General features: G+C 48.8%; 52 protein-coding genes, 1 pseudogene and 1 riboswitch (1 of these 54 running past the window's edge). Of the genes and pseudogenes, 51 read left to right on the forward strand and 2 right to left on the reverse strand.

Annotated features, from left to right (window positions below; all coding sequences use genetic code 11):
* The 42 genes from FJQ58_RS21630 to FJQ58_RS21835 all read left to right on the forward strand — a co-directional run.
* Positions 1 to 441: the 3' portion of a low molecular weight protein arginine phosphatase gene (locus FJQ58_RS21630; protein WP_338016159.1), read on the forward strand. The gene continues 147 nt to the left of window position 1, outside the view; only the last 441 of its 588 coding nucleotides appear in the window; its start codon lies off the left edge, out of view; its stop codon occupies positions 439 to 441.
* A gap of 71 nt (positions 442 to 512) precedes the next feature.
* Positions 513 to 594, forward strand: a riboswitch (ZMP/ZTP riboswitch).
* Positions 595 to 692: 98 nt separating this feature from the next.
* On the forward strand, positions 693 to 1,151 hold the full coding sequence (rpiB, locus tag FJQ58_RS21635) for a ribose 5-phosphate isomerase B (RefSeq protein ID WP_139996890.1): 459 nt from the start codon (positions 693 to 695) through the stop codon (positions 1,149 to 1,151).
* A gap of 16 nt (positions 1,152 to 1,167) precedes the next feature.
* Positions 1,168 to 1,773, forward strand: coding sequence for a TIGR01440 family protein (locus tag FJQ58_RS21640; protein WP_139996891.1), 606 nt, complete (start codon positions 1,168 to 1,170; stop codon positions 1,771 to 1,773).
* Between the two features lie 76 nt (positions 1,774 to 1,849).
* Positions 1,850 to 3,097 (forward strand): serine hydroxymethyltransferase, encoded by a 1,248-nt coding sequence (locus FJQ58_RS21645; RefSeq protein WP_139996892.1) that lies wholly within the window; start codon positions 1,850 to 1,852, stop codon positions 3,095 to 3,097.
* Positions 3,098 to 3,778: 681 nt separating this feature from the next.
* Complete coding sequence (locus FJQ58_RS21650; protein WP_139996893.1) at positions 3,779 to 5,464, forward strand: peptide ABC transporter substrate-binding protein; 1,686 nt, start codon at positions 3,779 to 3,781, stop codon at positions 5,462 to 5,464.
* Positions 5,465 to 5,597: 133 nt separating this feature from the next.
* The gene (locus FJQ58_RS21655) at positions 5,598 to 6,533 is read left to right on the forward strand and encodes an ABC transporter permease (protein WP_139996894.1); all 936 of its coding nucleotides are present in this window, start codon (positions 5,598 to 5,600) and stop codon (positions 6,531 to 6,533) included.
* Positions 6,530 to 7,453 carry an ABC transporter permease gene (locus FJQ58_RS21660; RefSeq protein WP_139996895.1) on the forward strand — a complete coding sequence of 308 codons (924 nt, stop codon included), beginning with the start codon at positions 6,530 to 6,532 and terminating at the stop codon, positions 7,451 to 7,453. Before FJQ58_RS21655 ends, FJQ58_RS21660 begins: the two co-directional genes overlap by 4 nt.
* Before the next feature lie 13 nt (positions 7,454 to 7,466).
* Complete coding sequence (locus FJQ58_RS21665; RefSeq protein WP_139997020.1) at positions 7,467 to 8,465, forward strand: ABC transporter ATP-binding protein; 999 nt, start codon at positions 7,467 to 7,469, stop codon at positions 8,463 to 8,465.
* Positions 8,462 to 9,424 (forward strand): ABC transporter ATP-binding protein, encoded by a 963-nt coding sequence (locus FJQ58_RS21670; RefSeq protein ID WP_139996896.1) that lies wholly within the window; start codon positions 8,462 to 8,464, stop codon positions 9,422 to 9,424. Before FJQ58_RS21665 ends, FJQ58_RS21670 begins: the two co-directional genes overlap by 4 nt.
* A 1,305-nt stretch (positions 9,425 to 10,729) precedes the next feature.
* Entirely contained in the window at positions 10,730 to 11,833 is a 1,104-nt protein-coding gene (locus FJQ58_RS21675; RefSeq protein ID WP_162341669.1) for a glycine-rich domain-containing protein, read from the forward strand.
* Between the two features lie 261 nt (positions 11,834 to 12,094).
* Positions 12,095 to 12,724, forward strand: coding sequence for a uracil phosphoribosyltransferase (gene upp / locus FJQ58_RS21680; protein ID WP_139996898.1), 630 nt, complete (start codon positions 12,095 to 12,097; stop codon positions 12,722 to 12,724).
* 37 nt (positions 12,725 to 12,761) lie between these two features.
* On the forward strand, positions 12,762 to 13,910 hold the full coding sequence (wecB, locus tag FJQ58_RS21685; RefSeq protein ID WP_139996899.1) for a non-hydrolyzing UDP-N-acetylglucosamine 2-epimerase: 1,149 nt from the start codon (positions 12,762 to 12,764) through the stop codon (positions 13,908 to 13,910).
* Positions 13,911 to 14,100: 190 nt separating this feature from the next.
* Positions 14,101 to 14,334, forward strand: a complete 234-nt coding sequence (locus FJQ58_RS21690; RefSeq protein ID WP_139996900.1) for an AtpZ/AtpI family protein — start codon at positions 14,101 to 14,103, stop codon at positions 14,332 to 14,334.
* On the forward strand, positions 14,327 to 14,695 hold the full coding sequence (locus FJQ58_RS21695) for an ATP synthase subunit I (RefSeq protein ID WP_162341671.1): 369 nt from the start codon (positions 14,327 to 14,329) through the stop codon (positions 14,693 to 14,695). Before FJQ58_RS21690 ends, FJQ58_RS21695 begins: the two co-directional genes overlap by 8 nt.
* 22 nt (positions 14,696 to 14,717) lie before the next feature.
* Entirely contained in the window at positions 14,718 to 15,476 is a 759-nt protein-coding gene (gene atpB, locus FJQ58_RS21700; RefSeq protein WP_139996902.1) for a F0F1 ATP synthase subunit A, read from the forward strand.
* Positions 15,477 to 15,559: 83 nt separating this feature from the next.
* Positions 15,560 to 15,775 carry a F0F1 ATP synthase subunit C gene (gene atpE / locus FJQ58_RS21705; RefSeq protein WP_053373757.1) on the forward strand — a complete coding sequence of 72 codons (216 nt, stop codon included), beginning with the start codon at positions 15,560 to 15,562 and terminating at the stop codon, positions 15,773 to 15,775.
* Positions 15,776 to 15,859: 84 nt separating this feature from the next.
* On the forward strand, positions 15,860 to 16,342 hold the full coding sequence (gene atpF / locus FJQ58_RS21710; RefSeq protein ID WP_139996903.1) for a F0F1 ATP synthase subunit B: 483 nt from the start codon (positions 15,860 to 15,862) through the stop codon (positions 16,340 to 16,342).
* Positions 16,339 to 16,878, forward strand: a complete 540-nt coding sequence (locus FJQ58_RS21715; RefSeq protein WP_139996904.1) for a F0F1 ATP synthase subunit delta — start codon at positions 16,339 to 16,341, stop codon at positions 16,876 to 16,878. Before atpF ends, FJQ58_RS21715 begins: the two co-directional genes overlap by 4 nt.
* Before the next feature lie 25 nt (positions 16,879 to 16,903).
* A complete protein-coding gene (gene atpA / locus FJQ58_RS21720; RefSeq protein ID WP_139996905.1) occupies positions 16,904 to 18,418 on the forward strand; it encodes a F0F1 ATP synthase subunit alpha in 1,515 nt (504 codons plus the stop codon).
* A 159-nt stretch (positions 18,419 to 18,577) separates the two neighbouring features.
* Positions 18,578 to 19,438: an ATP synthase F1 subunit gamma gene (gene atpG, locus FJQ58_RS21725; RefSeq protein ID WP_139996906.1), complete on the forward strand. Its 861-nt coding sequence runs from the start codon at positions 18,578 to 18,580 to the stop codon at positions 19,436 to 19,438.
* 78 nt (positions 19,439 to 19,516) lie between these two features.
* A complete protein-coding gene (gene atpD, locus FJQ58_RS21730) occupies positions 19,517 to 20,920 on the forward strand; it encodes a F0F1 ATP synthase subunit beta (RefSeq protein ID WP_139996907.1) in 1,404 nt (467 codons plus the stop codon).
* Between the two features lie 24 nt (positions 20,921 to 20,944).
* A complete protein-coding gene (locus tag FJQ58_RS21735) occupies positions 20,945 to 21,343 on the forward strand; it encodes a F0F1 ATP synthase subunit epsilon (protein WP_139996908.1) in 399 nt (132 codons plus the stop codon).
* Positions 21,344 to 21,689: 346 nt separating this feature from the next.
* Positions 21,690 to 23,912 (forward strand): methyl-accepting chemotaxis protein, encoded by a 2,223-nt coding sequence (locus FJQ58_RS21740; protein ID WP_139996909.1) that lies wholly within the window; start codon positions 21,690 to 21,692, stop codon positions 23,910 to 23,912.
* Between the two features lie 197 nt (positions 23,913 to 24,109).
* Entirely contained in the window at positions 24,110 to 25,723 is a 1,614-nt protein-coding gene (locus tag FJQ58_RS21745; protein ID WP_139996910.1) for a spore germination protein, read from the forward strand.
* Positions 25,720 to 26,976: a Ger(x)C family spore germination protein gene (locus tag FJQ58_RS21750; protein WP_139996911.1), complete on the forward strand. Its 1,257-nt coding sequence runs from the start codon at positions 25,720 to 25,722 to the stop codon at positions 26,974 to 26,976. Before FJQ58_RS21745 ends, FJQ58_RS21750 begins: the two co-directional genes overlap by 4 nt.
* 9 nt (positions 26,977 to 26,985) lie before the next feature.
* Positions 26,986 to 27,228, forward strand: a complete 243-nt coding sequence (locus FJQ58_RS21755; protein WP_139996912.1) for a hypothetical protein — start codon at positions 26,986 to 26,988, stop codon at positions 27,226 to 27,228.
* Positions 27,229 to 27,233: 5 nt separating this feature from the next.
* The gene (locus FJQ58_RS21760; protein WP_139996913.1) at positions 27,234 to 28,469 is read left to right on the forward strand and encodes a GerAB/ArcD/ProY family transporter; all 1,236 of its coding nucleotides are present in this window, start codon (positions 27,234 to 27,236) and stop codon (positions 28,467 to 28,469) included.
* Positions 28,470 to 28,567: 98 nt separating this feature from the next.
* Complete coding sequence (locus tag FJQ58_RS21765; protein WP_139996914.1) at positions 28,568 to 28,939, forward strand: NADH-quinone oxidoreductase subunit A; 372 nt, start codon at positions 28,568 to 28,570, stop codon at positions 28,937 to 28,939.
* Positions 28,924 to 29,442 (forward strand): NuoB/complex I 20 kDa subunit family protein, encoded by a 519-nt coding sequence (locus FJQ58_RS21770; protein ID WP_139996915.1) that lies wholly within the window; start codon positions 28,924 to 28,926, stop codon positions 29,440 to 29,442. Before FJQ58_RS21765 ends, FJQ58_RS21770 begins: the two co-directional genes overlap by 16 nt.
* Positions 29,439 to 30,170, forward strand: a complete 732-nt coding sequence (locus FJQ58_RS21775) for an NADH-quinone oxidoreductase subunit C (protein ID WP_238404236.1) — start codon at positions 29,439 to 29,441, stop codon at positions 30,168 to 30,170. The genes FJQ58_RS21770 and FJQ58_RS21775 overlap by 4 nt, the downstream gene beginning before the upstream one ends.
* Before the next feature lie 8 nt (positions 30,171 to 30,178).
* On the forward strand, positions 30,179 to 31,279 hold the full coding sequence (locus FJQ58_RS21780; protein ID WP_139996916.1) for an NADH-quinone oxidoreductase subunit D: 1,101 nt from the start codon (positions 30,179 to 30,181) through the stop codon (positions 31,277 to 31,279).
* The gene (gene nuoH, locus FJQ58_RS21785; protein ID WP_139996917.1) at positions 31,279 to 32,295 is read left to right on the forward strand and encodes an NADH-quinone oxidoreductase subunit NuoH; all 1,017 of its coding nucleotides are present in this window, start codon (positions 31,279 to 31,281) and stop codon (positions 32,293 to 32,295) included. Before FJQ58_RS21780 ends, nuoH begins: the two co-directional genes overlap by 1 nt.
* A 17-nt stretch (positions 32,296 to 32,312) precedes the next feature.
* On the forward strand, positions 32,313 to 32,762 hold the full coding sequence (gene nuoI, locus FJQ58_RS21790; protein WP_139996918.1) for an NADH-quinone oxidoreductase subunit NuoI: 450 nt from the start codon (positions 32,313 to 32,315) through the stop codon (positions 32,760 to 32,762).
* A complete protein-coding gene (locus FJQ58_RS21795; protein WP_139996919.1) occupies positions 32,763 to 33,281 on the forward strand; it encodes an NADH-quinone oxidoreductase subunit J in 519 nt (172 codons plus the stop codon).
* Positions 33,274 to 33,585, forward strand: coding sequence for an NADH-quinone oxidoreductase subunit NuoK (gene nuoK, locus FJQ58_RS21800; protein WP_139996920.1), 312 nt, complete (start codon positions 33,274 to 33,276; stop codon positions 33,583 to 33,585). The genes FJQ58_RS21795 and nuoK overlap by 8 nt, the downstream gene beginning before the upstream one ends.
* A gap of 8 nt (positions 33,586 to 33,593) precedes the next feature.
* The gene (nuoL, locus tag FJQ58_RS21805) at positions 33,594 to 35,465 is read left to right on the forward strand and encodes an NADH-quinone oxidoreductase subunit L (RefSeq protein ID WP_139996921.1); all 1,872 of its coding nucleotides are present in this window, start codon (positions 33,594 to 33,596) and stop codon (positions 35,463 to 35,465) included.
* On the forward strand, positions 35,462 to 37,093 hold the full coding sequence (locus tag FJQ58_RS21810; protein ID WP_238404238.1) for a complex I subunit 4 family protein: 1,632 nt from the start codon (positions 35,462 to 35,464) through the stop codon (positions 37,091 to 37,093). Before nuoL ends, FJQ58_RS21810 begins: the two co-directional genes overlap by 4 nt.
* A 3-nt stretch (positions 37,094 to 37,096) precedes the next feature.
* Positions 37,097 to 38,647: an NADH-quinone oxidoreductase subunit N gene (locus tag FJQ58_RS21815; RefSeq protein ID WP_139996922.1), complete on the forward strand. Its 1,551-nt coding sequence runs from the start codon at positions 37,097 to 37,099 to the stop codon at positions 38,645 to 38,647.
* 508 nt (positions 38,648 to 39,155) lie between these two features.
* On the forward strand, positions 39,156 to 42,257 hold the full coding sequence (locus FJQ58_RS21820) for a S8 family peptidase (RefSeq protein ID WP_238404241.1): 3,102 nt from the start codon (positions 39,156 to 39,158) through the stop codon (positions 42,255 to 42,257).
* A gap of 90 nt (positions 42,258 to 42,347) precedes the next feature.
* Positions 42,348 to 42,614: a DUF1146 family protein gene (locus tag FJQ58_RS21825; RefSeq protein WP_139996923.1), complete on the forward strand. Its 267-nt coding sequence runs from the start codon at positions 42,348 to 42,350 to the stop codon at positions 42,612 to 42,614.
* A 300-nt stretch (positions 42,615 to 42,914) separates the two neighbouring features.
* Positions 42,915 to 44,339 carry a UDP-N-acetylglucosamine 1-carboxyvinyltransferase gene (gene murA, locus FJQ58_RS21830; protein ID WP_139996924.1) on the forward strand — a complete coding sequence of 475 codons (1,425 nt, stop codon included), beginning with the start codon at positions 42,915 to 42,917 and terminating at the stop codon, positions 44,337 to 44,339.
* Positions 44,340 to 44,513: 174 nt separating this feature from the next.
* On the forward strand, positions 44,514 to 45,491 hold the full coding sequence (locus tag FJQ58_RS21835; protein ID WP_139996925.1) for a LacI family DNA-binding transcriptional regulator: 978 nt from the start codon (positions 44,514 to 44,516) through the stop codon (positions 45,489 to 45,491).
* Positions 45,492 to 45,556: 65 nt separating this feature from the next.
* Here the strand turns inward: FJQ58_RS21835 and FJQ58_RS21840 are convergent.
* Positions 45,557 to 46,405, reverse strand: a pseudogene (locus FJQ58_RS21840) (IS3 family transposase); the annotation flags it as partial.
* Entirely contained in the window at positions 46,393 to 46,737 is a 345-nt protein-coding gene (locus tag FJQ58_RS21845) for a transposase (protein WP_139996927.1), read from the reverse strand. The pseudogene FJQ58_RS21840 and the gene FJQ58_RS21845, both read right to left, overlap by 13 nt.
* Positions 46,738 to 46,974: 237 nt before the next feature.
* Here FJQ58_RS21845 and FJQ58_RS21850 point away from each other — a divergent pair, with 237 nt between their 5' ends.
* From FJQ58_RS21850 to spoIID, 9 genes are all read left to right on the forward strand, one after another.
* On the forward strand, positions 46,975 to 48,276 hold the full coding sequence (locus tag FJQ58_RS21850; protein WP_139996928.1) for an ABC transporter substrate-binding protein: 1,302 nt from the start codon (positions 46,975 to 46,977) through the stop codon (positions 48,274 to 48,276).
* Positions 48,277 to 48,386: 110 nt separating this feature from the next.
* On the forward strand, positions 48,387 to 49,271 hold the full coding sequence (locus tag FJQ58_RS21855; protein WP_139996929.1) for a carbohydrate ABC transporter permease: 885 nt from the start codon (positions 48,387 to 48,389) through the stop codon (positions 49,269 to 49,271).
* Positions 49,271 to 50,098: a carbohydrate ABC transporter permease gene (locus FJQ58_RS21860; RefSeq protein ID WP_139996930.1), complete on the forward strand. Its 828-nt coding sequence runs from the start codon at positions 49,271 to 49,273 to the stop codon at positions 50,096 to 50,098. The genes FJQ58_RS21855 and FJQ58_RS21860 overlap by 1 nt, the downstream gene beginning before the upstream one ends.
* Before the next feature lie 24 nt (positions 50,099 to 50,122).
* On the forward strand, positions 50,123 to 51,577 hold the full coding sequence (locus FJQ58_RS21865) for a glycoside hydrolase family 32 protein (RefSeq protein WP_202915308.1): 1,455 nt from the start codon (positions 50,123 to 50,125) through the stop codon (positions 51,575 to 51,577).
* A 12-nt stretch (positions 51,578 to 51,589) separates the two neighbouring features.
* Positions 51,590 to 52,540 carry a carbohydrate kinase family protein gene (locus tag FJQ58_RS21870; protein ID WP_139996931.1) on the forward strand — a complete coding sequence of 317 codons (951 nt, stop codon included), beginning with the start codon at positions 51,590 to 51,592 and terminating at the stop codon, positions 52,538 to 52,540.
* A gap of 306 nt (positions 52,541 to 52,846) precedes the next feature.
* Positions 52,847 to 54,397: an efflux RND transporter periplasmic adaptor subunit gene (locus tag FJQ58_RS21875; RefSeq protein ID WP_162341673.1), complete on the forward strand. Its 1,551-nt coding sequence runs from the start codon at positions 52,847 to 52,849 to the stop codon at positions 54,395 to 54,397.
* Positions 54,394 to 55,155 (forward strand): ABC transporter ATP-binding protein, encoded by a 762-nt coding sequence (locus FJQ58_RS21880; RefSeq protein WP_139996933.1) that lies wholly within the window; start codon positions 54,394 to 54,396, stop codon positions 55,153 to 55,155. The genes FJQ58_RS21875 and FJQ58_RS21880 overlap by 4 nt, the downstream gene beginning before the upstream one ends.
* On the forward strand, positions 55,097 to 56,287 hold the full coding sequence (locus FJQ58_RS21885; protein WP_139996934.1) for an ABC transporter permease: 1,191 nt from the start codon (positions 55,097 to 55,099) through the stop codon (positions 56,285 to 56,287). Before FJQ58_RS21880 ends, FJQ58_RS21885 begins: the two co-directional genes overlap by 59 nt.
* A gap of 73 nt (positions 56,288 to 56,360) precedes the next feature.
* On the forward strand, positions 56,361 to 57,590 hold the full coding sequence (spoIID, locus tag FJQ58_RS21890) for a stage II sporulation protein D (protein ID WP_238404243.1): 1,230 nt from the start codon (positions 56,361 to 56,363) through the stop codon (positions 57,588 to 57,590).
* Positions 57,591 to 57,671 lie beyond the last annotated feature (81 nt).

A 57,671-nucleotide genomic window follows, 5' to 3' on the forward strand; every position in this document is an offset into this window, starting at 1 on the left:
CCTGTATCGTCTCATGCAGTAGAAACGCTTAAAAAACGGGACATTGATCATAAAAGCACCTCGCTGGCTTTAACAAGCGAGGCAGTGGGTTGGGCTGATCTTATCTTGACGATGACGGCGAACCATAAGCGGGGATTGCTGCAATGGCATCCGGAAGCCGTTGATAAAACGTATACGTTAAAGGAATACGCTAATCAAGATGCAGCTGTGCTTGCAGACATTGAAGAGCTGGAGCGGCTCTATTCGGAGCTTCATATGAAGCAAGCGCTGGGGCAGCAGCTCACATCGGCTGAACGCAGTCGGCTGCTTGAGCTGGAGCGTCGCATTCCAAGCTTCGACATTGTTGATCCTTTCGGAGGCTCGCTTTCGATCTATGACAGCAGCGCGAATGAAATTGAGGATGCCCTTGTGAAGCTTTTGGACAAGCTTGCGAAAAGATAATTCCGCTGCAGTTTCCAGTATTAGAGATTGATTTTTCTAGCGGCTTCGGCTATTATAAAAGGACAATATATGGTTTCCGATGTAACTGGCGACGGAAGTGGGCTAACCACGGTGGAGCATCGGATTATACGGCCGGTCGCCTGGGCAAAGAGCAGCATGCTAATAAGCATGTCATGCTCTTTTTTCGTCTTTTTCTGCAAAAATAGGTATACTAGCACTGTAATGTTACATTTCGAAGGAGGTCTTTTACGTTGAAAATTGCTATTGGTGCCGATCATGCAGGCTACCGCCTGAAGGATGAGGTTGTGCCTTTTCTTCTGTCGCTCGGTCATGAGGTGGAAGATGTAGGCTGCAGCTGCGATCAATCCGTTGATTATCCTGATTATGCGTTGCCCGTATGCGACCTTGTTACGAGCGGCAAAGCAGAGCGCGGTATCTTGATTTGCGGTACAGGAATTGGAATGTCGATTGCTGCGAATAAAGTTCGCGGTATCCGTTGCGCACTTGTGAATGACATGTTTTCTGCGAAAGCTACGCGCGAGCATAACGATACGAATGTATTGGCTCTCGGTGAACGCGTAATTGGACCAGGCGTCGCTTTGGAAATTATTCGCATTTGGCTTGAAACGCCGTTCTCCAATGGAGAGCGCCACGTTGGCAGAGTGAATAAAGTAAAGCAAATTGAAGAGCAGTATATCAGCCAGTCCTAAGCAGGAGGCGATAACGATGAGCAATAATGTCCTTGCAGAGCTTGGAGACATTGCAGAGCAGGTAGAAACCGTAGTTCGAGAGCTTGCAGCAGCGGGAAAAATTGCGGTGAGTCAGCTGCTTGTCATAGGTGTAAGTACTAGTGAGGTGCTGGGGCATCACATCGGAACTGCCGGAACAACGGACACAGCAGCACAGATTTACGCGGGTGTTGATGCGGTTCGAAGAGAAACAGGCTTTATTCCTGTCTTCCAATGCTGCGAGCATTTGAACCGAGCTCTTGTCATCGAGCGTTCGGCAGCAGAGCAGTTGGGGCTTGATATCGTTGGAGCAATTCCGGTTCCCAAGGCAGGCGGTTCTATGGCGGCATATGCTTACCGGCAGTTGGAATCACCATGCTTGGTCGAGACTGTACAAGCGCATGCCGGGATCGATATCGGCGATACGTTCATCGGCATGCATTTGAAGCGGGTAGCGGTTCCTGTCCGCCCGTCGATTCGTACGATCGGCATGGCTCATGTGACGATGGCGATCACGCGGCCGAAGCTCATTGGCGGTTCGCGAGCGGTTTACGAGCTGGAAACCAACATATCCCCGGAGCAATCAGCCGGATTATGCGAGTGATCGATTGCCCTTAAACAATGGATTCTTACTTTATTATTAAAATAAAAGCTTTCTAACTTTGAGGAGGATTATTGAAATGGAAAACTTACGCAAACAAGACCCGGAAGTACTAAAGGCACTGGGCCTTGAACTTGGCCGTCAACGCGACAACATCGAGCTTATCGCATCTGAGAATATCGTTAGCGAAGCTGTATTGGAAGCAATGGGAAGCGTGCTTACGAACAAATATGCGGAAGGCTATCCAAGCAAGCGTTTCTACGGTGGCTGTGAGCATGTAGATATCGTGGAAGATATTGCACGTAACCGTGCGAAAGAGCTTTTTGGAGCAGAACACGCGAACGTTCAGCCTCACTCAGGCGCTCAAGCCAACATGGCGGTATACCTTGCAGCGCTTCAGCCTGGCGATACCGTACTTGGTATGAATCTGGCTCATGGCGGTCACTTGACTCACGGAAGCCCGGTTAACGCATCCGGCTTGCTTTATAATTTTGTTGCATACGGCGTGCAAGAAGATTCCTTCACAATTGATTATGAAGAAGTTAGAAAGCTTGCTTTCAAACACCGTCCTCGTTTGATCGTAGCTGGTGCAAGTGCATACCCGCGCACGATCGATTTCGAAACGCTTGGCAAAATTGCGAATGACGTTGGCGCATTGTTCATGGTGGATATGGCTCATATCGCCGGTCTGGTAGCTGCAGGCCTTCACCCAAGCCCAGTGCCGCATGCGCACTTTGTAACGACAACGACGCACAAAACGCTTCGCGGACCTCGCGGCGGTATGATCCTTTGCCGCAAGCCATGGGCTGCAGCGATCGACAAAGCCGTATTCCCTGGTTCGCAAGGCGGTCCATTGATGCATATTATTGCAGCAAAAGCAGTTGCTTTTGGCGAAGCGCTACAACCGGAATTTAAGCAGTATGCGACTCAAGTAGTCCAAAATGCTAAAGTTCTTTCCGAAGAGTTGGTTGCTAAAGGCTTCAATATCGTATCCGGCGGAACCGACAACCATTTGATGCTGCTTGATACTCGTAGCCTAAACATTACAGGTAAAGTAGCTGAGCATGTTCTTGACGAAGTTGGTATCACGGTTAACAAAAATGCTATCCCATTTGACCCGACTAGCCCGTTTGTAACGTCTGGTATCCGAATCGGTACTCCAGCAGCTACGGCTCGCGGCATGGATGAGAAAGCAATGAAAGTCATTGCAGAAGTCATCGCTTTGGTTCTTAACAGCCCGCAAGATCAAGCCGTTTTGGATAAAGCTCGCGGCATGGTAAGAGATCTTACTGCACAATACCCGCTCTATCCAGGTATGACTTACTAATTATTTTAAGCACTCAGAATATGAAACCCATTTGGCCGATTACGGCCGAATGGGTTTTTTTTGTTTTCATAACCGTGCATAAAACATTTAGCGTTATAAAATAATAGGTTAAAAGAATATGCGAAAAAGGGGAGCGAAATAAAAATGGAGTCTATTTTTTACTAAAAAAGTGGAAAGGATTGCTTTCTTGTTTACTCAATATAAAATCCGACAATTATGTGAATGTGATATTAATGCTTGGTTAATACGAGTTTATCAACAATTAATACCTGAATATCATGAAAAAACGATTATTTATATGGTAAATATTAGATTTTTATTTTTGGTCATGATTTTTATGATTTCGAACAAAATAATCAAATTATTTACTATAAACGCTTCAAAGCGTTAAAGTAACAGAATAAACAACTGAATAAACGCTTCGAAGCGTTAAAGTAACAAATTATTTAATCGAATAAACGCGGCAATGTGCTAAAGTTTAGATGATAAAAGTCATTTAATACATAAATTTACAGCTTACATATTGTTGATAAATAATTAACATGGATGTATAGTAAAAAAATATTAATAAATTCAATCTCTATGTTTGAATGGGAAGAGTGCTTAGGCGTTTGCATATAGATCGAACGAGCGGGTCGACCCATATTGAACCGATTAGAGAGAAAAAACGGGAGGATTATAATGAGAACAAGAAAGTCTGCATTATCCTTTGTTGCTGCGTTGCTCATTCTTGCTATGGTCGCGGTAGGTTGTACGCCGAAGCCGGAATCAGGCAACAGCGGTTCTACGAACAACGGCACAACAAACGGCGAGACATCAGGTGAGTCTACAGCAGGGAAAGTTTTCCGCATGAACATCCATTCGGAGCCTTCGACTCTTGACCCCGCACTTATGGAAGACAACGTATCAGGTACGCTTGCTACAGGTATTTATGAAGGATTGACTCGTAAAAACGATAAAGGTGAATCGATCCCAGCAACTGCAGAATCATGGGTGAAATCAGACGACGGTTTGACATATACGTTTACCATCCGCAAGGATGCAAAATGGAGCAACGGTGACCCCGTTACTGCTAATGACTATGAATTCTCTTGGAAACGCGCGCTTGATCCGGCTACAGGTTCAACTTACGCTTACCAATTCTATTACATCGTTGGAGCACAAGATTATAACGAAGGCAAAACAACAAACGCGGACGCTGTAGGCATCAAAGCACTTGATGCTCAAACGCTTGAAGTGAAGTTGAACTCGCCTACCCCTTATTTCTTGAGCCTGACATCTTTTTATGTGTACAACCCTGTTCATTCTTCCGTGAAGGACAACGAAGCTTGGGCGGCAGATGCGGCTTCAATCATTGGTAACGGTCCTTTCAAAATGAGCGAATGGCAGCACAATACATCCATCAAGCTAGTTAAGAACGACAACTATTATGACAAAGATCAAGTTAAATTCGCGGGCGTTGATTTTACAATGATCAGCGATTCAGCTACTGAGCTTGCTAACTATGAGACAGACAAGCTTGATTACACAGGTAAACCGACAGGCGAAATTCCGTCTGAGCAAATTCCGGTTCTTAAAGAATCGAAAAAAGATGAGTTCGTTACCAAAGGTATCGCAAGCTCATACTACTACCAGTTCAATACAGAAGAAGTTCCTTTCAACAACGTAAAAGTTCGTAAAGCTCTTGCAATGGCGATTGACCGTGAAGCAATCGTTGAAAGTGTAACGATGGCGGGAGAAGTTCCTTCGTTCGGTTTTGTACCACCGGGCATTATCGGTTTGAAAGAGGACTACCGTACCGAAGTGAAGGATGATTTCTTCACAGAGAACGTTGATGAAGCGAAAACATTGCTAGCTGAAGGCTTGGCTGAGCTTAAGCTGTCGAAATTCCCTAAAGTGACTTTGACGTTCAATACAAGTGACGGCCATAAGAAAATTGCCGAAGCCATCGTTGAAATGTGGCGTCAAAACCTTGGTATCGAAGTAGGTATCGAGAACCAAGAGTTCGCGGTTCTATTGAAAAACCGTACAGCCATGAACTACCAAATTTCACGCGCAGGTTGGGGAGCGGACTATAACGATCCAATGACTTACCTGGATATGTTCGTAACGAACGGCGGTCAAAACAATACTGGCTTTGCTTCTCCTGAATATGACGCTTTGATCAAAAAAGCAAACACAAGCGGAGACCAAGCAGAGCGCATTGCGGCTATGACAGAAGCAGAAAAAATTCTGATGGATTACATGCCAATCATGCCGATTTACTACTACAGCAACACGTACATGCTTAAACCAGGATTCAAAAATATCTTCTTGGATTACAAAGGGGACATTGACTACACAAGAGGTTATTACCAAGCGAACTAGTCAACCTTCAAGCATCTGAAGGGAGGGATATATGCGGGATGTGCGCATATATCCCTTTCTTGTTGATTGATTCCGCTAATTGGTTTCTTCTCGCTTCTTCTTGTTTATATTCTGTAAGGAGGTGTCCATTGCGTTGATTAAATACGTATCCAAGAAGTTTCTGTCTATGTTTGTGTCGCTGTTTGTCCTAGCTTCGGCTACTTTTTTTCTTATGAAAATCATCCCGGGCGATCCCTTTATTAGGGAAAAAGCCATTCCAGAGAAAATCAGAGAACACCTCTTTGCCATGTACGGACTTGACCAACCGATGTGGAAGCAATACCTGATGTACCTTAACAATTTGCTGCATGGCGATCTTGGCATGTCCATGAAGCAGCAATATATGTCTGTCACTCGCATCATCAAGGAAAGCTTTATTTACTCTGCGCAAATTGGTTTATTTGCTGTTATTGTGTCGCTTGCGGCCGGTCTGATTTTGGGCATCATCGCAGCTCTTAACCACCGTAAATGGCTCGATAGCGTAACGATTATCATTGCCGTGCTTGGGGTATCTATTCCCAATTTCCTTGCAGCATCGATTTTGCAGTATGTCTTTGGCAGCAAGCTTCGTTGGCTTAGCGTTTCTGGACTTAATGACCCTACCGATTTTATACTGCCTGTGCTTGCGTTGTCCTTTCTTCCGGCGGCCTTTATTGCGCGATTGACGCGTTCAACAATGCTGGAGGTTCTGTCAGCCGACTATATTAAGACTGCTCGTTCCAAAGGCTTGAGTGGACGAATCATTCTCGTTCGCCATGCGCTTCGCAATGCGATACTGCCGGTAGTCACCTACATCGGCCCAATGACCGCGAATATTATTACGGGTTCCGTTGTGGTTGAACAAATCTTCGGCATTGGCGGAATTGGAAAATACTTTGTACAAAGCATAACTAACCGCGACTATACGCTCATCATGGGGCTTACTTTATTTTATGGAATTATACTGATGGCTGCGCGCTTCGTGACTGACGTTGCCTACGGCTTCGTAGATCCGCGCATCAAGATGACAAGAGGGGGCGGAAAAGGATGAAGGAGCAAACCTTTACGCCTGATCAGTTTGACAAGCTGAACAAGGACGAGAAGCATACGGAAGTCGTCGTCCGCGAAAGTATTTCAGCCTGGAAAGATGCATGGCTGCGCTTGAGTTCCAATAAAATCGCGATGCTTAGCTTGATTATTCTGATCATCGTATCCTTGGCTGCGGCTTTTGGACCGATGATATCTGAGCAGGATTTTCAAACGAATCACTTGAAAGAGAAAAATTTAGGCCCGAATGCAACGTATTGGTTCGGTACGGATGACCTAGGCCGGGATTTGTTTACAAGAACTTGGATGGGGGCGGGCATATCCCTGCAGGTTGGTTTATATGCGGCGCTTGCCGATTTGGTGCTAGGCGTCATTATCGGCGGAATTATGGGTTATTTCGGAGGGCGCGTCGATGAAATATTGAACCGCTTTTGCGAAATTTTGTACTCGATTCCAAGCATGCTCATCATCATCTTATTGATTGTCATAATGGAGCCAAGTATGTTTACCATCGTACTTGCCCTAAGTATAACCGGTTGGATCAGCATGGCCTGGATCGTCCGAGGACAGATCATGCAACTCAAAAATCAGGAATATGTGATGGCTGCACAGGCGCTAGGCGCCAGCACTGCACGGATTTTGTTCCGGCATCTTATTCCTAATGCCATGGGACCGATTATCGTAACGCTAACGCTTACGGTGCCAAGTGCCATTTTCGCTGAAGCGTTCCTGAGCTTCCTCGGCCTAGGCGTACAATCGCCGGCTGCATCGCTCGGTACGATGATTAATGACGCGATCAAGGCATGGACGCTTTATCCATGGAGAATGATTTTCCCAGCAGCAGTGATCAGCATTACGATGCTTTGCTTTAATATTTTTGGCGATGGTCTAAGAGATGCGCTAGATCCGAAAATGAAAAAGTAGGAGGTGGTTCATGATGGAAAAGTTACTTGAAGTAAAGGACCTTCGTGTTAATTTCAAAGTTCGCGGCGGCGTGGTTAAAGCGGTTCGCGGCGTGAATTTTCACGTTAATAAAGGGGAGGCAGTTGCTATTGTAGGGGAATCGGGCTGCGGCAAGAGCGTAACGGCCCAGTCGCTTATGCGCTTGATTCCATCTCCTCCAGCAGAAACCAGCGGATCGATTATGTTCAAGGACAAAGAAATTTTAAAGCTGTCCGGCAAACAGATGGAGGATATCCGCGGCAAAGAGATGGGCATGATCTTCCAAGATCCAATGACCTCGCTTAATCCTACCCTGACCATAGGACGGCAAATTACGGAGGGTTTGATCAAGCATCAAGGAATTAATGGAGCCAAAGCGACAGAGCGCGCCATTGAGATGCTTAATCTGGTTGGTATCCCGAATGCCTCTTCAAGGGTGAACCAGTATCCGCATCAGTTCTCTGGCGGGATGCGTCAACGGGCGATGATCGCTATCGCGCTTGCCTGCAATCCGTCTTTGCTCATCGCAGATGAGCCGACGACTGCGCTCGATGTTACAATTCAAGCGCAAATTATGCGGGTGATGAAGGATTTGCAGCAAAAGCTTGGCACTTCTATCATTCTTATTACTCATGATTTAGGCGTTGTAGCGGATATGTGTGACCGTGTCATTGTTATGTATGCAGGCAAAGTCGTGGAAACAGGAACCAAGTGGGAAATTTTCAAAAATCCGAAGCATCCTTATACGAGAGGGCTGCTGCGCTCGCTGCCCCGTCTGGACCAGAGAAAAGACGAGCCGCTTGTGCCGATCTATGGCATGCCGCCGGATTTGATTAAGCCTCCTGCAGGCTGCAGCTTCTGTGCCCGTTGTGATGATGCGATGAGGGTTTGTGTGGACAATGATCCTGAGCTTCTCCCCGTAGACGGCAATGAATCGCATGCCTCGGCATGCTGGCTCGCACATCCTTATGCAAATCGGGAGGTGTCGGTATGAGTGCGCCGTTAATTGAAATTAACAATCTGCGCAAGTTTTTTAACTTGGGCGGCGGACAAACTCTCCGCGCGGTCAACGACATTACCTTCTCCATACAAAAAGGGGAAACAGTCGGTGTTGTTGGCGAATCCGGCTGCGGTAAATCGACGGCTGGTCGAACCATTATGCGTCTGTATGAGCCAACTAGTGGCGGCGTCACTTTCGATGGGCAGGATATTTATAAGCTTGAGGGCTCCAAGCTCAAGGCCATGCGCCGTGACATGCAAATGATTTTTCAGGACCCGTATGCGTCCTTAAATCCGCGTATGACGGTTATGGACATCATCGGCGAGGCGCTTGATATTCACAAGCTCGTTGCGAGCAAAAAAGAGCGGAAGCACCGGGTGGAAGGATTGCTGGATGTGGTAGGCCTTAATCCGGATCATGCCACGCGTTATCCGCATGAGTTCTCGGGCGGACAGCGTCAGCGTATTGGGATCGCGCGCGCGCTTGCGGTAGACCCGCGCTTTATCATCGCGGATGAGCCGATCTCGGCGCTTGATGTATCCATTCAAGCTCAAGTCGTGAACTTGATGCAGGATTTGCAGCGTAAGCTGGGATTAACTTACTTGTTTATCGCGCATGACCTTTCCATGGTTAAACATATTAGCGATCGCGTGGCAGTTATGTATCTTGGCAAAATCGTAGAGCTTGCCGAAAGCAGCGAGCTTTACGACATGCCAGCTCATCCTTACACGAGAGCGCTGCTGTCGGCTATTCCGATTCCGGACCCTGAGGTAGAGGAAAATCGTGAGCGCATCGTATTGACTGGCGATCTGCCTAGTCCGATCAATCCGCCGAGCGGCTGCCAGTTCCACACGCGTTGTCCGATCGCGACCAACAAATGCAAGGTCGACGAGCCGGCTCTGCTTGAAGTAAGAAAAGGCCATTTCGCGGCTTGTCACTATGCATCTGTATAAGCAGGATGCTTAGTTAGAGCGCGTTAGGAGCGTTTATAAACAGCAATAGAGTGGAGCAGGACATGTCCTTGCTTTGCTTTATTGCTGTTTTTTGTGCGAATGCAGCTGCCGAGCAGGCAGCTTTCGTTGGAGGCTTTGGTGGAGGGTTAAGCACATATAGGTTCTTACAGCGCGCAAATTCAGGTTAGTTAGTGTATGTAAGAACGTATGCGTGCTTACAGCTACCAGCCCAGCACCAATCCACACCAGCCGTGCACTATAAGCACATATAGGTTCTTACAGCACACAAATTCTGGTTAATTATTGTCTGTAAGAGCACATACATGCTTACAGCTACCAGTCCAGCACCAATCTACGTAAACCACTGCCTGTAAGCACATATAGGTTCTTACAGCGCTCAAATTCTTGTTAGTTAGTGTCTGTAAGAACGCATACGTGCTTACAGCAACCAGCCCAGCACAAATCCACGCAAACCACTGCCTGTAAGCACATATAGGTTCTTACAGCGCGCAAATTCAGGTTAGTTAGTGTATGCAAGAACGTATGCGTGCTTACAGCTACCAGCCCAGCACCAATCCACACCAGCCGCGCACTATAAGCACATATAGGTTCTTACAGCACACAAATTCTGGTTAATTATTGTCTGTAAGAGCACATATAGGTTCTTACAGCGCGCAAATTCTTGTTAGTTAGTGTCTGTAAAAACGCATATGTGCTTACAGCTACCAGTCCAGCACCAATCTACGCCAACCACTGCCTGTAAGCACATATAGGTTCTTACAGCGCACAAATTCAGGTTAGTCAGTGGCTGTAAGCACGCATGTGCTTTTTTCTCCATTACAATACTCAAGTGGTTTCAACAAACGAATTTAGGTTATTACATTAGGTAGGAAAGTTATTAGAATTGGAATGGTGATGCAGATAACTGTAAAGTCTTCAGGGGGTCGATGACCTCCTAGTTACTTGTTGTTCACTTGAATCTTATCCTTATATAAACTGTTTTAATCAATTGAAATACGAATGTGGGTGCTCAGAATAATCAGAATAGATAAAAAGTTATTAACAATTCATCCTCGTAGTAATAAGGAATTTCTATTTTATACCCATTTTGAAGTCGCGAATTTATTAACAAAGCGTTAATTGTGGATAAGTCTGTTGATAAATTGTGGGAAATGTGGATAACTTCAATCGCATTTGTGGGTAACAAAAATTTGCATTTGTTTAATGCCAACATGTATTCGAAGCCTTAACCTAATCAAAGGAGCTGTGCTAAAATATGGGTAAGACGAAAATGCATAGGAGGGCATGATGACTCAACTTGCAATAGTTATATTTGTTTTAGTCATTATTTTTATTTTTGTTATTTTGATTGCGCTCATAAGATCGAGAGAAGTTAGCGGGAACCGGTATTCAGGCGGGAGGGGCAGGGTTTCTTATGGCCGGACGAACCGGTTTGCGCCTTGGCCGGATGCAGAGCTGCCATCTGCGCTTGGCGTGCCATACGGCCATCCTGCGAGAACAGCGGCAGAGCGCCTGGAAGCGTCGCTTAGCTTGTCCTTTGAGAGCCGTGTCAAGGACCGGGTTCTAAAGGAATCTCCTCGCATGTCAAATAAAGAGTGGGACTGGACTTGGTTTGAGCTGAAGCGGTATTTTCTGATGTGCAGCCTCATGCGTAGCGTACCGATGTATAGCAGGCAGGTGGATGCCGTATGGCATGAAATGCTTATGTTTACAAGGGAATATGAGCAATTTTGCACAGCCTTTTGTGGTGAAATGATCCACCATGCGCCTCATGCGCCAGATGCGAAGCCTGTAGAGGGTGAGCGGGCTTTATTTGATTGGCTGTATGGTGAGCTGTTCCAGCAAGCGCCGGTAAGCGGCCGAATTTGGGGAGCTTTTTACCGTACAAGCATGTCTCCGCAAAAGCTTTCCGAGCTGGCGGAATTCAGTGACGAAACGCTGCGGATTCAATGGTTTAACAGTAAGGCTCTCACTCGTTACGCGGATTTGAGCGCTACGGTTGACCATTTGATTTATCGCTTAAAGTCTCAGCTCGATGAAGCTAAAGGCAGAGATCAAGAGGGCTATGTTCAGCGAAGGAACGGCTATGATCCTGCTTTTGGTGCAGTGGGCTTATTGTCTGGAATGCTTATTTTCCATTCTGTGTCCAGTCCAAACGATTTTGCCCAGCAGATGGACCAAGCGCAAAACGAGGAGCAGCGCAAAGCCAATGGCAGCGGTGATTCAACCTATGCCTGCAGCGGCTCGTCTGACGACGGCAGAGACAATGACGGAGGTCATGGGGACCATGGCGGTGGGGGTGGCGACTCCTCTTGTGGCAGCGGAGGCGGCGATAGCGGAGGATCATCCTGCGGCTCTTCCTGTGGAGGAGGCGGCTGCAGCAGTTAATCGGAAATTTCAATTTAAATAGGCTGATGCTTTCCTTAAAGAGGAGCGTCAGCCTATTTTTACATGTAGGGAGAGGATTCGTCTTTTCTTAGAGTTATCTTTAAATTTCTTGGAATAAGAACTTTTTCCGCCAAATGTAGGTGGCAGCTGTTTGTATTTGGAGCAGTTTGCAAAACTCAAGATGCAACGGCTAGTTTACAATGCTATAATATACGGGATTGTGTCAAAGCCTACAACAACAAACGGGAGGAATACCGCTCCATGAGCAAATTAATCATTTGCGACCATCCGTTAATTCAGCATAAGCTGACTTTTATTCGGAATAAAGAAACGAATACAAAAGATTTTCGGGAATTGGTTGATGAAGTCGCTACTTTAATGTCTTACGAACTAACGAGAGAAATACCGCTTGATACGATCAAGGTGCAAACGCCTGTCGCTGAGACGGATGCGAAAGTCGTCTCCGGAAGAATGCTCGGGCTTGTGCCTATTTTGCGTGCCGGCCTAGGCATGGTTGACGGCATTTTGAAGCTGATTCCATCGGCAAAGGTTGGTCATATCGGCCTGGCCCGCGATCATGAAACGCTTCAACCGAAGGAGTATTATATCAATCTGCCGACGGATGCTCCAAACCGTCTTCTCATTGTTATTGATCCTATGCTCGCTACGGGAGGTTCCGCGATAGCAGCAATCAACTCTTTGAAGAACCATCATTGCGATCAAATTAAGCTAATGTGTCTGATTGCTGCTCCAGAAGGCGTGAAGGCGGTACAGGAAGCGCATCCTGATGTTGATATTTATATTGCTGCTCTGGATGAGCGTCTGAACGAGAAGGGCTACATTGTGCCGGGTCTAGGCGATGCCGGAGACCGTATGTTCGGAACAAATTAACGCTAAGCCCATGATATTATATTAGGAGTGGTAGCTTTTGTCTAAACTGAAGGTAATGACCATATTCGGAACGCGTCCGGAGGCAGTCAAGATGGCGCCGCTTGTGCTCGAGCTGCAGAAGCGCGAGGACGAGATTGAATCAATCGTGTGCGTAACCGCGCAGCATCGCCAGATGCTGGACCAGGTTCTCGATTTTTTCGAAATTCATCCGAACTACGATTTGAATGTCATGAAGGACCGTCAGACCCTTACTGAAACGACCGTGCGCGTGCTGGAAGGCCTTGATCCCGTGCTGGCGCAAGCCAAACCGGATATCGTGCTTGTTCATGGCGATACGCAGACGACGTTCCTGGCAAGCTACGCTGCGTTTCTGAAGCAAATTCAGGTAGGTCACGTTGAAGCTGGACTTCGCACATGGAACAAGCTTTCTCCTTACCCGGAAGAAATGAATCGGCAGCTTGCCGGCGTGCTCTCTGATGTGCACTTTGCACCGACGGAATGGTCGGCTAACAATTTGCGCAAGGAGAACAAGTCGGATGCTGCCATTTATGTGACTGGCAATACCGCTACCGACGTATTTCAGTACACGGTAGATGAGTCGTTCTCGCACCCGGTGATCGATTGGGCAAAGGGCAAACGGATGATTCTGATGACGGCGCACCGCAGGGAAGCGCTCGGCGAGCCGCATCGCAACATCTTCCGGGCTGTGAAGCGCATCGCGGATGAGCATGAGGATGTAGTTATCGTTTATGCCGTGCATCCTAATCCAGCCGTTCGAGAGCCTGCGAATGAAATTTTGGGCGATCATCCTCGTATCCGTTTGATTGATCCGCTCGATGTATTTGAATTCCATAACTTCTATCCGCACGCTTATATGATTATGACGGACTCCGGCGGCTTGCAGGAGGAAGCGCCTTCTTTCGGCGTGCCGACATTGGTGCTGCGCGATACGACGGAGCGCCCGGAGGGAATCGAAGCGGGCACGCTTGAGCTGGTAGGTACGGATGAGGAGCTTGTGTACAGTCGTGCGCGCGCACTTTTGACGGATTCCCAGCTGTACAGCCGGATGAGCCAAGCGGCTAATCCGTACGGCGATGGCAACGCATCGGAACGGATTGTAGACGCGATTTTGCATCATTTTGGCAGGCTGAAGCAGCGTCCGGATTCGTTCACACAACGTTCATAGATTGACCTGAAGCGATAGCCTGATAGGCGAATGTACAGCATACAGTAGTACTGTACGGTTTTTGGAAGTCGCAACACCTTATGTATCAAGGGTTTTGGGTAATCTTTTCATCAAAAGTTTGCACTTAATTCAATTGACAAACGTGTTGCCGCTTGGATAAAATAAATGAGGATTGACAGGGGTATGAACCATGAATAAAAAGGACAGAAGGGACAATCCGCTGTTTGCGGCCGGTCTAGTAGGCGCACTCGGAGTGCAAGTCGCTGTATGTATCTTTTTAGGCTATTGGATCGGCTCTTCTCTCGGCAGCCGCTTCGGCGATGCAAAGGGATGGTCGCTCGGTGGCATACTGGTCGGTCTGGCTGTCGGACTACTCTCAGCCATTCTGCTTGTTAAGAAGGTTATGGAGGAAGCCGATGGATAAAATAATGAAGACAGCGTTACGTACGCTTGTTTATGCAATGGTGGTATGCCTTATTGTATGGGCTTTCCTACCGGAATGGCGTACGGTGTCTCTCGGTCTTCTTGTGGGCTTGGCAGCAAGTTCCATGAATGCGTTTTTACTGAGGCGCAGAGTAGAAATGGTCACCCTAGGAGCAGCAGGGGTTGGACCGCGCAAGAGAGGTCTTGGTCTAGGAAACCGCATCGCGACAGTGCTGCTGGTTGCCATGATCGCCTATCGTTTTCCGGAGGATCTCAGCATGCCGGCTGCTTTAGCTGGCTGTATGGTCATGCCGTTTGTTCTTTTGGTAGCAGCGTATATCCACAATAAACGACAATCTTAGCGGAAAGGGGTGAAAATTTTAGATGCATGAATTTCCGGTGATGCCACTGGGGCCGTTTCAGATTGATATCTCGTCCTTGGTAGCCATTGTGGTTTCTGTTATTGTGACGTTTCTGATCGCTAAGCTGGCTGTTCGCAACCTTTCGGTGGACAACCCTTCGAAGATGCAGAACTTTTTGGAATGGGTTGTTGATTTCGTTCAGAACTTTATTTCAAGCACAATGCCTGCGAACCGAGTCAAACCCTTCGTTTCCTTAGGGATGACACTCATTATGTTCATCTTCATCTCCAACCTGTTAGGCTTGCCTTTCGGTATCGTGACCGAAACTCATCATGCGCATGAGAATCTCGGTATCACACAGGAGCTGTTGGATGAAAAGGGTGGACATGTCGAGCTTGCATGGTGGAAATCACCAACGGCTGACATTTCAGTAACTGCTGGTCTAGCGCTTATCGTATTCGTAATCGTCCATTTCCTTGGTCTGAAGCTGAATCGCAAGCACTACTTGAAGCATTATTTCCATCCGTTTCCGGTTTTCTTCCCGGTTAATATCATTGAAACAATTTCGAAGCCGGTTACACTTGCGCTTCGGTTGTTCGCCAACATCTTTGCGGGTGAGGTGCTTATTGCAACCATCCTGATGCTTGGCTGGTACGGAACGCCGTTCCTTGCCGCATGGCAAGCATTCAGTCTTTTCGTAGGCGGTATCCAGGCTTTCTTGTTCACCATTCTGACGATGGTATATATTTCGCAAGCGGCCATCCACGATGAAGAGCATTAATTTTCGCTTTATGCCTCGGTTTATTTAAGAAATGCCGCGGTGTGCTATACAAAAAACAACAATTTTCGAGGAGGATTTTAAAAATGGAATTATTAGCAGCAGCTTTGGCAGTAGGTTTGGGTGCAGTTGGCGCAGGCGTAGGTAACGGTATGATCGTTAGTAAAACAGTAGAAGGTATCGCTCGTCAGCCTGAACTTCAAGGTAAATTGCAAACGACAATGTTCATCGGTGTAGGTATCGTCGAAGTTGTGCCTATCATCGGCGTAGTTATCGGCTTCTTGGCTTTCTTCCAAGCTTAATAACTGAAACTGGCGGGGAAGGCCTAGCCCTCTTCGCCTTCGTTATGATTAAGACAATATTGTGGTGAGAAAGGAGCGGCATCTATGAGCTGGCATTGGGAAACGACAGTAATCGCGATGGTCGCGTTTGGTGTGTTGTACTGGCTGCTAAGCAAGTATGCGTTTGGTCCATTGTTCGAAGTAATGGAGAAGCGCAGACAGCTTGTGCTAGAACAGATGAATACAGCTGAGAGCAGCCGGAAAGCGGCCGAGCAGCAAATGGAAGAGCAAAAGGTTGCACTTCAGCAAGCACGCAAGGAAGCATATGAGATTATTGAGCAATCGAGAACGACAAGCTCGAAGCAAGCGGAAGAGATCGTTCAAACGGCGAAATCGGAAGCATCCCGTCTGAAAGACGATGCTCTCAAAGATATCGAAAGCGAGAAAAACAAAGCGATTGCAGCGCTTCGTACAGAAGTTGGCGGCATTTCCGTGAAAATCGCGTCGAAAATTATTGAGAAGCAAGTGGATGAGAAATCGCAAGAGCAATTGGTTGGTCAATATTTGAAAGAAGTTGGAAATAAATGAGCCGCGATGCAGTCGTAGCGAAGCGCTACGCTAAAGCACTGTTCGAAATTGCTGAGAAGCAGCAGGTTGTTTCAGAGGTAGAGGGACAGCTTAAGCTGATCGTGCAAGCTCTTGAGCAGGACGCTGACATTCAAAAGTTTCTATCACTGCCAAGCATTGATCCGGAAAGCAAGGTTGCTGTGTTGAAAGCGGCATTCGGCGATCGCGTATCTGCGCTTGTGTTTAATACGATTCAAATTCTGATCACTCGCAGACGCCAAGGTGCCATTGCTGAAGTATACGCAGCATACACGAAGGTAGCGGGAGATGCGCTTGGTCAAGCGCATGCGACGGTTTATGCCGCCCAAGCTTTGTCTGATGACGAGCTTGCCGGGGTAGCGGCGCAGTTCGGACAATTGACCGGCAAAACGATCATTGCACAGCAAGTCGTTGAGCCAAGCCTGCTCGGAGGCGTACAAGTACGCATCGGCGACCGCCTTTATGACGGTAGCTTGTCCGGCAAGCTGGAACGTTTACAAAAATCGTTTAAAATCTAATGCACTGTAGATAGGGGTGAACGAATTGAGTATCAGACCTGATGAAATCAGCACGCTGATTAAACAACAGATCGAACAATATAAATCCGAAATTCAAGTCGTAGACGTCGGCACCGTAATCAATGTCGGTGACGGTATCGCCCGCGTACACGGTTTGGAAAATGCGATGCAGGGCGAATTGCTCGAATTCTCCAACGGTGTTGTCGGTATGGCTTTGAACCTGGAAGAAAGCAACGTCGGTGTCGTTATCCTTGGACCATACACGGATATCCGTGAAGGCGATCAAGTAAAACGCACAGGCCGTATCATGGAAGTCCCTGTTGGCGAAGAGCTTCTTGGCCGCGTAGTAAATCCACTTGGTCAGCCGCTTGACGGCAAAGGACCAATCAACACTACTCAATTCCGTGCGATTGAATCCCAAGCACCAGGCGTTATCGACCGTAAATCGGTTCATGAGCCTATGCAAACAGGAATTAAAGCAATCGATGCGATGGTACCTGTAGGCCGCGGACAACGTGAGCTTATCATCGGTGACCGTCAAACGGGTAAAACCGCAATCGCAATCGATGCAATTATCAACCAAAAAGGCAATGGCGTTAAATGTATTTACGTTGCCGTTGGCCAAAAACAATCAACTGTTGCGAACGTTGTAGAAACACTTCGTCGTCATGGTGCCCTTGATTACACAATCGTAGTAACCGCCGGCGCATCTGAGCCGGCACCATTGCTGTTCCTTGCTCCTTACGCGGGTTGCACAATGGGCGAGTACTTTATGTATAAAGGCGAGCACGTGCTCGTTATCTATGATGACTTGTCGAAACAAGCAGCTGCTTATCGTGAGCTTTCACTCTTGCTTCGTCGTCCACCGGGTCGTGAAGCATACCCAGGTGACGTATTCTATCTTCACTCCCGTTTGCTAGAGCGTGCAGCTAAGCTTAGCGATGCACGTGGCGGCGGCTCTATGACGGCATTGCCGTTCATTGAGACGCAAGCATCCGACGTATCGGCTTACATTCCTACGAATGTTATCTCGATTACGGATGGTCAAATCTTCCTTGAAGCTGATCTATTCTACTCGGGTCAACGTCCAGCGGTTAACGTTGGTATTTCCGTATCCCGTGTTGGTGGTTCCGCTCAAATTAAAGCGATGAAAAAAGTAGCAGGTACGCTCCGTCTGGATCTTGCGGCTTACCGTGAGCTTCAAGCGTTCTCGCAATTTGGATCTGATCTTGATAAATCAACGCTTGCCCGCCTTAACCGCGGTGCTCGCACGATGGAAATCTTGAAACAGGATGTTAACCAGCCTATGCCGGTTGAGAAGCAAGTTATTTCAATCTACTCTGCGGTTAAAGGTCACCTGGATGAAATTCCAGTTGGCGATATCCTTCGTTTTGAGAAAGAGTTCCATGCGTACCTCGATTCGAACAGCCCTGAAATTGGCCAATCGATCCGTGATACGAAGGACATCACTTCCGACAACGAGAAAGCTCTCGTGGATGCCATTAATAAATTCAAAAAGAGCTTTGCTGTAACGGCATAATCAAGCACGAATAGCAGCGTTGCTGCTCTGGCAGCGAGGCTGTTGTTTCGTCGTGAAATAGAGGTCTAAGCCCGTTTATGAATTCCGGGCTTCGGCTGCCTACTCCACCAACACCAGGCTTTGGAGCAGGTCCAAAGCAACAAAGGCGGGTGAAACCAAATGGCAAAAGGTATGCGCGATATTAAACGCGAAATCAAGAGTAAACAAAATACGAAGCAGATCACGAAAGCAATGGAGATGGTTGCCGCTTCCCGTCTGAGAAAAGCTCAGGAGGCTGCGCAAGCATCACGTCCGTATGCTGAGAAGCTGAAGGAAGTTGTTGCAAGCATCGCAGCAGGTACTAGGGATGTGAAGCATCCTATGCTGGAGACGCGTCCGGTGAAGAAAACGGGATATCTCGTGATTACATCCGATCGTGGTCTTGCAGGCGGCTACAATGCGAATATTCTTCGTAAAGTAACGCTAACGATTCGTGAAAAGCATAAATCAAGCGATGAGTACGTACTATTCGTCATTGGACGGAAGGGCCGCGATTATTTCCGCCGCCGCAATATGCCAATCGTTGAGGAAGTTACCGGCTTGCCGGACGCTCCTACATTCGCTGACATTAAAGCGGTCGCAAATGCTGCGGTCAAAAATTTCTCCGAAGGCGCGTATGATGAGCTTTATATTTACTATAACGAATTCGTAAACGCGATTACTCAAATTCCGACAGCTGTGCGTTTGCTGCCTCTTGAAGAAGTAGGCGGAAACACGGCTGTAACATCGTATGAATACGAGCCATCACCGGAAGGCGTACTTGAAGTGCTGCTGCCTAAGTATGCGGAAACGCTCATTTACAGCGCAGTTCTCGACGGCAAAGCGAGTGAGTTCGGTGCACGTATGACTGCCATGGGAAGCGCAACGAAAAATGCAACGAAGATTATCAACCAATTGACGCTCACTTACAACAGAGCGCGTCAAGCGGCGATTACGCAGGAAATTTCCGAGATCGTTGCAGGGGCAAATGCTCAATCTTAATATATGCACTGCATAGGCCAGGCGCTTGCGATAAGCTGACCGGCGTGCAGTAACAAGAAGGAACCAGGAGGGAAAACCATGAAAAAAGGACATGTTGTATCCGTCATGGGTCCGGTCGTAGACTTAGAGTTCGAACGCGGCAATTTGCCGGAAATTTTGAACGCTGTCAAAATCGAGCAAAAGGGCGAAGCAGGCGGCATTGATATTAACCTGACGCTTGAAGTAGCCGTTCACCTCGGTGACAATAAGGTACGTGCCGTAGCTATGAGTACGACAGACGGTCTTGTACGCGGGATGATCGCAGTAGATACTGGCGCAGCAATTACGATTCCTGTTGGCGCGCCAACACTCGGCCGTGTATTTAACGTACTGGGCCAACCGATCGATGAAGCAGGCGATGTGACATCGAAGATTAATCTTCCGATTCACCGCGAAGCTCCAGCTTTCGACCAATTGTCGACACAAGCTGAAATTCTTGAAACAGGCATTAAAGTAATCGACCTTCTCGCACCATACGCAAAAGGCGGTAAAATCGGCCTCTTCGGCGGCGCAGGCGTAGGTAAAACGGTTACGATCCAAGAGCTTATCAACAACATCGCACAAGAGCACGGCGGTATTTCCGTATTCGCAGGTGTAGGTGAGCGTACTCGTGAAGGTAATGACCTTTACCACGAGATGAAAGATTCCGGTGTACTAAGCAAAACAGCGATGGTATTTGGACAAATGAACGAGCCGCCAGGCGCACGTCAACGTGTTGCTTTGACTGGTTTGACTATGGCTGAATATTTCCGTGACGAAGAAGGCAAAGACGTTCTATTGTTCGTCGATAACATCTTCCGTTTCACGCAAGCAGGCTCCGAGGTTTCGGCTCTTCTAGGCCGTATGCCTTCCGCGGTAGGTTACCAGCCAACGCTGGCAACTGAAATGGGTCAGCTGCAAGAGCGTATCACGTCTACGAAAAAAGGTTCGGTTACATCGATCCAAGCGATCTATGTACCTGCCGATGACTATACGGATCCGGCTCCTGCAACGACATTTGCCCACTTGGATGCGACAACGAACTTGGAGCGTAAAATCTCCGAGATGGGTATCTTCCCAGCGGTAGATCCACTCGCATCGTCTTCCCGTATCCTAAGCCCGGCTGTACTCGGCGAAGAGCATTACAACGTAGCTCAAGGCGTTAAGAAAATTCTTCAACGCTACAAAGAGCTTCAAGATATTATCGCAATCCTAGGTATGGATGAGCTTAGTGAAGAAGATAAATTGACCGTGTCTCGCGCACGTAAAATTCAACTTTTCCTATCTCAACCGTTCCACGTTGCTGAGCCGTTCACAGGTATTAAAGGTAAATACGTACCTGTTAAAGAATCCGTTCGCAGCTTTAAAGAAATTCTCGAGGGCAAACATGACGACCTTCCGGAAGAAGCTTTCCGATATGTTGGTGTGATTGAAGAAGCCGTGGAGAAAGCCAAAACGCTGTAATAGCGAAGGGCAGGAGGAATCCACATGAGTTCTTTTTTGGTAGAAATCGTAACACCTGAGCGCAAGGTGTACGCAGAGACTGCGAATATGGTTAGTGTATCAGGCGTTGAAGGTGAGCTTGGCATATTGCCAAACCACATTCCGCTCGTAACGCCGCTTCGTATTGCTCCTGTTGTCATCAAACGCGACAATAAAGTAGATGTTATTGCAGTTAATGGCGGTTTTATCGAAGTTCGCAGAGATAAGATCGTTATTCTTGCGGAGAGCGCTGAGCTTTCTACTGACATTAACATCGAACGTGCCGAGGCTGCAAAGCAGCGTGCTCAGCAGCGCTTAGCTGCGAAGCAAGATCAAATCGATTTCCGCCGCGCAGAGCTTGCTTTGCAGCGTGCGATGAATCGTCTGCATGTTAAACAAAAATAAGTAAGACCTTCAAGCATCGTTTGCGCTGATAACAGCGTTGGCGGTGCTTTTTTTAATGAATAGGAACTTATCTGTTTTCCAGCACAACGAGTGTGTACCTATCATTTATGACTGGCGTCAATCCATTTCGATAGGACTTCCCAAACATTTGAATATTGTATTCAAAATACAAGATAAACCATGTTAGATATCTTCTAATATTCGTGTTTTACTGACTAAATGATGATATGTTTCCTCGAAAATACGTTTTTTCGACAAAAACTCTAATATTATGTATGAATTTCCCTATATTATATGTTAATATAGTTAACATTATAAACGATAGAGCAATCAGGGGGAGAGTCGTATGTTTGACTGGTTAGGTGCGAAGGTGGGATTTCCGCTCTGGGTTTCCTGGCATTTGAATAAAGAGCTGAAAGCAGATGTCGAGCACAGCTTTGAAGGAATTGCCGAAACACGCAAGGAGCTGCTGACCTCATGGGCAACGGATTATTGGAATCATTTAGATCGACTGAGTGAGCAAATGTTAGCTGTACTCAGCCAAAGCGAGAATTCTTCTACTTCCACAGTACAGTCACAAATAGATCGTTTATTTGAAAGAACATACGCGCGCGCCATTGATTTTACAGAGCTCTTTTATCTAGATGCGACACAAAGGGTACATAGCTCTACTTATCAAGCGCATGTCGGTCTTACTTATGGGGCTGACAGCTGCTTGCATGCCGGACTTGCATACATGACGCAAACGAGCAGCGTACAAAAATGTTTATTCGGCCCTTTCAGCGATCCCATCACACTAAAGCTTGGGGCGCGATCATCCTCCTTTCATGATCAAATGACTTTAATGTTCATGCTGCCCCTCACGATCAACGGCATTTTCGCGGGAACGGTATGCGGAAGAGTGCCCAATGATGTATTAGGTGATCTCATTCAGCGTGAATCAGGCCATGTTTATCCGGATTCCGGCGACAATTATTTATTTATGGCTAAGGCTGGCCTAAATATGCAAATCGCTCCAGGGACAGCTCTTTCACGCAGCCGCTTTGAAGACAGAACGTTCACGCACGGCGAGAATTTAAAAGACGGCGTGACAACCGAATGGGGTATTGTATCGATTAAGGAGCACACCGAGCTTGAAATTATGTTTACCGACCCAGCAACCGGTGAGCTGCATCCCGGTGTGGCGAATACGATTCGAAACGGAAGCAACTTGTTTGTAGAATTTCCAGGCTACTCCGATTATCGGCATATATCCGTAATTGGCAAAGGAGTTACCTTCCAGCTTCCTCATTGCCCGGACAAATGGGGAATGATGTGTGAAGGCGATTTGGAAGAGGTGTACCGGATACGCAGTATCGGGTGGAGACAGCGCAAGCTGCAGTTGATCTCGATCCTCAGCTTAAGTATTTTAACAGCCTTATTGATCGTATTTATTGCCGGAAATGCCCCGATATGGGTAACGGCTGTGGCTGCCGGAGCTTTTAATCTATTGTTTGGACTTATTTATAGCGGGGCATTCCAGAAGAAAGAATCCACGCGAGTGGTAGCCCATTTGCGCAAAATCAATAGTTTTATTCGGATAAATGCAGAAGGCAAGGGAGATTTGACCCAGCGGCTACCGCTTCAAGAATTTGATAATGATGAATCAAAAGAACTAGCGAAATGGATTAATAATATGATTGACTCACTAGAGGGTATCATGCTTCAGGTTAAGCTCGCTTCAGCCGACGTGTTATCCAGCCAGCTGGTCCTAAATGAGTCAGCAGCGGTCACCTCGGCCTCTACAGAACGCGTAAGCGGCAAGGTCACCGATATGATCGGCAGCATTAGGCTGCAGTTGAAGGATATCGACATGGCGAAGGATGCGGCAGGAGACATGCGGACCACGCTCAGAGAGCTGGAAGAGCAAGCGGCTGAGCAAATCGCTGTTGCGAAAACGGAGGTTGACCGGATCGGCGACAAGATGCAGCATATTTCTGCAAAAGTCGGAGAAACCAATGATACCATCCATAAATTTATGGATACCGTTCAGGAAATACAAGGTGTACTGTCTGTCATTGAGCAAATATCATCTCAAACGAACTTGCTGGCGCTTAATGCTTCCATTGAAGCCGCAAGGGTAGGGGAACAAGGCAGAGGATTTGCTGTCGTCGCCTCTGAAATTCGCAAGCTTGCCGATATGACGAAAAAGTCGACCGAAGAGGTCCACGAGATTACGCGTCATATTTACGATGAAGCCAAGCAAGCTTATGCGTCTATGGACGAAGGAACTCGCGTAGTTGAAGAAGGGAACCAGCTTGTAGCAGCGGCAGCTAATACGCTTGCGTCCGCGCATGCGGAGGATCTTCGGAAGACCCAGGTCGTGGATGAGGTCGTGCAGCTGATGGAGAAAATCGCACTAGTAAGCAGGGAAAACCGCAAGGTATCGTCCGATGTGGAAGGCAAAGTTCAGGAGCTGATAGGCGAAATGACCAACGTCCGGCAAACCTCGCAAAGCGTGGAGTCCATCACGACGCTATTGCAGCAGCTGGTTGGGCAGTTTAAGCTTACAGACTCCAGAATCAGATAAATTAAGATAAATAGGAAAGAGAGCCGCAGCAACCGTAGCCATACGGTTCTGCGGCTCTTTTTTTAAAAATTATCGGGAGCTAATAGGTTCTAACTTTCCCTGCCCATCCCAATGGTTTGCGATGCTGTACATAATTCTGCCATGGAATAGTTATCCTAAGGTGGACTGCAAAGAGTCGGAAGGAAGGGGAGGGGCATATGTTAAGACCAACTGGACAGGGCAAGGGCAAGGCTGACAAGAAGGCCGGGAAGCGACCTGCGAAAGCGGAGCGCCATGAGCAGGAGCAGCTTGATCCATTTGCGGATAAGCCCCTTTTCAAGTCTTTGACGCAAAACTTAGAAGCCATTAAGCGTGAGCTAGGAGAGAGTCAGGACATTATCTTCCGCGAGCTTCTCTTAACCGACGTTAGGCGAACGAAGGCACTTATCGTATATGTGCAAGGCATGATCGACGATGAACGCATGAACGAGTTTATTATACAACCGCTACACCGAGATCTCTTCCCTCAGGATGGGAGCTTAGAGCCTCAAGAAATGCTCGAACTCATGAAGAGCAGCCAGCTCTCGACAGGCATTGTAACTGATATTAGCGACTGGAAGCTGCTTTTCCAGAAGCTGTTTATGGGTTATTGCATTATTTTCGTTGAAGGAGCCGATCAGGCGGTAGGCGCGAATGTGATCGGCGGAGCAAGACGGGGAGTGGAAGAGCCTAAAACGGAGATGGCTATCCGCGGGCCAAGAGAAGGCTTTACGGAGTCCATACGCACCAATACCTCCCTGCTGCGCAGGAAAATCCGCAGTCCGAAGCTTTGGATGGAACAATGGACGATTGGGGAGATTTCGCAAACGCCGGTAAGCATTATGTATGTCAAAGGCTTGGCGGACGAGAATGTACTCAAAGATCTAAGAGAACGTCTGGAAGGGATTAATATTGACGGCATATTGGAATCGGGCTATATCGAGGAGCTCATCACGGATCAGGTTTGGTCACCCTTCCCGACGATAATGAGCATTGAGAGGCCGGATGCGGTGGCAGGTAACTTATTAGAGGGGCGCATAGCTATTCTGGTGGACGGTACACCGTTTGTGCTTATCGTACCATCCATTCTAAATATGTTTTTTCAAGCTTCGGAAGATTATTACCAGCGGTTTGATATCGCCACCTTTCTCCGTATGCTTCGTTTTGTGTCCTTCATGATTGCGCTGCTTATGCCGTCAGTCTACGTCGCGATCGTAGGCTATCATCAAGAAATGATCCCTACGCAGCTGCTCTTGAAGCTGGCTGCGCAGCGGGAAGGGGTGCCTTTCCCTGCTTATTTAGAAGCCTTTATCATGGAGCTCGTATTTGAAATTTTACGGGAAGCCGTCGTTCGAATGCCTAGCGCCGCCGGGAATACAATATCGATTGTTGGCGGTTTAGTCATCGGGCAATCGGTCGTTGAGGCGGGTATTGTGTCTCCCGCTGTTGTTATTGTCGTTTCATTTACAGCAATTGCAAGCTTTGTCTCGCCGAACTACAGTTTAGGCATTGCAGCGAGGCTGCTTCGGTTTTTCCTATTGTTAGCTGCATCAACACTCGGATTTTACGGAATTGGGGTGGTGGTATTGATGCTGCTGCTGCATTTAAGCAACTTAAGGTCCTTTGGCATGCCTTACATTAAACCGTTTGCTCCTATGTTTCTTAAGGATATGAAGGACACGCTAGTAAGGGCGCCGCTTTGGCTTATGCGCGAGCGCCCGCAGAAGCTGGCTTCTGGTAATCGGATCAGGCAAAGTATCGAAACGGAGCCTAGGAAGGAGCCGGAGCAATGAGCGATGGGAGCAAGGCTGCGAATAAGGGACTACCCGCTGTAAGGCTGATAGGCAGAAAATTGCTGTTCCTGTGGCTGATCAGCATGCTCATCCTATTGAGCGGCTGCTGGGATTTACGGTATCTGGACAAGCTTGGCGTAGTGCTTGCTCTAGGCGTTGATGAGGACCCGACAGGCAATCAGAAGCTACAGCTGACTGTTCAGGTCGTTTTGCCGCAAAACGTCGCAGCCGAAAGCAAGGGAGGGATTGGCGGGACGGCGGTGACCACATTTACAGAGAATGGAGACACCATATTCGAAGCCATTCGGAAAATGACGACAAAAACGTCCAGGCGATTGTTTTTTTCGCACACGCAAATGTTAATCATTAGCGAACAAATGGCAAAGAAGGGGATATATCCTTTAGTGGATCTCATTGAGCGGAACCCGGATATACGGACCGATATTTCAGTCGTTGTTACTCGAGGTGTGAGAGCAGCGGATATGCTGCAGTTAACGACCCAAATGGAATCGATACCGGTAAATCAGCTGCATGAAATGATTGAAGTGAATCAAGTAGCGTATGCAATGGATTATGCCATGCTGGTCAAAGATATTACAAGAATGACTGGAGAGGGTAAACAGCAAATCGCACTCCCGTCCATGCGGATTAGCGGTGATAAGATTATGGGGCATTCGAACGAAAACGTGAATAACATCCCTGCAAATGCGATTCCGGTGTTATCGACCATGGCAGTATTTCGGGATGGAAAGCTAATCGATTATTTAACTCCCAAGGAATCCAGAGGACTGTCCTGGATTCACGACAAAGTGAAAAGTACGGTCGTCAAGCTAGCCTGTCCGAAATCGGAGGGAGAGCTCGTCGTAGAGGTACAGGAATCGGCAACCGACATAAAGGTGAAGAAAGGCAAGGATGGTATGCCAGTCATTGAGCTGCATTTGAGGCTGACCGGAGGCATACAAGAAATTATGTGCCCAGGCGTGGAAGTATCTAAGGAGGAAGTATTGCTGGAGATCGGTGAGCTGACAAGCCAGGCGGTAAAGGACGAGGTGGAAAGCACCATTAGAAGGCTGCAAACCAAAATGCGCTCGGATGCGGCTGGTTGGGGGAAAGAAGTCTATTTGCATCAGCCCGAGATTTGGCGGCGAATCGAAGGAGATTGGGAGACGGTATTTCCTAAAGTGAAAAGCCAGGTCTTCTGCACAACGATAATCATGGGCTCCGGTATACGTGGCGAATCTATTATGAAATGAGTGAACAGCATGCTGGCTTGCATCGTTGTCTTTTTACTTGCCACCGCAACGGGTACGGTGATATGGGTACGCAATAGCAATCGGCTTCGCTTTCGCGAGCGGGGGTGGTCGTTGTTCATCCTCATTATCGGTACGGCGTTCATTATGGCTCAAATTCTCCGCATACCGGTCTCCAATCCGGCAGACTGGATTGCGGCTATTTTCTCGCCAGTGTATAAGCCGATAATCAAATGGATTGAGAAGGAGGTGTAGCGGAAATGAGCAAGTACGCAGGGATAAACAATGCAGAGATTACTTCAGGACAAGCCGCGAAGCTTTTATTTTTGTTCGCACTCGGCAGCGCGGCGCTTATTCTCCCAACGGCTGTGACGTCGATTGCCCGGCAGGACGGATGGATTTCCATGCTGCTTGCCGGACCATTTAATTATTTTATTCTAATTATTTATTTGGCTCTGGCTGAACGCTTTCCAAACCTGTCTTTAGCCCAATATTCGGAGAAGGTGCTAGGGGTGTGGGGAGGGAAGCTGCTGACCTTACTGTACATCTTCTTTTTTCTGCTGCTTAGCGCGCTTGTTCTGCGAAACATCTCCGACTTCTTAAATCTCTCTGTATTGCCGCTTACGCCTGAATGGTTTATAGACGTGACCTTTATGATCGTCATCATTTACGGAGTTTTGCTTGGGATCGAGACGATCGCCAGAACAGGCGAAATTCTGTTTGGCTGGGGAATGTTCGTCATTGTAATCGTGCTATTCTCCCTGTTTAATCAATTCGATCTTCATAATTTCGAGCCGTTTCTGTTTAACGGCTGGCAGCAGCCGATTAAAGGCATGTATCCTATACTAGGCTTCCCGATTGCAGAATTCGTATTTATTACGGCAATCTTTCCGCTTGTGAAGAAGCAGGATCGCAAGAAGCTGAGAAGGTCGCTGAAACTCTCAGCTGGTGCAATTACTTTCGTAAGTACGCTTATTACGGTATTTCTGGTTGGTGTAATGGGCGTTTCCGAGGCAAGCAGAAGTCCTTTTGCGGTGTATGATATGGCCAAAAATATTAATATCGAGGAAATATTGGTACGGGTTGAAATTCTGGTAGCGATGGTGTGGATCGGAACCGTGTTTATGAAGCTTGTGCTCTGCGTATATGTATTGGCTGTATTGACTGCGCAAATGCTTAAGCTGTCTACCTACCGGCCGCTCGTCGTTCCTTACTCGTTCATTATCGTCCCGCTTGCTCTAATGGTCTATCGAAATGCTGCCCATACTCAGGTATTTGCGATGGGGGTTTGGACGATTTATAGCTTGTTCCATGGATTTTTCCTGCCTTTAGTCGTGCTTGTGATTGCAGTGATACGCGGGAAAAAAGATACGAGCGATGGAAGCTTTCCTCCGGTGAGGGAGAATGAGGATACAGAATTGAAGGAACAAAATTCGTCAAAAAACGGGAGCGATAAAGCGGATAATCAATCGGACAAGGAGCCTGCTCCGGCGTAACTCCGTCATAGACGTGTGTGGCAGCATTTGTTATAATTGTGAGGAAAATTGACCAAGCGGCAACGGTCCGTACCTATTGAATTGACGGAGGCGATCGTGTGGAAAACTACGCCAACAACTATGTCGTCGTGGCTATTTTTATCGTACTTGGCATCTTGCTTCCAGTTGTGGCATTAACGGTTGGCAGACTGCTTAGGCCGAGTAAACCAACGGAGCTGAAGCAAACCACCTATGAAAGCGGCAATGAGCCGGTAGGTGAGGGACAGGTTCGATTCAACATTCGCTATTACTTATTTGCGCTTATGTTTGTCATTTTTGATGTGGAAACCGTTTTCTTATATCCGTGGGCCGTTGCGTATAATAAGCTCGGCTTATTTGTGCTAGTCGAAATGTTCATTTTTGCGGGAATGCTGCTTATCGGTCTTCTATATGCCTGGAAGAAGAAGGTGCTGAAATGGAATTCAGTTTAGAGTCAATTTCGCTAGAGGAACGCAAAGAGCTGGAGCGCAACGTATTCATGGGCACCTTGGAGCAATTAAAGGCATGGGCAAGGAGCAACTCCTTATGGCCGCTGACCTTCGGATTGGCGTGCTGTGCCATTGAAATGATGGGTACGGGTGCCTCGCATTATGATTTGGACCGCTTTGGGGTGATGTTCCGCACTTCGCCACGGCAGTCGGATGTGATGATCGTAGCGGGAACGGTGACCAAGAAGATGGGACCGCTTCTCAAAAGGTTATACGATCAAATGCCGGAGCCTAAATGGGTCATTGCGATGGGGTCCTGCGCTACGGCGGGCGGACCTTATATTAAGTCCTACTCCGTGATCAAGGGCGTTGATCAAATCGTACCCGTGGACGTGTATATTCCAGGCTGCCCGCCTAACCCTGCGGCCCTGATCTATGGCATAAATAAGCTGCAGGAGAAAATTCGCTACGAGGCGAAGACCGGGAAGCGGGTGACAGGCCGGTGAGCGAGGAACAAGACCAGAGCGGGAAACTGTCGATGGACGGCGCGGTTCATCCCGAGGGACAAATGAAAGATGCTGGGAAAAGCCAAGCACCGAAGCTGTCTTCTGCCGAGGGAACAGATTTGCCTACAGTGGATGCTGCAAGAGAAGCAAAACTGAAGGCAGCAGCGGAAGCGAGGGCAGCTAGGGCAGCAGCCAAAGCGGCAGAGGCGGAAGCAGCGGATGCCCCTCCAGAAGCACCGAAGCCACCGTCACCAAGGCAGAAGGAATTGGATGGCCTAATCGAGCTTTTGAGGCAGGAGGTTGCCGAAGGCGCCGTTGAGGATGCTTACCTGAACGAGCTGAATGCCGATATGCCCGTCGTTGTCATTAGCAATCAGTATTGGCGCGAGACGGCTAGGCTGCTTAAAGGACATGTGCAGCTGCAATTCAATTATTTAAGAAATGTTTCCGGCGTTGATTACGAGACGCATATGGAAGTTGTTTACCATATGATTTCGCTTGGCAGCAAGCGCGAGGTCGCGTTCAAAGTTAAAACAGACCGCGAAGCGGCTGCCGTCTATTCAGCGGCTCCAGTCTGGGCGACGGCGAACTGGAACGAACGCGAGATCTTTGACTTGCTTGGCGTTGATTTTCCCGGACACCCCGATTTACGAAGAATCATGATGCCTGACGACTGGGTGGGCCATCCGCTGCGCAAGGATTACGAATCGTTAGACTCGGAGGTGTAGGCTTCCCCTTGATCCGTACAGAGGAATTGTTGTTGAATGTTGGTCCCCAGCATCCAAGCACTCATGGCGTATTTCGTATTATCGTCAAGCTTGACGGAGAAGTCATTACGGAGGCGACGCCCGTCATGGGCTACTTGCATCGAGGCACCGAGAAGATCGCCGAAAACTTAAATTTTACGCAGATTATTCCCTATACCGACCGCATGGATTACGTTTCCGCGATGACAAACAATTACGTTCTGGTACACGCGGTGGAGACGATGATGGGACTCGAAATTCCAGAACGGGCAGAGTATCTCCGGTTGATCGTGATGGAGCTTCAGCGGGTAGCCAGCCATCTGGTTTGGTGGGGAACTTATTTGCTGGATATTGGGGCCATGAGCCCGTTCCTGTATGCTTTCCGTGACAGGGAAATGATTATTGATCTGTTTAATGAGCTCTGTGGGGCTAGGTTGACCTATAACTACATGAGGGTAGGCGGCGTGAAGTGGGATGCGCCTCCAGGCTGGCTGGATAAGGTTCGCGACTTTATCCCATACATGGAGAATAAGCTTATAGAGTACGATAAGCTCGTCAGCGGCAATGAAATATTTCTTGCCCGCATTAAGGGCGTAGGTCAATATGATGCGGACACAGCCATTGACTACGGTTTATCAGGGGCCAACCTGCGCTGTACCGGCGTGGACTTTGATATTCGCAAGGCTGAACCTTATAGCCTGTATCATCTGTTCGAATTCGATGTACCCCTAGGGCAAATCGGCGATTGCTATGATCGCTACCGGATAAGGCTGGAGGAAATTCGCCAAAGCCTGCGTATATTGAAGCAAGCGCTGGCGCAATTTCCGTCTGGCGGGGACACGATGGGCAAGGTTCCACGCGTAATTCGTCCGCCTGCTGGAGAGGTTTATGTGCGCATTGAATCGCCGCGCGGCGAAATCGGCTGCCATATCGTTTCCAAAGGCAAAGCCGAGCCTTACCGCCTCAAGTTCCGCCGCCCCTCTTTCGTTAATTTGCAAATTCTGCCCAAGCTGCTTGTTGGAGAAACCATGACGAACCTCATCACGATATTGGGCGGTATTGATATTGTTGTTGGGGAGGTGGACTGCTGATGCAGCCTTGGCTTAACCAGGCTCTCACATGGAGCAATGCGCTTGTGCTGTTTCTTTGGGTCGTTGTATTCCTGTTTATTGTACTGGGTTTCGTAACGTATGCCATTTATTTCGAGCGTAAGGTCATTGGCTGGATGCAGCTGCGTATCGGCCCCAATCGTGTAGGCCCGCTGGGACTGCTGCAGACCGTTGCGGATATCTTCAAATTGCTGATTAAGGAAGATACGATTCCGCGCAAGGCTGACCGGGTACTATTCATTATTGCGCCGGCGCTTGCATACATCCCTGCGTTCTCCGTGCTGGCTGTAATCCCCTATACGCAAAAGCTTTATTTTGCCGACCTTAACGTAGGATTGCTTTATTATGTTGCGTTATCCGGCATATCTACGCTTGCGATCGTGCTGGGAGGATGGGCTTCTAATAACAAGTATGCCCTGCTTGGGGGTATGCGCTCGGCGGCGCAAATGATAAGCTATGAAGTACCGCTTGTCATTTCGGTCGTAGGCGTTATTTTGCTCAGCGGAAGCTTGAACCTGAGGGATATCGTAGCGGCGCAGGATGGAGGTTGGTTTTGGGATTGGAATTTTCTTCCCCAAATCATCGGGTTTGTTGTTTTTATTATCGCTGCCGTTTCGGAGCTTAACCGGACGCCTTTCGATTTGCCGGAAGCAGAATCAGAGCTTGTTGCGGGTTACCACGTGGAATACAGCGGTTTCCGCTTTGCATTTTTTATGCTCTCGGAATATGTGTACGTCTATGCGATTGCTGCACTGACTACGGTGCTCTTTCTCGGCGGCTGGCACGCTCCGGCGCCATTTCTTGATTTTGTGCCGGGCATTGTATGGTTTTTGCTCAAATTTGCCTTTATCGTGTTCTTCCTGTTTTGGATTCGAGCGACCATGCCTCGGATACGTGTAGACCAATTGATGGGACTTGGCTGGAAGGTGCTTTTGCCTGTTTCGTTGCTGAACGTTTTTCTGACGGCTTTGTATTTGGAGCTGTTTATTAAGAACTAGCAAAGGGGGAGATGGACATGAAAGGCATGCTGCAAGGACTTGGCGTTACGCTTAAAGCAATGACGGCTCCCAAAGTGACGACCTCTTATCCCGATGTGCCCTTTGTTATGCCGGATCGTTTCCGCGGTATTCAGCATTTCATTCCAGATTTATGTATCGTTTGCAACCAATGCGCACGTATATGCCCGACCGATTGCATCACGCTGACCGGCAAGCCGAATCCCGATCCCGAGAAAAAAGGGAAGGTCATCGATACGTTTGATATTAATTTTGAAATTTGCATTTTATGCGATTTATGCACCGAGGTATGCCCTACCGAAGCGATCGTCATGTCAAACCACTTCGAGCTTGCGGCTTTTAGCCGCGATGACTTGTTCAAGGATGCACAGTGGCTGACGGACAATAACACGCTAACCCGGCAGGATAATAACAATATCGGAGCGCCAGCCAAAGGAGGCGGCAAATAGTTGTTCAATATTGATTTTACCGGCGAGTTTGCCGCGTTTTTTGTATTTTCGGCGATCATGATCTGCGGTGCCGTCCTCATGATTAGCCTGGAGAAGGTCGTACATATGGTCATTTCCATGGCGGCTGTATTTCTCGGTCTAGCGGGCATGTACGTGTTGCTGGAGGCAGAGTTCGTTGCATTTGTTCAAGTGCTTATTTATGCAGGCGCAGTGTCGATTCTGATGATTTTCGGCATTATGATGACGAAGCATCAAGCTGCGGAGCGCGAGCCTGCGAAGCCGCTGCATGAGACGCTGGCAGCAATAGGAGCGCTCAGCCTGTTCGGCGTATTGTTTTATGCTATTCGTTCCACGACATTTCCTGAAGCGGGAAACTTTAATCCGGGAGAAGACAATACGATGGCGATAGGAGAGCTCTTATATACGGGTTATGTCATTCCGTTTGAGCTGCTTTCCGTCCTGCTGACGGTTGCTTTTATCGGAGCGATCGTGCTTGCCAAAAAGGAGGCGGATGAATGAAATGCTCCCGTCCTATTTAACGATGGCGGCCATCTTGTTCTGTATTGGACTCTATGGCGCGCTGGTGAAACGAAACGCTGTCGTTGTGCTGCTGTCGCTTGAGCTGATGCTGAATGCAGTCAACTTGAATTTAATTGCTTTCTCGAAGTATGGAGTCGCACCGTCGCTGACGGGCCAAATATTTTCTTTATTCACCATCACGGTCGCAGCGGCTGAAGCGGCGATTGGAGTAGCCATCTTGATTGCCTTGTTCCGATTGCGCGGAACGGTTAATGTTGATGAGTTTAACAAAATGAGGAGGTAGCGCAGCGAATGGACAAATACACACAGGCGGCTTGGATTATTCCGCTGTTTCCGCTGATCGCCTTCCTTGTTTTGACGGCGCTTGGCCGCAGCTATCGGCGAGCGGGCGTATTCATTGGTTCATTCGGTTCCTTAGCGGCATTTGCAATGTCCCTGCTCATTTTGACGGACCGGATAAGCGGCAGCGAAGTGGACTACAATGATTCCTTTGACTGGATAGCTATTGGCGATTATACGCTTCGGATCGGGTTTGAGGTCACCAATCTGACGGCGTTGATGCTGGTTGTGGTTACGCTGGTCAGCTTTCTGGTCAATGTGTATTCGGCGGGTTATATGAAGGATGATGAACGGATAACCGTGTTCTACGGTTATGTTGCTTTATTCACGTTTTCCATGCTTGGACTGGTTTTGTCCGATAATTTATTATCGTTTTATATTTTTTGGGAGCTGGTTGGCGTATGCTCCTTCCTGCTGATCGGCTTTTGGTTCACGCTGCCGAAGGCGCGTGCCGCTGCCAAAAAAGCTTTTATTGTTACACGGATCGGCGACGCGGGCTTGCTGCTGGCCATCCTTCTGCTGTTCTGGTATATGCCGGATCACGCCCTGGATTTCACGACGATTCAAAGCGTGTTCGACGGGCAGTCAGGCGCGATTACCAATGGGATTACGACGCTGATCGCTTTGCTTATTTTCCTTGGCGCCATGGGGAAATCAGGGCAGTTTCCTCTTCATGTTTGGCTGCCGGACGCGATGGAGGGACCAACCCCCATCAGCGCGCTCATTCATGCGGCGACTATGGTGGCCGCGGGTGTGTTCCTCGTTGCGAGGACTTATGATATTTTCCAAGACTCTGCGGCGGCTATGGAAACCATCGCCTATATCGGAGGATTTACGGCCATATTCGCAGCGACGATCGCGCTGGCGCAGAACGATATCAAACGAATCTTGGCTTATTCAACGGTCAGCCAACTGGGGTATATGATGATGGCGCTGGGTTTAGGGTCGTTAACCGGCGGGATCTTTCATTTGTTTACGCATGCATTCTTTAAAGCGCTGCTGTTTCTGGGAGCCGGAAGCATCATTCATGCGGTACATACGCAAAACATAAACGAAATGGGCGGATTAGGCTCGAAAATGAAGGTGACGGCTTGGACCTTTGCCATCGGCGCCTTAGCGCTTGCCGGCATTCCGCCGTTATCGGGCTTTTGGTCTAAGGATCTGATTTTGTCGATAGCTTGGGAGATGAATCCCTTGTTATTCGTGGTGGGGCTGGCTACGGCTTTCTGCACGGCCCTTTATATGTCACGTCTGTTCTTCCTCGTATTCACAGGCAAGCCGAGCTCAGCTTCTTCTGGAGCCAAGGAATCGTCGGCTCTCATGACCGTACCGCTTATCGTTTTGGCGGCGCTTGCGCTTGCAGCCGGATTTATAGAAACGCCGTGGAACGGTTGGTTTGGCGGCTGGCTTAACGATGGGGCTGAAGAAGCGCATGATAGCGCTGTAGCTATCGTAGCGTCCATTGCGGTGGGGCTGCTGGGCATTTATATTGGCTGGCTAGTTTATGGGAAAAGAAGCGTTAGCAGCTCGGCGCTGCGTGAGAGCACGCCATGGCTAGTAAAGGTGCTGGAACGCGGATATTATATGGATGAACTTTATGCTGCAGTCATCGTGAGACCTCTGAAGCTGATCGGTTCGGCGTTAACGGCTTTTGATATTTATGTCATTGGCGGTATCGTACGCTTGACAGGGGCAGCGGTGAGTACGGCTGGTAAAACGGCGGCAAGGCTGCAAAACGGCCAGGTTCAAACCTATGGACTAGCAGCTGTCATCGGCTTTGTTATTCTCGTGGTTGCCATCGTTGGAAGGAGGTTCCTGCCATGAGCATCCTGAGCGATATACCGATATTATCGTTTATTTTACTTTCGCCACTGCTGGGGCTGCTCGTTATTTTGCTGCTGCCGAAGCAGCGGAGCGGCTGGATGAAGACGGCAGCCGTCATAACGACGCTGGTTCCGCTTATTTTATCGTTGTGGCTATACACGGATTTTGACAAGCAGCAGGGCGGGGCGTCATTTGAGGAACAGCATACCTGGGTAGAGGTGCCGCTCAACAAAGAATCGCAAAACGGGGTATCGGAATTTTTGTTTCAATTTCAATATGAGCTTGGCGTCGACGGCCTGTCGCTTCCTTTATTGCTGTTGACTGCGCTGGTGAGTGCGATGGCCGCGCTAGCAGCCGTTCACGTGAAAAAAAGGTGGAAAGCTTTCTTTAGTTGGTTTCTGCTGCTAGAGACAGGCATGCTAGGCGTATTTCTGGCTCGCGATCTGTTTTTGTTTTTTATTTTCTTTGAGATTACGTTGATCGCTATGTATTTCTTGATCGGGATATGGGGTTATTTCAAACGGGAGCGGGCTGCCAATCAATTTCTCATTTATAACGGCATCGGCTCAGCCATTATGCTTATTGCTTTCGTCATTCTTGTAAATACCGCGGGGTTTCGCATCGATCAAGTCGGTGAGCAAGTAAATTTTATTTACAGCGGGAGCTATACCGATATTTTCCGGAATATGGCTGACCCCACGGCTTGGGTCAACATGTCTCCAGAGCAGCTAGGATCGATTAATCCGTTTCTCATGACGGATGCGATGCAGCGGGCATTGTTTATTATGCTGCTAGTAGCCTTTGGCATTAAGCTTCCGATTTTTCCGTTCCATACGTGGATGCTGAAGGTGCATACAGAGGCGACACCGTCTATCGTCATGATTCATTCCGGCATATTGCTGAAAATGGGAGCATACGGCCTTCTGCGCTTCGGCTTTCTGCTGTTTCCGGGGCAGGCCCGCAGCTTTGCAAGCCTGCTGGCGGTGCTAGGTCTTGTCAACCTGCTGTACGGGGCCATCCTTGCTTTCAGGCAACGGGAATTCAAGCTTGTGCTAGCCTATTCTTCGATCAGCCACATGGGCATTGTCTTGCTGGGTTTTGCTGCATTTAACGAGATTGGAATGCAGGGAGCTGTATTTCAGCTCATATCCCATGGCTTGATATCCGCGCTGCTCTTTTTAATTGTTGGCAGCATCTACGAGAGAACGGGAACAACCGAACTGAACGAGCTTGGCGGCCTGGCAAGGTCCATGCCATTCCTAAGCGGCGTTTTGCTGGCGGCAGGACTCGCATCGCTTGGCCTGCCGGGACTATCCGGCTTTGTAGGCGAATTTCTATCGCTTCTTGGTTTGTTCGAATCGATGCGTTGGCTGGTCGCGGCGGCCGCGCTTGGCATTGTGCTGACTGCGGTATATGTGCTCCGTGCGGTACTGAAAATTACCTATGGTCCGTTGCCGGAGCGTTTCGGGGCACTCAGGGATGCGAGGCTCGTTGAAGCGGTGCCGATGATCGTGCTGCTTGCGTTCATCCTGCTGCTCGGCTGCTATCCATCCATCCTAACGGATACGGTGCAACTAAGCGTTGAAGGACTGCTTAAACCAATATTCGCAACAAGGGCGGGGGGATAGACCATGTATGAAGGCGTTTCTTTTGTACCACTGACGTGGACGGATATGCTCTATCTTGCGCCCGAGCTTGCCCTTGCAGCCGTATTTCTGATCGCAGTCATTCTGGATTTACTTCTCCCGAAGGCCGTGAACCGACAAGTGATTGGATGGCTGTCCCTTGCAGGGATTCTTGCTTCCCTTGCGCTCGTTGTCATCCGGATGATCGATATGAATCAGGGTGGCGTCTCGGCAGAGGCGATATCGCTGCTCGCCAACAGCTATCGGATTGACGATTTCTCCAGCCTGCTAAAAATCGTATTTTTGACAGGAACGGCACTTATCGTATTGCTTGCTATTGGCTCAGAGCGGGACGAGGGAGGGATTGCGGATAAGGCGGAGTATTTCTATCTGCTGCTTCCTGCGCTGATGGGAGCTATGATGATGGCTTCGTCAGGCAATCTGGTTTCCTTGTATATTGGTCTGGAACTGCTCAGTCTGACCAGCTACGTGCTTGTAGGACTCAAGCGTAAATCTGTTTTATCGGCAGAAGCGGCATTTAAATATGTGGTGACGGGCGGGATTTCCTCCGCGATGGTGCTGTTCGGCATGTCCTACATTTACGGGATTACGGGATCGGTAGATCTTGGCCTCATCAGCGAGGCGCTGCCGCAGGCGATGATCGATTTCAAAGCACTGGCGTATGTGGGCTTCTTCTTTATGCTTGCGGGCTTCGGCATCAAAATCGCTGCGGCTCCTTTCCACGCTTGGGCGCCAGATGTGTATCAGGGCGCTCCGACGCCAATATCCGCATTTCTTGCGGTTATCGCCAAGGGTGCGGCTCTTGCCGCCATATTTAGAATGCTGTACAGCATCAAGCTGTTTAACGCAAGCGGTGACCCGTATATGGCAAAGGATATTTATTTTATTCTGCTTGTACTTGCGGCCTCGGCCATGCTGATCGGAACGATGACCGCGCTGGGACAAAAAAATGCCAAGCGCCTGCTCGCATTGTCCGGGGTTGCGAATGCCGGATACCTGCTCGTGCCGATCGGGATTTCGATTACCATCGTACATAGCAGCAACTTCTCTGAATTTGTTTTTTATTTGGTAGCTTACTTATTGATGACGATCGGGGCATTTGCGGTCGTGACGGTCGTGAGCCGGGCAGTAGGGCATGAGGAGCTGAAAGGGTTTGCCGGCATGTACTACAGGGCGCCATGGACGGCGGCAGCGATGGTCATTTTCATCTTGTCGCTTGCGGGATTGCCGGTGTCCGGCGGATTTTTCGGAAAGCTGTTCATATTGCTTGGAGCAGCAAATGCCAAAGCGTATTGGCTGGTCGCCATTATCGTGGTCAGCAGCGTCATCTCCTATTATTTTTATTTCGGCCTGGTTCGTCAAATGTTCATGCGCAGCGGGAACGATGACAGTGAGATTCGCCTATCGGCAGCAACTGGAATCGTCATCTGGGTATGCGCCGCCGGCACGCTAGGTCTGGGTCTTTTTCCAGGACCGCTAATGACTTGGATTGATGCCGTCTTTTCGATTACAGGCGATCTCATCATGGGGAGATAAGCAGTACAGCCGGGCGCATGGATGAAATACAAAGGGCGAAGCTCTCACAAAGGCGTAAAGTCTTTGCAAGGGAGGCTTCGCTTTTTTAAAATATAGGAAAGCATAACATTTCGTTATCCCTTCTCTATATTTCTCGGAATGAAACGCGCTGCGCCGCTAAAGGACGGCGACAACCGTTTCACCTTGGATGCAAAGGGCGAGATTTGTCGTTTATCCTGTATTGTTTCACGTTCTGGCGATATGGGTATTGAGCAGCAGGAGGATAGGGATTTATGAATGCAAGTATTACGATATGTTGCCTAGTTGCGGTAGTTCCTATTTACCGGGAAATAATCGTTTGTTAGCTCGCCTGCACCTTGTACATATCTACTCGCCGCTTCATAGGTCTTAGGTCCTTTTGTCTGCCTGAAACAAGGGATATGAGCCATGCTCAGAGAAAGTGTTAATGATGTTATTTAAAAGCGAAAGCAGGAACGCACTATTATCGTTCAAGACGAAAAGGCAGACTATGATGATTAATCGAATAGCGCTACAAAAAGATCCTGATTTGCAGCCGCTAGAGACAGCTGCTAATCAAAACGGCACTGCGCGCGAGGACCGCCGATTGCGCGCAAGATGCGCACGCGCAGCGAGCATGTATATACGTCGCGTGCTGATGGCACTGCTGCTCGTGAGCGTCGCCCTAGGGGGCATCGCTCCCGCAGGGCTCGTTCCGGCTGCGGTGCAGGCCGCAGCCCCCGCAGAAGAAGAGCAGCCGCAAAGCTGGCTGCTCAAATGGCGTGACCCCGCGCATGCGCAGGAGCTGCGCGGGACGGAGGTGCTCCGTCGTCAGGAGGAGACGGCGGTGATGCTCGTGCGTCCGGCCGCTGAAGGCGCGGACGTACAGGAATGGCTGCGCCGGCTGCAAAGCATGCCGGGCGTGGAATATGTGCACCCTAATTATGGGGTGCACATGCTCTCTATGCCTGCTGCTGAGCCGGAAGGCGATGCCGCTGCGGACGCTTCCCAGGCTGCGCGCGGCAGCGATGGGCAGAAGGCGCCTGATGGCTCCTCTGCTGCCGCAGAGCTCGCGCCAGCGGGCAAGGCGGCTTCGGCTATCGCAGGGGCGGCAGCCGCTGCTCCTGCGCCGCTGAAAGCCAATGATCCAGAGCTGGCGAAGCAGCTATATCTCACTCAGATCGGTGCGCAAAAAGCGTGGGAGACCGTTCGGGAGCAGCAGCAGCTGACGATTGCGATTGTAGATACCGGCATTGATCTCGACCATCCGGATCTAAAGGATAATTTAGTGCCTGGCGCCAATTTAGTATCGCCAGGCGACAAGCCGGATGATGACAACGGCCATGGCACGAGCGTAGCAGGCGTCATAGCGGCAGCAGCCAATAACGGTATTGGTGTAGCCGGCATCGTCTGGAAAGCCAAAATCATGCCCATTAAGGCGCTTGACCACCGCGGTGACGGTACAGAGCAGGAGCTTGGCGAAGCGATTTTGTATGCCATACGCAGCGGGGCCAAAATAGTCGTGTTATCTGTAGGTTTGTATCGATACTCCCCTTATATGCTGGACATTGTGCAGTATGCGGAAAGCAAAAATGTACTTCTTGTCGCAGCAGCCGGAAATGATGGCGTCTCCTTCGGAGAGAAAGCCTCGGTTAAATATCCGGCAGCTTATCCTACGGTAGTAGCCGTAGGCGGCGTAAAAGCGGACAATACGGTAGATATGCGCTCTAACCAGGGGACTGAGCTTGACGTGGTTGCGCCTTGGAATGTGTACACAACCGCAATTGGCGGCTTGTACAAGAAGGAAGAAGGCACATCCATGGCAGCGCCTCAAGTGGCCGCTGCCGCTGCGCTAATATGGGCTCGCTATAAGGATTTGAAGCCCTACCAAATACGCGGGCTTTTGCGCCAATCGGCGAAGGATATCGGTGTACCCGGCGCGGACAGCGCCTCTGGGTACGGCGTGCTGCAAATCGACCGGGCGGTTAGCATGGCCTTGAAACCAGACGGCTACGAAGCGAACAACAGCATTTCCACTGCGGCTCGTTTCCCGCTTAATACGCAAATATCAGCTGTGCTGCAAGGAACCGCGGATCATGATTGGTACCGCATTGATGTCCCTTATGATGGTACGCTGTCCCTTCAATATGAAGGAGTCGTCAGCAGCGGCAAAATTGTACCGCCTGTCCGGATATCGCATTATGTGAATGGGACGAAAAAGAGTGTAAGCGATACGAAGCTGGCGAGCAGAACCATCGATCTAGAGGTCAAAAAAGGCTCGCAGCTTATTCATATGGAACTGATCAATCAGAGCAGTAATGACGATTTGCCATACCTGCTTACATCAACCCTGACCATGAAGCCCGATGAATATGAGACCAACGATAAATCCTATGAAGCCTTTACGCTTCAGCCAAGGACACAATCCGTAACGGGCAATTTCCATCAAACGGCGGATCGCGATTGGTTTGCCGTCACCTTTACGCAAAGCGGCAAGCTAAGCCTTGTACTGAGTACGAATACCGCGCGTATAGATCCCGGTCTTGCCTTGCAAAGAGCGGGTCAGCAGTTGATGGTGTACGATGATGAAGGCGAAGGAGAAACCGAGCGGTCACCTGTCATAACTGTGACTCCAGGTAAATATTATATTCGTGTTCATAATGCGATCTCCTCGGAAGCGAGCGCGGCGCTCGGCACGTATACGCTCAAGCTGAACTATACACCCAAATACGATGATCCGAATGAGCCCAATGATAAATCTTACGAGGCTTTAATGATCAAGGCAGGCACTGAATATGTTGGTGTAATCGGAAGTTACTCGGACGTAGATTGGTTCCAGCACCGCATTACGGGCACGAGTGTTGTTGGCATGTCGATAAGCGGCGTTCCGCTGGACATTGATCTGAGCCTTGTCGTATATGATAAGAGGATGAAACAGCTGGCAAGCGCACGAACGGGCAAAACCGGCAAGCTTCAACTAAGCGAACTGCTTCTGCAACCGGATATCTACTATGTGAAGCTGACCGCAGATAAGCCGTTCGATCAACAGTATTATCATTTTAAACTGAAAGCGGATGAGCTCATAGCCGGTTTCCGCGATATCCGAAACCATTGGGCTCAAAATGAAATCGTAGCTCTTAACAAACGGGGGATCATCAATGGCACGGGGGACAATCGTTTCGAACCTAAGCGGGCAATTACGCGGGCAGAGGCCGTAGCTATGGTAGTTAAGGCTTACAAACCGATTTCAGCAGGCGCAGCTCAGGCCAAAGGGTTCAAGGATGTTCCGGCAAGCCACTGGGCTAGCGACGCGATTGCAAGAGCGGTGAAGCAAGGGTGGATTAAAGGATTCCCTGACCAGACCTTCAAGCCGGATCAGCCGATTACGCGAGCAGAGATGGCCCTTATTATCGGCTATGCCGATGGGGTACAGCCGCGCTTGCCGACGGTTGATCCGTTTGGAGATGTGCCTAAGACTCATTGGTCAGCGCCTATGCTGATCGCAATGAAGCAGAGCGGCCAGATTGAAGGGGTAGAATCTAACCTGTACCGACCGAAGCAGCAGGCCAGCCGTGCTGACTTTACGGTACTGCTTCACCGGGTGCTGTCCTAATATTTGCCTAAAACAATTTGGCACTTCGCTACGTTTGATTAGGTAGCATAGGAATAGCAATGGAAAGATCGTTTTAGTCAGGGAGGCAGCATGGACGTTGATAATGAGCTTTACAATAATATTCAGACCTATACAGGCATGACGGGTTTATTTTCGATCATCATTGTCATCTTAAGCATTATCTTGGTTTGGTTTGTGCTCAGGGAAGTGAAATGGGAAACGTTCTTTCGTTTTCCTCGCAGCCCCAAGGCACGTATGTTTCAAGTGATCGTTGCCGTTATTATGGGACATTTGCTCGCTAAATTTATTTTGGAGTATTGGGGTTACACGGTGCTTCTCAAGAGCTTTGTCGAATAACAAATGCGAAACATGTCAACAATGGGTAATACATGACGGTCTCAAAAAGCAAATCGCTTACGAATAGATATAACTTAGAGCCTGTGAATGGGTAGGAAGCTTAACTTGACCTAAAAAACGTATTGATTTTGGTGAAATAAGTCATAAAATGCCGTGAGAAACACTTGTGAAAAATGAGAAAAATTTAACGCTTGTCGTTTCATGTAATTGAATGATAAGATGAAGTTTGGGTAAAGTGAGCTATTCCAAAATATTCACGAATAGGTAATAGAAATTGCAGTTCGCGGAGGGAACCAAAAGATGACCAAAATTATCGTCCGCGGAGGCCAGCGCTTGAAGGGAACGGTCCGTGTTAGCGGAGCAAAAAATGCAGTACTCCCCATTTTGGCGGCCTCATTATTGGCGACAGAAGGAGACAGCGTCATCTGTGACGTACCCCTCCTCGACGACGTTATGACGATCCAGAAGGTGCTCGCTTCCTTAGGCGCACAATTAACCTATAACAATGAAACCATGCGCATTACCGCGCAGGAGATTACGTCTTACGAGGCTCCTTACGAGCTTATTCGCAAAATGCGTGCTTCCTTTCTTGTCATGGGACCGCTCCTTGGCCGTATCGGCCGGGTCAGAATATCATTGCCTGGCGGTTGTGCCATCGGTACACGGCCAATTGATCAGCATTTGAAGGGCTTCGAAGCGATGGGCGCAGAAATTACGCTGGGCCACGGCTTTATTGAAGCAAGCACAAAGACTCGCCTGAAGGGCGCCAAGATTTACCTTGATGTTGCCAGCGTGGGTGCAACCGAAAATATTATGATGGCGGCAGCTTTGGCGGATGGCACAACCATTCTTGAAAATGCAGCCAAAGAACCGGAAATCGTTGATTTAGCTAATTATATTAATGCGATGGGCGGTAAAGTGCGCGGTGCAGGCACAGGCGTTATTCGAATTGAAGGCGTAGATAAAATGCATGGCGCAGCCCATAATGTCATTCCTGACCGAGTAGAAGCAGGTACGTATATGATTGCTGCAGCGATTACAGGCGGCGATGTATTTGTTGAAGGCGCCATTGCTGACCATTTGACGCCAGTGATATCCAAGCTGCAGGAAATGGGCGTGGAAATTACTGAAAGTGATAACGGTATTCGCGTGCAATCAGGCCCGGTTTTGAAATCGGTAGACGTGAAGACCTTGCCGCATCCAGGCTTCCCGACCGACATGCAATCGCAAATGATGGCTCTTCTTCTTGTTTCTGAGGGAACGAGCGTGGTCACCGAAACGGTGTTTGAAAATCGTTTTATGCATGTTGAGGAATTCCAGAAGATGAACGCTCAAATTAAGGTGGATGGCCGCACGGCAATTGTAAGCGGCGGTTTGCCGCTAACAGGCGCGAAGGTATGCGCGACTGATTTGAGAGCAGGAGCAGCGCTTATTTGCGCGGCACTGCGGGCTGATGGCGAGACGGAAGTGACGGGTCTACATCATGTGGATCGCGGTTATGTCGATATTACGGGCAAGCTGGCTGCGCTTGGAGCGGATATTTCCCGCGTTGCGTCTGCAACCGAGAGCGTGACGGTTACGGCTAGTGCTCAAGGTACGGCAGTCAACATTTCGATTCCTGCGAGAGACACGGCTTCCGTAGCTGCGATTTCAGTAGGCGCCTCGTCAGAGAGCGAAGCAGCGTCATCCTACAAGCGGGTTAAGATCCAGCCGACTTGGGCTTAACCTATTCCGTTAAATCGAAGAAGCTGTTTCAAATAAGCCGAAGGGGCTTATCTGAAACAGCTTCTTTTTCGTAAACGATGACTGCCCGCAGAAACGATCTCCACGTAACAAGTATGATTATAGCTTGAATTTCGCTATAATAAACGGAACTACTGCTAGAGCAAAGGGGCGGCCATGGCAACGATACACGATGTGGCAAAAAAAGCGAACGTATCCGTAACGACGGTTTCCCGCGTATTAAATAACCGCGGCTATATTAGCGAGGCAACAAGAACGAAGGTTTACAAGACGATGGAGGAGCTCGATTACCAGCCGAATGAAATTGCCCGCTCGCTCCTAAGAAAACAATCCAACGTCATCGGTTTAATCGTCCCGAGCGTCTCTCATCCTTTTTTTAGCGAGCTGGCCAATCATGTGGAAAATTACGCTTACGGGCTGGGCTTTAAGATGCTGCTGTGCAATTCCCAGCTTGATCCCCTTAAAGAGAAAGAATATATCGAAATGCTGAAGCGCAATCGCGTGGATGGCATTATTATGGGAAGCCATACGCTTCAAGTGGATGAGTACAAAAATCTTAGTTCTCCGATTGTCACCATCGACCGTCAAATTAGCGAGGAAATTCCCTTTATATCCTCGGACAATTATGCTGGTGGCAAGCTCGCGGCAAAGCTATTGGTTGATAAGGGCTGCAAAAAGATTGCGCATATATGCGGTAATCTGGAGCTGCGTTTGCTGGCTAACCAGCGAACAGAGGCCTTTCAGGAGATTATGCAGGAGCAGGGGATTGAACATATTATTATACAGACGGACATGAATGTGTTCGACCAGCTTCAATATGAACAGATCATGCATCAGCTGTTTCAGGATCATCCTGATCTGGATGGCATATTTGCAACCAGCGATATTATAGCCGCGTTCGCGGTCAAAGAATGTGCAGCCGCTGGGAGGCATGTACCAGGTGATGTGAAGATCATCGGTTATGACAATGTGAATGCGGCTAGATGGATTACGCCGGAGCTGACGACGATCAAACAACCGATTGCGGAAATCGGCAAAACAGCTGTTGATTTAATCTTGAAGCAAATGAACGAGGAAGCTTTCGAGACGACGAATATATTGCCAGTTACGTTAATTGAGCGTGCAACCACATGATAGGAAAAAACGAAAAACCCATGCGCAGCTGGTCATACCCCTGTCAAGTAGACAGTTGAAAAAAGCTATGCTGTCAGCGCGCACCGATATTCAATTGGTGCGCGCTGCCTCAGTTTAGATTGATACCGCTGGTAGTTATAAAAGTAAATGTACTCTTCCACAGCTTGCCGAATTTCTGTTCCTGATTTACACTGTTGGAGATACAACTTCTCTGTCTTGAGATGCGAAAAAAAGGATTCGATGCATGCGTTATCTAGGCAGGTTGCTTTGCGAGAGTGGCTGCCTTTAACGCCGAATGCTTCTAAGCGCGTGTTGTATGCCTGAGACGTATATTGGAAGCCTTGATCCGAATGGAGAACGGCTTCTGAAACGTCTCTTTTTCTTGTCCACTCTTCGACGGTATCCAGCACGAGTAGCACATCGTTGCGCGAAGACAACTGCCACGCGACAATCTCATTGTTGAATAAATCTTGAATGACAGAGAGGTAGTGGAAGGTCGTGCCGTCGGAAATGTAGGTAATATCCGTGACCATTTTTTGTGAAGGTGCTGTGGCATGGAATTCGCGTTTAAGACGGTTCGGGTACACGACCGAGGGCGTGTAATTAGACTGTCTTCGCTTCCTTCGAATAACAGATTGAATGGACAGTGCCTTCATGAGTCGCCATACCTTCTTGTGATTAACGATGTATCCTGCCTCTCGTAAGGCTATCTTCATACGTGGGTACCCGAAGTAAGGGTGTGTGAAATGGATGGCCATCATATGCTCTTTCATCTCATGATCCCGGTCTTGTCTGGCATCGCGCTGAGGCTGCGTGGATCGCCATTTGTAATAGCTGGCTCTTGGTATTCCTGCAAGGGCTAACAGGCGTGTAATGCCATGCAGACAGCGTAGTTCTTCGACTATGTTATAGTTGTCTCGCTGACCTGGTGCTTCTCCTTTACTAGATTTGGATAACGCTTTTTTAAGTAATCTACCTGCGCTTTCAGATAATCTCGTTCTTCCTCTACGGTACTGAAGATCGTGCGAGGACGTCCTGTAAGAGGGGTAGGTATCTTATCTGCGCGTACGTCAAAGGCCTCTCCATTTTGCCATTTTTTCACCCACACCTTTAATTGGCTACAGTTTCTGATTTCTAACTTTTCAGCCACTCTCTTATAGCTGGATGATCCCTTCATATATTCCTGTACTGCAGCCAGCTTAAATTCTTCTGTATATTGCTTAAATGTTTGTCCCTTTTTAGCCATAGAAAAATCCCCTCCAAGTTCACTCTTTCCTTCATGATAACATGAGGTTTTTTTTGAGTGTCTACTTAAAGGGGATAATACCAGCGCAGCAAGGGTTTTTTTATTTTCTCAAACAATGTCAATCGTTTGACATGTCAAACGATTGACATATCATATGCTCATCGCTATAATACGTTATGAAAGCGGTTTACACGATCGGTGAGCCGTATCCAAATGATAAGAATCGGGGGCATACAAATGAAAACCTGGAAGTGGATGCAAGCACTGGCTTTGTCGCTTATCGTTGTTATGGTCGTTACCGCATGCGGCAATAAGTCGGAAGAGTCTGGCGAGGGTGCAGCTGTCAAGATCTCACTGCTTAACTCTAAAGGTGAAATTCAGGCGCAGCTGGAGAACGCGGCAAAAGCATTTAAAGAAGATTATCCGAATATTACGCTTGAAATTATACCGGTACCTGCCGGACAATCTCCATTTGAGAAGGCGTCCGCGCTTTACGCATCGGGCAATCCGGCTACCATTACGATGCTGGATACGGGAGATGTTGAAAAGTTCAAGGATCGCGTGCTTGATCTGAGCGGCGAGAAATGGATGGCGGACGCGGTTGATCGCAGTACAGCATTAACGACATTCGATAGCAAAAACTATGCCTTCCCGCTTGCTATTGAAGGTTACGGCTTTATTTATAACAAGGCGGTTCTGGATCAAGCGGTAGGCGGCTCGTTTGATCCGGCAACGGTGAATACGACAAGCGCGTTGGAGGACCTGTTCAAAAAAATCGAGGCTTCCGGAAAAGCGCCGCTTATTATTTCTCCGATGGATTGGTCGCTTGGTGCGCATTATTTGCCGCTGGCTTACGCTGGCCAGTCGTCGGATACCGCTGCGGTGGCGAAGTTCGTTGACGATTTGAAAGCGGGTACGGTCGACTTGGCCGGCAACGCAGTATTTAATGGCTTGATCGATACGTTTGATGTGATGGCTAAATACAACATCGATAAAGCATCTCCTTTATCCGGAACCTATGAGAGAGGGCCGGAGGTGCTAGGCAAAGGCGAGGTAGGCATATGGTTCCAAGGAAACTGGGCTTGGCCGCAAATAAGCAGCTTTGATACCGCAAGCGGTCAGTATGGTTTTCTTCCGGTACCGGTGAGCAACAATCCGGCAGACTTTGGCAACACGCAGATTTCTTCCGCTGTATCGAAACGTCTAGTGCTTGATAAAGAGAAAAATACGGCCGAGCAGCAAGCTGCGGGAAAAACCTTTTTAGAGTGGATGGTGTACAGCGAGAAGGGGCAAGACTTCCTCGTCAACCAAGCGAATATTATTCCGGCGTTCAAGAATATTACGCTCGAAGCTAAAGACCCTTTGGCGAAATCCATTTCAGAGCATATTGCCGAAGGCAAGACGGAGGATTCCATGAGCACGTTGCCGGCGGATCACTGGGCGAAAATCGGCGCTTCCATGCAAAAATATTTGGCTGGCGCAGCTGATCGCGCGACGCTGACCAAAGAAATTGAGGCTTATTGGAAAACCGTAAAATAAATAATATGGATAGCTGACAACTGGCTTACCCCGCCCTATGACGGGGTAGGCCGTTTACTCTTGCTAGCTTTTTGATCGACACAATCCATGCACGAATGCGAGGGATCATGATGATAACGGAAAAAGGGCTGTGGAATCGCTTGCGATTGCGGCTGCTGTTTACCGGACCTACTTTGTTTGCTTTTCTTGCTGTAATGATTATTCCTTTCCTGTACGGCATCTATTTGACCTTTACGAACTGGGACGGCATTTCGACCTCCAGCAGCTTAGTTGGCTTTGAAAACTATGTATCGGTATTTAAGGACACCGTATTTTGGCAATCCTTTTTACTGACCTTGAAATATGTGTTTATTTCCGTTGCCCTTATTAATATCGTTGCTTTTTTGTTAGCCTATGTGCTGACTAGCGGTTTGAAGGGGCAAAGTATTTTTAGAGCAGGCTTCTTTATTCCTAATCTGGTGGGTGGGATTGTTCTTGGCTTTGTATGGCAGTTTATTTTCTCTAATGTCTTTGTGTATGTAGGCAAGGAACTGAGTATCCCATTGTTCAGTGATTCCTGGCTGGCTGATCCGGATAAGGCATTCTGGTCAATGATCATCGTAACGGTATGGCAGTATGCGGGTTATATGATGGTGATTTATGTAGCTGGGCTTATGAATGTGCCAAAGGATATTTTAGAGGCGGCGAGCATCGATGGGGCAAGCCTTTGGACAAAAATGCGCAAAATGATTTTGCCGCTCATGGTACCGTCCTTTATCGTATGTATTTTCTTATCGCTGCAGCGCTGCTTCATGGTTTACGATTTGAACCTTTCCTTAACCAAGGGAGGACCGTTTAAGAGCACGGAAATGGTATCTATGCACGTATACGAGAAAGCATTTCTATCGAGGGACTACGGTGTAGGCCAGGCGGAGGCTTTTGTTCTGTTCCTGCTTGTAGCTACCATTACGATTGCACAGGTTTACTTTAGCAAGAAGCTGGAGGTGGAAGCATAATGGAGAATCGGAACGGAGCGCTGGCCTGGACGAAATTCATTGCCCTTCTTGTTTGCCTTGTGCTGTTTATTTTTCCTTTTGCCATGTTATTGGTGAACTCCTTTAAGGAAAACAAGGCAATCACCTCAAGTCCGCTGTCTTTGCCGGAGAGCTTCAGCTTTGCTAATTATACGAATGCTTTTGGAAAAATGTCGTATGTATCCGCCTTTTCAAACTCGGTTGTGATCACGGTCGTTAGTGTCGTAGTGATCTCTTTTTTGGCGGCAATGACAGCACATTATTTCGTAAGAAACCAGACGAAGCTGAATCAATATACCTTTTTCCTTATGGTTGCAGCCATGATCATCCCCTTTCAAGCCATTATGATTCCTCTGGTCAAAATATATGGCTCAATCGGTTTCCTGAACAGCAAATGGGCGCTTATCTATATGTATGCCGGATTTGGCAGTCCGCTTGCAGTCTTTATTTATCACGGGTTTGTGAAGAGCATTCCTGCGGAGCTGGAAGAAGCGGCGCTCATTGATGGCTGTACGAGGACGCAGACGTTTTTCCGCATTGTTTTCCCGGTACTTGCTCCGACGACGGTGACGATTGCGATATTAAATGTGCTGTGGATCTGGAACGACTTTCTGCTGCCATCCTTGGTACTGATCTCTCCCGACGAGCGCACGCTTCCGCTGTCTACGTTCTATTTCTTTGGCACGTATACGGTAGATTATGGTCCGCTTATGGCGGGACTCATGCTAACGATTTTGCCAGTACTGATCGTCTACTTATTTGCGCAGAAATATATTATCCAAGGGGTCATGCAAGGCTCCATCAAATAATAAGTAAGGGTTGGATGCTTTATTTTGTACACGAGAGAAAATGCCGACACATTTATTGCTGAACGAAAATATCTAATGAAGGAAGAGTTTCGGCTTGCCTTTCATTTAATGGGCGAATTTGGCTGGATGAACGATCCAAACGGGTTTATTTACTTTAATGGCGAATATCATATGTTCTATCAGCATTACCCTTACCAGCCGGTATGGGGACCCATGCACTGGGGCCATGCGGTGAGCCGCGATCTGGTTACGTGGAGATACCTGCCTGTTGCGCTTGCACCAGATCAGGCTTATGACAACGACGGCTGCTTCTCCGGGAGTGCAATAGAGAGGGACGGCAAGCTGTATTTAATGTATACCGGCCATTTGATCACGGGTCCCGACAAGGAACAAGACTACCGTCAAAATCAAAATATAGCCGTATCTGAGGACGGTGTTCATTTTAAGAAATTGGCAAGCAATCCGGTTATTGGCCCAGACCAAATGCCAGCTGGCCTGAGCCAGAAGGATTTTCGGGATCCGAAGCTGTTTGAACGCGACGGGGCTTATTATGCGGTATTAGGCTCCAATGATGGTCAGGGCAATGGGCTTGTTTTGTTATACCGTTCAGATGATCTTCTCAATTGGAGCTTTGCAGGCGAAATTGCCCGCAGCGACGGGCGGCTCGGCGACAACTGGGAATGCCCGGATTTGTTCGAGCTGGAAGGTCGCGATGTACTTGTGATGTCGCCTCAGCGGATGCCGTCGCAGGGGGATGACTATCACAACCTGCATTCAACCACCTACATGATCGGCCGTTTGGATGTGGGGCTAGGAAGCTTTACCTACGATCGGTATGAGCCGGTGGACTATGGCTTTGATTTTTATGCCCCGCAGACCACGGTCGATCCCAAGGGACGACGTATTATTATGGGCTGGATGGAGACATGGGAAAGCGAGATTCCGACGCAGCTGGGCCATTACTGGGCAGGTGCGATGACGATGCCGCGCGAGGTTATTTTGCAAGGAGAATCGCTAGCATTCAGGCCGCTGGAGGAAATGAAAGCATACCGCCGTAATGGGTACGAGGCAAGCGGAATTCCGTTGTCAGGCATTCGGGATATGGACGTCCGCGGTGACTGCTACGAGCTGGAGGTTGTTTTCGAGGCGGGGCAGGCAGAGGAATTTGGGCTGAAGCTGCGGGTGAGCGGCGATGAGGAGACGGTGCTTTCCTACCGGCAGGATGATGGGCTTTTTCGGTTTAATCGTGATCAATCCGGCATCGGACTGGGCGGCGAGCGCAGAACGAAAGTTCTGCTTAAGGAAGGATTGCTCGCTTTGAACATTTTCGTAGACAAATCCTCCGTTGAGGTATTCATACAGGGCGGCGATAAGGTGATGACCGGCCGAATTTATCCGGGTGCCGATTCGCTGGGCATTCAAGCGTATGCCAAAGGAGCATGTTCTATGGTATCCTTTAAAAAATGGGACATGAAGTAGGAGGGGCATAACGTGCCAAAGCTGTTTACTATTGGGGAAGCGTTAATTGATTTTATTCCGGATACGCGAGGAATTGAGCTCAAGCATGTTGCCGGCTTTACGAAGGAAGCAGGCGGCGCTCCCGCCAATGTTGCCTGCGCGGCAGCTAAGCTTGGAGCGAACAGCGCATTTATAGGGAAGCTGGGCATGGATGCTTTCGGCGACTTTCTCATTGAGACGTTGGAGCAGGCCGGAGTGGATACGAGGCGTGTATTTCGCACGAAGGAAGCTAATACCGCTTTAGCTTTTGTAAGCTTGAAGGCGGACGGAGACCGGGATTTTTCTTTTTACCGGAACCCAAGTGCGGATATGCTGCTTTCCGCGGATGAGATTGATGGGAATTGGTTTGCAGCCGGCGATATTTTGCACTACTGCTCGGTAGATCTAATTGAGGCTCCTGTAAAATATGCACATCTCAAGGCTATTGAAGCGATGAAGGCTGCTGGCGGTTTTATCAGCTTTGATCCAAACGTGAGGCTACCGCTTTGGGCAGATCAGGAGGAGTGCAGGCAAACGATATTGCAGTTCCTTCCCCTGAGCCATTTGGTGAAAATCAGCTCGGATGAACTAACGTTTATTACCGGAATCGAGGACGAGAAAGAAGCAATTGCTTCCCTGTTCGTCGGCGAAGTGCAAGCAGTTGTCTATACTCGCGGCTCGGAAGGAGCGGCATGGCATACACGCTCTTATGACGTGTCTGTCCCTGGGCAGAAGGTGACTGTTGCGGATACGACGGGTGCTGGCGATGCTTTTATCGGCGCGCTGTTGTATCAGCTTCTATTAAATGAAGGATCGGCTGCGGAGCTTGATAAGGCCAAGGCGCTGCGCATACTGGCATTCGCGAATGCGGCTGCTGCATTAACGACAACGCGAGCAGGAGCGATCTCCTCGTTGCCCGCACTGCATGAGCTTCCTTCTTTGTGAAGACGCATGAAAGATAATAAAAGAGCATTGTTTTTCCAGCCGCTTTGAGCGGAAGGAAGGGCAGTGCTCTTTTTTTATGGGAACTTGCCTAAGCAGCATGGCTGGATGGTTTTGGACGGAGCAACAGTTGTGATTGATGTAAGCAGATAGGTTTGTGAAGAGCAAAAAGCAGGGATTTAACAGTGTTTGAGCTCCATTTCTGATCCTGTATTTGAATCTAGGTGAAGGGTTGCTTGTTCATGTAGCGTTCATTTTTGCATGCTATATTCGGTTTTATAATGACCGATGGAGGGTGGACTACAGTACATGAAGAAATGGACGATAGGGCTCAGCATTTTGATAATTTTGGCTGCAGCCGGAACAGGCGCTTATTATTTTTATTTTGCCAAGGACAAAGAAGCAGCAGGCGCAACGGCAACATCGCGAACGGTAACGGCGACTAAAGGATCTATCGTCAAACAAATCAGCGGGACGGGTTCCGTGGCTGCTAACTCGCGGGAAACGGTAACAGCAGGCAAAAGTGGCACCATTGCTACGGTGAATGTGAAATTGGGCGATAAGATTAAAGCAGGACAGATTTTAGTTACGTTTGAGGCAGCAGAGGATAATGAAGATAAAATAACGTCGATTCAAAAAAGCATTACAAAGCTGGAAGAATCTATTGTTGAATATCAAGAAAGCTATAAGGAAGCGACCGGCACCGAAAATGAAGAGGTGACCAAAAAATCGCTTCAGAAAAATATGGAGAGTGCCAATTCTGATATCGCGGATTATCAAGATCAATTGGCAAAGATCTACGAAGAGCAAGTGAAAGAGGAAAAAGCAGTGACCGCGTCCATTGACGGAGAGATTACAGAAATGAGCATCGAGGTTGGCGATGAGGTTAATGCCAACACAACGATTGCCTCCATTGTCGATTATACGGCGCTGGAGTTTGTTACTTCTGTGGATGAGCTCGATATTTCTTCGGTAAAAGTAGGCCAGGCGGCGGCGATTACTTTAAGCTCGATTGCCGACCGGACCATTGAAGCGACCGTATCCGAGATTGCGAAGGAAGGCACTTCAAGCAATGGCTCATCCGCGTTTTCGGTAAACATCCTCCTTAATGACATCGAAGGCGTTATGGTGGGTATGTCCGGCGAAGCGGCGATTACAATCGAATCCAAGGAAAATATTATTCTCGTTCCTGTTAACGCGGTTGTTGAAATGGGAACAAGATCTTTTGTGCGCGTTCCAGCTGATAATAGCGGGACTGCCTCAACCGGGAGCGCTCAGCAGCCTGGCAGGACAGGCGGTGCAGCGGGAGGACAGCAAGGGGCTGCGGCCGGACAAGGCAGTGGTGCGACTGGTGGACAGCAGGGTGCTGCGACCGGACAAGGCGGTGAAACGGCTGGAGGGCAGCAAGCCCCGGCACAAGGAAACGGGACTTCTGGAACGAGGCAGTATGGAGGAGCAAGAGGAACCGCGGCAGCAGGACAGGCGTCGGCGGAAGGCGGTCAGGCGCGTGTGGGGGACGGGGCCTCAGGTCAGGGCGGCTTCGCGGCCGGAGGACGCGCTGGGGGCCCAATGGCAGATGCGCTGGGCGGACAGCTTGTTGAGGTGACGACAGGTCTGAGCGACGAAAATTTTGTTGAGATTGTTTCCGGACTGAAGGAGGGGGACAGCGTGCTTATTCCGCTTGCTCAAGGAACAGTAGGCATGGGAACAGGCGTCGAAGAAACGAACATGCAGCAAGGCGGCTTCCCCGGAGGCGGCATGGGCTTTCCTGGCGGTGGAGGCATGGGTACTGGCGGCGGCATGGGCGGTATGGGTGGCGGCGGTGGCGCAACACGCGGCACTGCAGGTGGCTCGCGATGAGTACAAACGCTAATGTTCCTCTGATTGAGATGAGTAATGTGTCAAAATCGTATATGATGGCGCGGGAAAAAACGACGGTCTTGCATGAAGTATCCTTGAAGGTTGCCCATGGCGATTTTCTGGCCATTGTTGGCCCATCCGGGTCCGGGAAATCAACATTAATGAATATCATCGGCTGTCTCGATTTGCCGAGTGAGGGAAGCTACAAGCTTGAAGGATTGGAGATCATGGGCCAAAGCGACAATAAGCTGACGGAAATGCGCAACAAGAAGATCGGCTTTATTTTTCAAGGCTATCATCTGCTTCCCAAGCTTTCCGCATTGGAGAATTGCGAGCTTCCGTTGATTTACCGGGGGCTGCCTGGCAAAGAAAGAAAGCAGCGTGCGATGGAAGCGCTGGAGCGAGTTGGGCTTGGGCAACGGATGCATCACCGGCAAAATGAGCTCTCGGGGGGACAGCAGCAGCGCGTGGCAATTGCCCGGGCGCTTGCGACAAATCCGCCAATGCTGCTAGCGGATGAACCCACGGGGGCGCTGGATTCCAAGACGGGAATGGAAGTACTCAGCATGATGGAGGAGCTCAACCGCGCGGGTCAGACAATCGTCCTGATTACGCATGACATGGAGGTCGCGAAGCGGGCCAGGCGTACGGTGATCATACGGGATGGGGTGTTGACGGAGCAGGAAAGGAGGAACAGCGATGAAACTTACGCAGGGCCTCAAGATGGCAGTGAAAAGCGTCTTGTCCAACAAGCTTAGAACCGTATTATCCATGCTAGGAATTTTGATCGGCGTGGCGACAGTCATCGCGCTTGTAGCTATGGGGAAGGCATCCTCTAACGAGGTTGCCAAGCAGGTCTCCTCTCTCGGTAGTCCGAATTCGTTGTCGGTAACGATTCTTGGCCGGGGAACGGTAACCACTTTGTCCGTAGATGAAGCTAACGAGCTTGGCGATGTTATGAATGTGGCAGGAGTAGCACCGGTGACGAGCGCTACCGGGTATGCCAAATATGGGAAAACACAAGTGTCTGTTACCGTTGAAGGAATCACAGCCGCCTATGAGAAGGTAAAGGAATTCCCGGTGCAGGACGGCAGGTATATCGCTGCTCCCGATATTAAAAACAATACGAAGGTCGCTCTAATCGGCGTAGACACCGCTACGGATTTATTTGAGGATGAAGGCGTGGACCCATCTGCGGCAGTAGGCAAGAAGATCACGATTAACGGATATATTTTCACCATTGTCGGATTGCTTGAATCGCAAGGCAGCTCTCTTACAGGATCGAATGACGAGAAAATATTAATTCCGGTCACGACGGCGCAAAAAGTGTTTCAAACCAGCGGCGTATCTACCATTAACCTGATCGTATCCGATACAAGTCTGATGTCTGCGACCGTAACAGCGGTTGAAACGGTCCTCTATGAGAAATTCCGCGGCAACGAGAATGCTTACCGGGTGCTCAATCAAGAGGAAGCGATGAAGACGCTAAACTCAGTGAATGAAACGATGAACAGGCAGCTGATCTATGTGGCCATCATCTCGCTTATTGTAGGCGGAATCGGCATTATGAATATTATGCTCGTATCCGTAACGGAGCGGACGAGAGAGATTGGCATTCGCAAGTCCTTAGGGGCGAAGAAACGCGACATTCTGTTTCAGTTCCTAGTAGAGGCGGTATGCATTAGCGGCCTAGGAGGCGCGCTTGGCATCGGACTCGGCTATGTTGCCTCGTTTATTATTGGCGTCGTCATGAAAACTGAAACCGAGGTTCCCTTGGAAACGGTCGGAGTAGCTTTCATATTCTCAGCATTTGTTGGTGTAGTATTTGGTTATTTGCCCGCGAATAAGGCAGCCAGCCTTCGTCCGGTTGACGCGCTTCGCCACGATTAGCCATGAAACGGTTCTACCCTATTATTTTGGCTCATAGAATGAACCATCAAGACCGGTTTGAGAGAGTGGCGGGATGGCTGCTCTCTTAACGGTCACGGTGGAAGGAGAGCTCATGAGACGAAGGGCAGGAAAGTTTTCAATCGTTGATTTGCTGCAAGGTTTGCGGACAAGCAGAGGAGTGGCTTGGTTTGCCGTCGGCGCGATGATGGGTGCATCCATCCTGCTCGTAAGGCTTTCGCTGAATGAACTAAACGAGGTTCAGGCGCGTTCCTATGAGGATGGCCGTGCGAATGTAAATCTTACGGAAGGCACTGCCGGCACGAAGGAGAATGACGCAGGATGGTCTCCGTCTTTAGGCAGTATCGCAGGGCAGGGCGGGGAGAAGTCAACCATAGGCAAAGAAACTGCTAAGAAAGAACAGGATGCGCTAGACCAATTGGTAGTACGGGTTTACCTGACGAAGGAAAAACGAATTGAGAGTGTTCCGTTAGAAACCTATGTCCGCGGAGTTGTTGCCGCAGAAATGCCAATCGGTTTTGAGCTGGAGGCGCTTAAGGCGCAAGCGATCGCGGCACGCACCTATATGGTGCGCAGAATGGTTCAGGGAAATGACAGCGGCGTTCCGGTGAAGGGCGCGGACGTGACCGATACGACCGAGCATCAGGTTTATATTTCTCTGTCGGCGCTTGCAGAGAAATGGAGCGGAGATGAACAGAAGTCGAACATAGGCAAGCTGACCGATGCCATTGAACAGACAAAAGGCATGATCATTACATATCAAGGCGAACCGATCGACGCTGCTTTTTTCTCGACAAGCAATGGGTACACCGAAAATTCAGAGGATTATTGGCAGCAGAAAATCCCCTATCTACGAAGCGTAGCGAGTCCATGGGATCAGGCAATCTCGCCTAAGTATAAAGAGACAGTGAAGCTTTCTCTCAAAGACTTCTACAGCAAGCTTGGTTTATCCAAGAAGCAGGCTTCTAAATCCTCGATACGCGTCATAGAGAAAACTCAGGGCAACCGCATTAGTAAAATTGCAATAGGAGAGACGACGCTAACAGGAAGAGAAGTGAGAGAGAAACTGGGCTTGGCTTCCTCTCAATTCATCTGGAGCATTAAGGGAAATACCATTTCGATTACTACTTATGGCTATGGGCATGGCGTCGGCATGAGCCAATACGGAGCAAACGGAATGGCTGAATCGGGAGCAAGCGCCGAGGACATTTTATCTCATTATTACTCTAGCGTTCAGGTGGAGCAAGCTTCGAAGCTTCCTAATTTGGTCGCAAGCCGCTCGTAGTTTAAACTCTTTCATTATTTTATAGCACCTCACGTATAAACCTAGCAGAACTGGCAACAATGGCTAGTGAGGTGATAGAAA

The sequence above is a fragment of the Paenibacillus paridis genome, assembly GCF_006345825.1.
GTDB classification, from domain to species: Bacteria; Bacillota; Bacilli; order Paenibacillales; family Paenibacillaceae; genus Pristimantibacillus; species Pristimantibacillus paridis.

Coding starts and splice junctions, on each gene's coding strand:
- nuoI (WP_139996918.1), top strand. CDS start 32,313: ATGAAAGGCATGCTGCAAGGACTTGGCGTTACGCTTAAAGCAATGACG.
- FJQ58_RS21885 (WP_139996934.1), top strand. CDS start 55,097: ATGAAACTTACGCAGGGCCTCAAGATGGCAGTGAAAAGCGTCTTGTCC.
- FJQ58_RS21660 (WP_139996895.1), top strand. CDS start 6,530: ATGAAGGAGCAAACCTTTACGCCTGATCAGTTTGACAAGCTGAACAAG.
- FJQ58_RS21650 (WP_139996893.1), top strand. CDS start 3,779: ATGAGAACAAGAAAGTCTGCATTATCCTTTGTTGCTGCGTTGCTCATT.
- FJQ58_RS21760 (WP_139996913.1), top strand. CDS start 27,234: ATGAGCAAGTACGCAGGGATAAACAATGCAGAGATTACTTCAGGACAA.
- FJQ58_RS21670 (WP_139996896.1), top strand. CDS start 8,462: ATGAGTGCGCCGTTAATTGAAATTAACAATCTGCGCAAGTTTTTTAAC.
- atpD (WP_139996907.1), top strand. CDS start 19,517: ATGAAAAAAGGACATGTTGTATCCGTCATGGGTCCGGTCGTAGACTTA.
- nuoH (WP_139996917.1), top strand. CDS start 31,279: ATGCAGCCTTGGCTTAACCAGGCTCTCACATGGAGCAATGCGCTTGTG.
- nuoL (WP_139996921.1), top strand. CDS start 33,594: ATGGACAAATACACACAGGCGGCTTGGATTATTCCGCTGTTTCCGCTG.
- FJQ58_RS21675 (WP_162341669.1), top strand. CDS start 10,730: ATGATGACTCAACTTGCAATAGTTATATTTGTTTTAGTCATTATTTTT.
- FJQ58_RS21810 (WP_238404238.1), top strand. CDS start 35,462: ATGAGCATCCTGAGCGATATACCGATATTATCGTTTATTTTACTTTCG.
- FJQ58_RS21875 (WP_162341673.1), top strand. CDS start 52,847: ATGAAGAAATGGACGATAGGGCTCAGCATTTTGATAATTTTGGCTGCA.
- FJQ58_RS21695 (WP_162341671.1), top strand. CDS start 14,327: ATGGATAAAATAATGAAGACAGCGTTACGTACGCTTGTTTATGCAATG.
- FJQ58_RS21750 (WP_139996911.1), top strand. CDS start 25,720: ATGAGCGATGGGAGCAAGGCTGCGAATAAGGGACTACCCGCTGTAAGG.
- upp (WP_139996898.1), top strand. CDS start 12,095: ATGAGCAAATTAATCATTTGCGACCATCCGTTAATTCAGCATAAGCTG.
- atpB (WP_139996902.1), top strand. CDS start 14,718: ATGCATGAATTTCCGGTGATGCCACTGGGGCCGTTTCAGATTGATATC.
- FJQ58_RS21880 (WP_139996933.1), top strand. CDS start 54,394: ATGAGTACAAACGCTAATGTTCCTCTGATTGAGATGAGTAATGTGTCA.
- FJQ58_RS21845 (WP_139996927.1), bottom strand. CDS start 46,737: ATGGCTAAAAAGGGACAAACATTTAAGCAATATACAGAAGAATTTAAG.
- FJQ58_RS21645 (WP_139996892.1), top strand. CDS start 1,850: ATGGAAAACTTACGCAAACAAGACCCGGAAGTACTAAAGGCACTGGGC.
- FJQ58_RS21740 (WP_139996909.1), top strand. CDS start 21,690: ATGTTTGACTGGTTAGGTGCGAAGGTGGGATTTCCGCTCTGGGTTTCC.
- atpE (WP_053373757.1), top strand. CDS start 15,560: ATGGAATTATTAGCAGCAGCTTTGGCAGTAGGTTTGGGTGCAGTTGGC.
- FJQ58_RS21745 (WP_139996910.1), top strand. CDS start 24,110: ATGTTAAGACCAACTGGACAGGGCAAGGGCAAGGCTGACAAGAAGGCC.
- nuoK (WP_139996920.1), top strand. CDS start 33,274: ATGAATGAAATGCTCCCGTCCTATTTAACGATGGCGGCCATCTTGTTC.
- atpG (WP_139996906.1), top strand. CDS start 18,578: ATGGCAAAAGGTATGCGCGATATTAAACGCGAAATCAAGAGTAAACAA.
- FJQ58_RS21665 (WP_139997020.1), top strand. CDS start 7,467: ATGGAAAAGTTACTTGAAGTAAAGGACCTTCGTGTTAATTTCAAAGTT.
- FJQ58_RS21770 (WP_139996915.1), top strand. CDS start 28,924: ATGGAATTCAGTTTAGAGTCAATTTCGCTAGAGGAACGCAAAGAGCTG.
- FJQ58_RS21850 (WP_139996928.1), top strand. CDS start 46,975: ATGAAAACCTGGAAGTGGATGCAAGCACTGGCTTTGTCGCTTATCGTT.
- murA (WP_139996924.1), top strand. CDS start 42,915: ATGACCAAAATTATCGTCCGCGGAGGCCAGCGCTTGAAGGGAACGGTC.
- FJQ58_RS21640 (WP_139996891.1), top strand. CDS start 1,168: ATGAGCAATAATGTCCTTGCAGAGCTTGGAGACATTGCAGAGCAGGTA.
- FJQ58_RS21690 (WP_139996900.1), top strand. CDS start 14,101: ATGAATAAAAAGGACAGAAGGGACAATCCGCTGTTTGCGGCCGGTCTA.
- FJQ58_RS21825 (WP_139996923.1), top strand. CDS start 42,348: ATGGACGTTGATAATGAGCTTTACAATAATATTCAGACCTATACAGGC.
- FJQ58_RS21735 (WP_139996908.1), top strand. CDS start 20,945: ATGAGTTCTTTTTTGGTAGAAATCGTAACACCTGAGCGCAAGGTGTAC.
- atpF (WP_139996903.1), top strand. CDS start 15,860: ATGAGCTGGCATTGGGAAACGACAGTAATCGCGATGGTCGCGTTTGGT.
- FJQ58_RS21755 (WP_139996912.1), top strand. CDS start 26,986: ATGCTGGCTTGCATCGTTGTCTTTTTACTTGCCACCGCAACGGGTACG.
- FJQ58_RS21715 (WP_139996904.1), top strand. CDS start 16,339: ATGAGCCGCGATGCAGTCGTAGCGAAGCGCTACGCTAAAGCACTGTTC.
- FJQ58_RS21835 (WP_139996925.1), top strand. CDS start 44,514: ATGGCAACGATACACGATGTGGCAAAAAAAGCGAACGTATCCGTAACG.
- FJQ58_RS21815 (WP_139996922.1), top strand. CDS start 37,097: ATGTATGAAGGCGTTTCTTTTGTACCACTGACGTGGACGGATATGCTC.
- spoIID (WP_238404243.1), top strand. CDS start 56,361: ATGGCTGCTCTCTTAACGGTCACGGTGGAAGGAGAGCTCATGAGACGA.
- FJQ58_RS21820 (WP_238404241.1), top strand. CDS start 39,156: ATGATGATTAATCGAATAGCGCTACAAAAAGATCCTGATTTGCAGCCG.
- FJQ58_RS21855 (WP_139996929.1), top strand. CDS start 48,387: ATGATAACGGAAAAAGGGCTGTGGAATCGCTTGCGATTGCGGCTGCTG.
- FJQ58_RS21860 (WP_139996930.1), top strand. CDS start 49,271: ATGGAGAATCGGAACGGAGCGCTGGCCTGGACGAAATTCATTGCCCTT.